The organism is Aquabacterium sp. TM01 (genome assembly GCF_057808345.1).
On the sequence record NZ_AP046529.1, the window covers coordinates 3,690,155 to 3,747,825 of the forward strand.

Here is a 57,671-nt window from a genome sequence, read left to right on the forward strand (position 1 = left end):
TCCTCAGCGTGAACCAGGCGGTGTGCCGCATCTTCGGCCACACCGAAGCCGAGTTGCGCCACGCCCATCTGAGCAAGTTGCTGCCGGGCGCGGCGCCCAACGGCACCCGCCAGGACCTGGAAACCTTCCTGCAGTTGCAGCACATGGGACTTGACGGCGTGGGGCGCCGCACCGAAGGGCGTCGCGCCAACGGCCAGCTCTTCCCGCTGGGCCTGTCGGTCAACGCCCTGGACTGGCAAGGCCAGCCACAGCATCTGTGCATGCTGCGCGACCTGAGCACCCAGGATGCCACGGAGCGGGCCATCCTCGCCGCCCAGCGCCAGCTCAATGAAGTCGACGAGATGCGCCGCATCATCGTCCACAACGCCCCCTATGCCGTCTTCGTGCTCAACCGCCAGGGCACCTTCCTGACCGTGAACCCGGCGGGCGAGCGGCTGCTGGGCTGCGTCGCCCAGGACCTGATCGGGCGCAGCACCACGCAGCGCTTCTTCGAACCCACCCAGGTGGCCGAACGCGCCCATCTGCTGGCCCTGCGCCTGAACCTGCCGGTCAGCGACCTGGACGTCGTGGCCCACCTGGCCCGCGAGGCCCCCGGCCTGCCCACCGAGTGGCGCATGGTCCGCAGTGACGGCACCAGTCTGATGGCCGAAATCCTGGTGACCGAACTGAGCAACGAGTACGGGGCGCGCACCGGCTACCTGCTCATGGCCCACGACGTGACCGCCCGTCACGAGGCCGAGCATCAGTTGCAGCACATGGCCCTGCACGATGCCCTGACCTCGCTGCCCAACCGCAACATGCTGCAAGAGCAGCTCAAGGCCTGCCTGAACATTGCGCAGCGCGAGCAGGGTCACATGGCGATGATGTTCATCGACCTCGACCGCTTCAAGAAGATCAACGACAGCCTGGGCCACCACATTGGCGACAGCGTGCTCATCGAGATCTCGCGCCGCCTGCGCGCGGCCATGCGCACCTCCGACATCGTGGCCCGTCTGGGCGGTGATGAGTTTGTGGTGCTGCTGCCGCGCATTCAGGCGCAGACCGATGGGGAACTGGTGGCAGCCAAGGTCCACGAGGTGTTCAATGCCCCGGTGCAGATTGGCGAGCACGAACTGCGCGTGACCCCCAGCATCGGCCTGGCACTCTACCCGCAGCACGGCACCGACCCGGTCACCCTGATGCGCCACGCCGACCTGGCCATGTACCAGGCCAAGAGCGATGGCCGCAACCGCATCCAGGTCTACAGCGAGCGCATGGCCTCCCCCTCGCCCGATGCCCTCTTGCTTGAAAACGAGCTCTACCACGCGCTGGAGCGCGACGAGCTGCGCCTGCACTTCCAGCCTCAGTTTGATTGCGCCAGTGGCCGCATCACCGGCGCCGAGGCGCTGTTGCGTTGGGAGCACCAGGGTCGCCTGATCCCACCGTCCGACTTCATCCCGCTCGCCGAGGAGTCTGGCCTGATCGTCCCGATGGGCGAATGGGTGCTGCGACAGGCCTGCACCGTCGCCCACCGCTGGCGTCAGGACAGCGGCGTGCCCCTGCGCATGGCCGTCAACCTCTCGGCCGTGCAGCTCGATCGCCTGGACATCGTGGGCACCGTTTCACGCGTTCTACAAGAGACCGGCCTGCACCCCACCGCCCTGGAGCTGGAGATCACCGAAAGCGTGGTGGTGCGCGAGTCCCTGCGCGCCGCCGATGTGCTGCGCCAATTGCGGGCCCTCGGCGTGGGCATCGCCATCGACGACTTCGGGGTCGGTTACTCCAGCTTTGCCTACCTGCGCGAGCTGCCAGTTGACCGTTTCAAGCTCGACCGCAGTTTCCTGACCGGCGTGCCGCACTCACATGGCGACAGCCGACTGGTGGCCGCCTTGATCGCGATGGGGCACCGTCTGGAAGTGGGTATCGTGGCCGAAGGGGTGGAAACCGCCGAGCAAGCCACCTTCTTGCGCGACCACGGCTGTGACGAGGCCCAGGGCTACCATCTGGGTCGCCCGCTGAAGGAAAGCGACTTCGAGGCCTTGCTGACGGGCTTGCGCTGAGCAGGCTGAGCGGCAGGAAGAACGGGGAGAGGCGGCTCAGTTGAGCAGGCGCGTCGGATCGGCGTCGATCTTGGCCAGGGCCGCGCGGGTGGCGCGCGTGGTGAGCGACTCTTCTTCCTGGGGCACGAGCAAGCCGGCTTGCAAGAAGGCCGCCAAGCGGTGGAGCTGGAACAGGATGCCGCGTCCGGCCGGTGTGACAAACAGCAGCAACTGCTGGCGCAACCCCGACCAGGCCAGTTGCACCGACTCCTGTTTGCCCCGGTAATCGAGCTCGAACCACGCGCCGACCTGCAGCTCGCGGGCCCAAGCTTGCATGGCCGGCGTGGGCATGGAGCCTCCTTCGGCGACGACTTCCAGCGCATCGCTTTCATGCCCGGACAGATCCCGCAAGGTGGCCTCATCGAGCTCGACCTTGGACAGATCGGGCAAGACATCGCCCAAGGCCTCCAGGCGCTCGGTGAGGGCCTGAAGATGGGTGGCCGAAATGGCGGCCGAGCGCGCCGAGAACGCGGCGGCCAACGCCGTGTTCAGGGCCTTGATGTGCTCGTCCTGCTTGTCCAGCGGCAGGCCCGCACGGGCCATGCCCTCCCGGATCGCCTTGAGCAGATTGGGCAGGCGGCGCAGCACCTCGGCCCGCTCGTCGCGAGAGGTCTTGGCACTCGCCGACCAGATCAGGTCGGCCGCCGCGCGCTGCAAGGCTTTGGTGGCCTCGTGGGTGGGGCCGTTGACCACCGCACTGTGCGCCAGCACATCGGCCCAGACATGGAACATGAACTCACGCACCCCGTCGTGCACCGGCACGCCATCGAGCATCTTGCGCAACTCGATGGTGTACTGGATCGCGCAGGTCTCGCGCTGCTCGACCTGCTGGGCCAGCGACACGCCGCGGCGGCTGGCCTGGTTCTCTTCGCGGAAATACGTTTCCAGGAAGCGCTCGAACTCGGTCAGCACAGTCTGGAAGACGCGACGGCCCGTATCGGGATAGGCTTCGATGACCTGCACGATGCGGCGGATTTCCTTGTGCAGCGCGTCGTCGGCATCTTCGGCCACCCCGCCCACAAAACCCATCACACACGAGCCCATGCGGTCGATCAAGATGCGCGCGGGGTGACTGGTGGTCGCAAAGAAGTCGGGCTCACCCATCGCCACGCGCAGCACCGGCATCTGCAGGCGAGCGAACCACACCCGGATGCTGGCGGGCAAGCGCTCTTCGGTCAGGATGGCTTGGAACAGCAGCGCCACGATCTCGATGATGGCGCGCTCATTGGGGGTGCTGGCCGCTTCCTTGAGCGCCTGTTTGTTGTGCTGCAGGGTGTGCAGGGCCTCGGCCGGATTGACCGCCTCCGCACCCACCTGCCGGCGCAAGGTGTCGCCCACGGCCTGAATGGCCTGCCCCAGACCTGCCGACAGCACCGGGCCGGGGGCGCCCCCCTGAGGCGGCCGAGCTGCCGTGGGCTCGAAACCGGGCACCTGACGCGCCACCACCTGGGTGAGCTTGTCGAGCACGTTCTGTGCCTTCGCAGCGCCGCGGGCCATCCCGGGCGTTTGCGTGAGCATGTGCGTTTCTTCGTAGGCCGCGCCCAAGGGCTGCAGACCGCTGTTGCCGCGCAGCGCCCCCGCCCCGGAGGCGCCAGCGCCGGTCGACGGGCCCGACTGGGCGCCGCCGCCCTGAGGCGCGAGCGGGGCTGCCTGGGTCACGCCCACATCCTTGGCCCGGCGAATGAACGGGCGCAGATCGATTTCGGGGCGCACGCCATGGTCCAGCAGCACGCCATTGACGTGGTGATAGGCCTCCTGGGTCCAGGGGGCTACCTCGTGCATCAGGATGGCCTTGACCTCAACCCAGTGGTCCAGGCTCAAGCCCACCTCCAGCCAGGCGTCCACGATCAGGCGCGCTACCCAGTGGGGCATCAACACATCCACCGGACCGGACGCACTCACGGACACCGGGCCGCCCACGGCCTGCAGTCGGGCATTGAGGTCCGAGAACTCCGAGCCGTTGTGATCCCCGATCATCTGGGCCAGGCGCGCCACGGCCAAATCCCGCTCGACATCGCTGTCATCGAGCAGACTCAGGGGAATGTCGGTCTTGTTGGCCGGCCCCAGGGCCGCACGCACACCGACCGAGCGCCCCACCCGCAGGTCACGCAAGGCATCGTGCAGCGGACGCTCCAGCGCCGTCAGCCAGGCTGACTGCAAGCGCATGAGCTCCAGCGCCAGATCACGCTTACGCTGGTAGGTGCCCGGGTCGGTCTGCGGCTCGGCCGCCGCCTGTCGCGCCCCATCCACGCAGCCGTGCACCACCGCCTCCACCCCTTTGATCAGGGCTTCGAGGAAGCTGAGACGGGCCGTCAGGGCCAGCGCTCGGTGGGGACCAAAACTCATGGAGTGCGTTTAAGAAGGAGGACGATTTTGGACTCTACACCACCGCGCCAGCGTTCGGATCGTTGGGGTCGACGTCTTTCTTCGATGCCGTGATCAGGTCGTCACGTTTGACCCCCAGCCACATGGCGATGGCCGCGGCCACGAAGACCGACGAGTAAATCCCGAACAGGATGCCGATGGTCAGCGCCATGGCGAAATAGTGCAGCGTGGGGCCACCGAAGATCAGCATGCCCACCACCATCATCTGCGTGGAGCCGTGGGTGATGATGGTGCGGCTGGTCGTGCTGGTGATGGCGTGGTCGATCACCTCGGACGTGCTCATCTTGCGGAACTTGCGGAACGCTTCGCGGATCCGGTCGAAGATCACCACCGATTCGTTGACCGAGTAGCCCAGCACGGCCAGCACGGCCGCGAGCACCGACAGCGAGAACTCCCACTGGAAGAAGGCGAAGAAGCCCAGGATGATGACCACGTCGTGCAGGTTGGCGACGACGCCGGCCACGGCGAACTTCCACTCGAAGCGGATGGCCAAGTAAATCATGATGCCGATGATGGTCGCGCCCAGCGCCATCAGGCCATCGTGTACCAGCTCTTCACCCACCTGGGGACCGACGAATTCACTGCGCTGCAGGGTCAGCGGCTGCACGCCGGCGCTCGTCTGACAGACCTGGGCCGGGCCCTTGCCGACCACGTCGACCGCGTTGATCTGCCCGCCCTCGGCCCGGCACAGGGCGCCGAACACATTGGCCACGACCTCGGTCTGCTTCATCTCGCCGCGCAGGGGCAGGCGGATCAGGACATCCCGCGAGGTGCCGAAGTTCTGCGCCTGCACCTCGCCGTAGTTCAGGGCCTCAACGGTGGCACGCACCTTGGCCACGTCCGCGCTCTGGGCGTAGCGGGTTTCGATGACGGAGCCGCCGGTGAACTCGATGGACAGGTGCAGACCCCGGGTCACCAGGAAGAACACGGCCATGGCAAAGGTCAGGAAGGAGATGGCGTTGAAGACCAACGCATGGCGCATGAACGGGATGTCACGCTTGATACGGAAAAATTCCATGATGGGTGATCCCTGTGCTTATTCCTGGGGCTTCCAGACCTGTCCGATGGACACGCCCTTGAGCTTTTTCTGACGGCCATACCAGAGGTTGACCAGGCCACGCGAGAAGAACACGGCCGAGAACATCGAGGTGAGGATGCCCAGGCAGTGCACCACGGCAAAACCGCGCACGGGCCCGGAGCCGAAGGCCAGCAGGGCCAGACCGGCGATCAGGGTGGTGACGTTGGAGTCCAGGATGGTGGACCAGGCGTGCTCGTAGCCGGCATGGATGGCCGATTGCGGGGCCGCCCCGCTGCGCAACTCTTCGCGCACGCGCTCGTTGATCAGCACGTTGGAGTCGATGGCCATGCCCAGCGTCAGCGCGATGGCGGCGATGCCGGGCAAGGTCAGCGTGGCCTGCAGCATGGACAGCACGGCCACCAGCAAGAGCAGGTTGACCGTGAGTGCGATGGTCGAAAACACGCCAAACAGCATGTAGTAGAGCATCATGAACAGCGCAATGGCCGCGAAACCGTAGATCAGGGCGTTGAAGCCTTGCGCGATGTTGTCGGCACCCAGGCTGGGGCCGACGGTGCGCTCTTCGATGATTTCCATCGGCGCAGCCAGCGAGCCGGCGCGCAGCAGCAGGGCCGTGTCAGCGGCCTCCTCGGTGCTCATGCGGCCCGAGATCTGCACGCGTCCGCCCCCGATTTCGCCACGGATCACCGGCGCGGTCACGACCTCGCCCTTGCCCTTTTCGAACAGGATGATGGCCATGCGCTTGCCAATGTTCTCGCGCGTCACGTCCTTGAAGATGCGGGCGCCACGGGCGTCCAGCGTCAGGTGCACGGCCGCTTCGTGGTTCTCATCGAAACCGGGTTGGGCATCGGTGAGGTTGTCGCCGGTCAGCACCACTTCGCGCTTGACGATGATGGGCAGGCCACCCCGCTCCATGTAGCGCTCGTAGCCGAAGGGCACGGGGCCGCCGGCCTGGGCCGCCTGGGCTTCGACGCTGTCGTTGACCATGCGCACTTCCAGCGTGGCGGTGCGCCCGATGATGTCCTTGGCCTTGGCAGTGTCCTGCACGCCGGGCAGCTGGACGACCACGCGGTCGATGCCTTGTTGCTGGATCACAGGCTCGGCCACGCCGAGTTCGTTGATCCGGTTGTGCAAGGTGGTGATGTTCTGCTTGAGGGCCTGCTCCTGGATGGCGCGCTCGGAGGTGGGCTTGAGGGTGCCCACCAGCGTGCGATCACCCGAGCCCCCGGTGTCGGTGCCGTCCACCCAGACCACATCGGCCAGGCTGCTTTGCAGCACGCCACGCGCCGCCTGACGGGCCGTGTCGTCGCGGAAGCGCACGATCAGGGCCGAGGCATCGCGACGGATGCCGCTGTGGCGGATGTCCTTGTCGCGCAGCAGGGTGCGCATATCGGTGCTGAGGCTGTCGAGCTTTTGCGTGAGCGCGGCCTTCATGTCAACCTGCATCAGGAAGTGCACGCCCCCGCGCAGGTCCAGGCCCAGGTACATCGGCTGGGCATGGAGGCTGCGCAGCCACTGGGGCGAGCGCGACAGCAGGTTCAGGGCCACGATGTAGCTCGGCTCCTGGGCATCGGGGTTGAAGGCGCGGCTGAGGGCATCACGCGCCTTCAACTGGCTGTCGGTGTCCTTGAAACGCGCCCGCACGGAGGTGCCGTCGAGTTCGACAAAGTCGGCGTCCAGGCCCGCCTCGGTCAGGACGTTGCGCACACGCTCCACGGCGGACTGGTCCAGCTTGAGGGTGGCCTTGCCACTGGAGAGCTGGACGGCGGGGGCCTCGCCAAACACGTTGGGCAGGCTGTAGATCAGGCCGACGAGCAAAGCCACGGCAATGATCAGGTACTTCCACCAGGGATAGCGGTTCATAGGATCCTCGACAGCACGAACGGTGACTTACTTGAAGGTGCCCTTGGGCAACACTTGGATGATCGCCGCGCGCTGCAGCTGCAGCTCGATGCCATTGGCCACTTCGATGCTGACGAAAGCGTCGCCCAGCTTGGTGATCTTGCCGATGATGCCGCCTTGGGTCACCACTTCGTCCCCCTTGGTCAGGGCTTCGAGCATGGCGCGGGTTTCTTTTTGCCGCTTCATTTGCGGGCGGATCATCACGAAATAGAGCACCACGAACATGAGCACGAGGGGCAACATGCTCATCAGACCGCCGGAGGCGCTGGCGGCCGGAGCGGCGGTTTGGGCAATGGCTTCAGAAATCAACACTATCGTTCCTTCAAACAAAAGGCCGCCGCTCCATCAGAGGCGCAACGGCAGGGGCGCAAACATTGTATGCGGCGAGGGCGACGGCTTTGTCCGCTTGCCCTCACCCAGGGGTCACAGCACGTATTTGACCTGCGGATGGCTGGTCAGTGCGCGGTAGATGTTGTCCAGGTGTTCGCGGCTGGTGGCGTTGACCGTGACGGTCAGGCCCACGTACTTGCCGGTGCTGCTGGGGCGACGCTCCAGGGCCTGGATGTCAAAGCTGGGGTCGTGCTGGACGATGAGGGCGACCACCGACTCGACGAAGTCTTCGAGGTGCGGCCCCATCACCTTGATGGGAAAGGGGCAGGGATACTCGATGAGCGACTGCTCGGGCGGGATGATGGGGTTGACGGGTTGGTTCATGGCCATGTCTTTCATTGGATGCCCAGGCGGATGGCGTCCCAGGTGCGACCCAGCCAGCCGGCGCTGGGCACGGCTTCGAGCGCCTGCAGCGGCAGCGTCTGCCAGGGTTGGGTGCCCAGGCTGATGCGCAGCTCGCCCACGGTCTGCCCTTGGGCCAGTGGTGCCAGCAGCGGGTCCTGGCGGGTCAGGGTGGTCTGGATGCGGGCGGCCTGCCCCCGGGGAACGGCCACCACGATGGGCTGGGTGCGCCCCAGCGGCACGGTGCGGGCACTGCCCTTCCACACCGGTGCCGTGCTGACGGGCTGGCCGGCGGCGAACAGCCGGACCACATCGAACGCACTGTAACCCCAGTTGAGGAGCTTCTGGGTTTCGGTGGCGCGCGCCTGCGCCGAGGCGGTGCCCACGACCACCGCCACCAGGCGGCGCTCGCCGCCCCCGGCCGGGCGACGCGAGGTGGCCGCCATGGCATGGCCGAGCCGGTCGGCGTAGGCCACCTGCAGGCCGTCGACACTGGGGTCGCGCAGCAGCAACAGGTTGGTGCTGGCCTGCTTGACCCCGCCGAGGGTCAGCGCGGGTTGGCGGTAGTGCTCCAGGGTCTGCGGGTAATCGGTGAGCAGGCGCACGGCGATCCAGGCCAGCTCGCGCGGCGTGCTGGCCTGACCGCTGACGGCCAGGCCGTCAGGGTTGCGGAACTGGGTGGCCTTCAGGCCGAAGGCCTGCGCCTGGCGGTTCATACGGGCCACGAAGTCCTCGACCGAGCCCGCCACCCCTTCGGCCAGCGCCACGGCCGCGTCATTGGCGCCCAGCACCGCCATGCCCCGCAGCAGCTCGGCCACGGTGAGGCGCGCGCCTGGCGCGACCAAGGCGCGTGCGCCACTGCCGATGGCGGCCCGCCAGGCACGCTCGGAGACGGGCAGGCTCGTGTCCCAGGTGAGCTGGCCAGAAGCCACCGCCTGGCACACGAGGTAGGCTGTCATGAGCTTGGTGAGCGAGGCGGGCGGGACCACCTGGTCGGCCTGACGCACCGCCAGGGTCTGCTGGCTGCCGAGGTCTTGCAGGATGAAGCCACGCGCTGCCAGCTCAGGCGGCACGGGCATGCCCGGCGGGGGCTCACTGAAGCCGCCCCCCATCGCAGCCGGCGACACCGACGGCGTTTGCGCGTGAGCGCCAGCCAGAGGCAGTCCGCACAGGGCGAGCACCGCCAGCGCCGTGCACCAGGCGCGGCGCGGCGCGGCCACGCGAGCGGCCCAGCGAAGAAGTCGAGAGGTCATGGCGTCCACATATGGGGCGTCTTCCCCATCATGCAAGTCAGGGCGCCGCCGCGCGCAGATGTCGCAGGACAACCTCACGCAGCACGGTCAACTTGCCATGGAAAAAATGCCCGGTTCCCGGCACCACGGTGACGGGCAGGCCTTGCGGACGCGCCCAGTCCAGGATGCTGGTGAGCGGCACCACGTCGTCTTGCTCACCCTCGACCACCAGGGTGTGGGCGGGCACCTCGGGCACCTCGTAACGCGAGGTGGCCGGGCTGATGAGCACCAGTTGCTTGGGGGCCACCAGCTCGGGCCGGTTGGCCGCCGCCTCGCTCAGTCGGGCATGGGCCTGGGCCGCGACATAGCCCCCGAACGAAAAGCCCGCCAGCGCCAGCGGCAAGCCCTTGAGCGCCGGGTCGGTGAGGTGGTGGGCGATCACGGTGAGCAGGTCGGTGGTTTCGCCGCGACCTTCGTCCCAGCCGCCCTCCGATTGGCCCACGCCCCGGAAATTGAAGCGCACCGCGCGCCACCCCGCCAGCACGAAGGCCCGGCACAGGGTGTGCACGACCTTGTTGTCCATGGTGCCACCCTGGAGCGGATGCGGGTGGGCAATCACCGCCAAGCCCACGGGGGCGTGCGGGGGCTCTTCGATCACCACTTCGAGCAGGCCGGCGGGCCCGTCGATGGTCTGGGAAGCAGGACGGCCGATCATGGTGTCTCAGCGCCCCACGTCATCGGGCAGCACCAGGCGCTCGACGACCTCACCCTTGACGAGGTGGCGGTCGACGATCTCGTCGATGTCAGATTGGTCCACAAAGGTGTACCAGACCCCTTCCGGGTAGACCACGGCGACCGGGCCGCCCGCGCAGCGGTCCAGGCAACCGGCCTTGTTGACACGCACCTGTCCCTTGCCATTGAGCCCGGCTTCGGCGACCCGCTGCTTGCAATGATCGAAACCGGCTTTGGCGTCATGGTCCCCGCAACTGGCTTCGCCATTGATGCGCTGGTTGAGGCAGAAGAAGATGTGGCGCTGGTAATAGCTCATGGTCGTATTTTATGGGGTGGGGGCCGGCCGGCCTTCACGGCCCCGCAGGCGCGTCAGCAGCCAGCCCAGGGCCACATAGGGCCACAGGATGCCAAACCAGCGTGCCAGGCCGTGAAAGCGGATGAAGCGCCCTTGCTCCCAGGCTTGCAAGGTCTGGGCGTAATAGGGATCGAGGGGGGCGAGGTGGATCAGGCCGATCAGCGCCACCAGCGCGCCCACACCCAGCACCGCGCACGTCATCCGCGTGCGCTGCACCAGCAGCATGCCCCCGGCCGCGCCTACCAGCAAGCCCACACTGGTGGGCAGGGTCACCCAGCTGAAGGCGTGCTGCGGCCCGAAATTCAGCGCGGTGGACAAGACACTGGCCCCGATCGCCGACAAGACCAAGGCCGTCCACATCACCAACCGCGGCCGGGGGGAACGGGCCACGGCGCAGGCCAGGCACAGCGGCGCCAGCAGACCGGCCGCCACCGTCAGAACCTCGATCGGGGCCGCCCACACGGCATTCACCCCCGGCATGTTCACGCTCGCCCACAGGCTGAGCGGGTCGTCCGGCAGCAGCCAGGTTTGCCAGGGGGTGTCGGCCATCCAGTCCACCAAGGCCAGGCGCACATGGGGCCACAACTGCCCCTCCCCCAACGGCAACGGCGGCGGAAACAGCAGCCCCAACGGCCACAACCACAACAGCACCAGGCCCATGCCTGCCTGTGGGATGAACCAGCGCTGGCGCAAGCGGTGCCAGCCATCGACCAGGCCCAGCGCGTGCACGGTGACGGCGGCCAGGGTGCCCCAAGCGGCGCCCAGGGTGTTGAGCATCCAGTCGGTGATGGAGGGCACCCGGTTGGGCAACGCAAACTGCGCCAACTCCAGCGCATACGACAGGCCCGAGGCCGGCAACAACGTCAGGGGCACCGCCCACAAGGCCGTGCGGCCACTGCGCAGGTGCGCCAGACACAGGATGAGCCCCAGCGGCAGGTAGCCCAGGATGTTGCCCACCAGGTCATTGGCCACCTCATGGCGGTGCTTGGGCAGCAGCCACGTGAACTCATGGCGGTCAGGCCACTCCCAGCCCGTCAGAGGGTACAGCGTGGCATACACCACCAGGGCGACCGCGACCCAGGTCAGGGGCCAGGCCGCGCTGCGATGTTCAGGCATGGCAGGCCGGGACACGGCGCCCAGACCGCTCAGCCCACGGTGGGCTTGAGCACCACCAGGAGGACGATGGCCGCAAACAGCAGCACCGACACCTCGTTGAAGACCCGATACCAGCGATGGGTGCGGCGGTTTTGCAGGCTCTCGAAGGTGCGCAGGTGCTTGCGGCAGATGTGGTGGTAACCGACCACCCCCAGCACCAGCAGCAGCTTGATGTGAATCCAGATCTGTCCGGGCCCCTTGCCCACGCCAAAATACAGCCACAGCAGGAAGCCCAACACCAGCGCCGGCACCATCAAGATGGTGCTGAAACGGTAAAGCTTTCGGGCCATGATGAGCAGGCGCTCGCGCTCGGCGTGGCTGTCGGCCGGCACCATGGCCAGGTTGACGAACAGGCGCGGCAGGTAAAACAGACCGGCAAACCAGCTGGCCACGAAGATGATGTGGAGGGCTTTGACCCAGAGGTAGGCATTGCTCATGGCCCGATTATGGCCACCCGGCCCCCGCACCGGCCGCGCAAAGTTTTGCAAAGTGCAAAAAAAGAGCCCTGGCCAGAGGCCAGGGCTTGCAAGCCTTCACGCTGTCATCACGGTAAGGCACCTGCTCAGGGAGGAAAAGCAGGGAATGAGGCCTTGCGGCGTATCATTCAAAGTGGATTATAGGGGGGATGCCCAACCCTGTCCCGCGATGGCTCGCCAGAGCCACACCACCAGACCGGAATTTGTGCCAACTTTGGCATGTTTGCATCCCCATGCCCCGATTGAGCTTGAGCGCACCTCACCATGACCATCTCGCCCCCCTTCCCTCACCACCGCCCCCGCCGCCTGCGCAAGGATGACTTCTCCCGTCGCCTGGTGCGCGAGCATCACCTGCGCGCCGATGACCTGATCTACCCGGTGTTCGTGCTGGACCAGGACGAGGGCAGCGAGGCCGTGAGCTCGATGCCGGGGGTCGAGCGCCTGGGCCGCAGCGCGCTGTACGCCGCCGCCGAACGCTGCCTGACGCTGGGGGTGCCGGTGCTGGCCCTGTTCCCCGTGATCGACGCCTCGCTCAAGACCCCCGATGGCCGCGAAGCCGGCAACCCCGAGGGCCTGGTGCCACGCACCGTGCGCGAGTTGAAACGCCGCTTTCCCGAGTTGGGCATCATGACCGACGTGGCCCTCGACCCTTACACCAGCCACGGCCAGGACGGCCTGCTGGACGAGACCGGCTACATCCTCAATGACGAGACCGTCGAGGTGCTGACCCGCCAGGCGCTGACCCAGGCCGAAGCCGGCGTGGACATCGTCGCCCCCAGCGACATGATGGACGGGCGCATCGGCGCCATCCGCCAGGCGCTGGAGTCGCAGAACCTGATCTACACCCGCATCATGGCCTACAGCGCCAAATACGCGAGCGCCTTCTACGGCCCCTTCCGCGACGCGGTGGGCTCGTCGGCCAACCTGGGCAAGAGCAACAAGAAGGTCTACCAGATGGACCCGGCCAACAGCGACGAAGCCTTGCGCGAGGTCGCCCTCGACATCGAAGAAGGCGCCGACATGGTCATGGTCAAGCCCGGTATGCCCTACCTGGACATCGTGCGCCGCGTGAAGGACACCTTCAAGGTGCCGACCTTTGCCTACCAGGTCAGTGGCGAGTACGCGATGCTCAAGGCCGCCGCGCAAAACGGCTGGCTGGACCACGATGCGACGATGATGGAATCGCTGCTGGCCTTCAAGCGCGCGGGCGCCGATGGCGTGCTGACCTACTTCGCGCTGGAAGCGGCCGAGCAGCTGCGCGCCCACGGCTAAGATGCGGGCGACGTCACCCAGGGGTTTCCGTGCGCTTTTTCCTGATCCACGACAGCTTCACCGAACTGCCTGACTGGCCCGCCACCCTGCCCCCGCAGGGCTTTTTGTGGGTGACCTGCAGCCGCCGCGTCTTCGAGGTGCAGCTGGAGCGGGCGCAGCAGCACCTGCACCGCCTGGCCGGCGGTGGCTTGGTGGACCTGCACGTTTCCGACCTGCTCAACCCGCAACTGCCCTCGCAGTACGACTACACCTCGTGGTACGACCTGTTGGTGTTCCGCCGACTGGCCGCAGGCCAGGGCACCGAGCGGATGTTCCTGGACGAGGAGCGCGGCACGGCCTCCAGCGCCAGCCAGGCTCTGGCCGCCATCGACACCAGCCCGGTGGGCTTTGCGGTGTTCGACCGTGTGCTGCTGACAGTGCATCCGGCCGACTGCTCGGTGCGGGACTTCTTCGAGACCCGCTTGAGCCAAATGGGGCAAGCTGGGCAAGGAGGACCGGGTGGGGTGGCGCCGCTCAACGGCATCGCACGTTCCCCACACGACGACGAGGAGTCGCACCTGGGCGTCGATCCCGGCGTGCTCGAAGAGCATGACTTCGCCGGGCTGCACCAAGGTCATCGCACGGAAGGCCGGGGGCCTTCGCGCCTGCCGCCCAGCCCGGCCGACCTGATGCTGCGCATCGTCAACCACATGGTGGACAGCTACCTGGACCTGCGCCGGCTGCTGACCCGCCAGCTAGGCTATCTGCAGCAGGACATGCTGCGCAGCAGCGGGCGCTTTCGCCACTGGCAGGCGCTGCTGGCGTCGCGCAACACCCTGCACCTGCTGGAGGACATCTGCGAGGACCAGCGCAGCGCCCTGCAGGAGTGGATCGACGCGCTGGAAGACTGGCCCGTGCCCACCGACCCGGTGAGCGCCCGCGAGCGGGAGGTGCTGCGGGTGCGCTCCCGTGACGTGCAGGAGCACATTGAGCGGGTGCTCAACCATGTGCGCCGGCTGGAAACGTCGTCCGAGAGCGCCGTGCAGATGCATTTTTCGCTGCAAGGCAGTCGCACCAACGCCATCATGCGCACCCTGACGGTGCTGACGGCCATTTTCTTGCCGCTCAACCTGATCACCGGCGTGTTCGGCATGAACTTCGATGCGCTGCCGCTGATCCATTCCAGCGATGGCTTCTGGCTGGCGTTCGGCCTGATGGCGATGGTGGTGGTGACGCTGGTGTGGTGGTTCCGTCGCCACCGTTACCTGGGCGATTGATCGCCCCCCCGATCAGGTGACTGAGCCCGCGACTGCATCAGCACCTCGCGCGCCAGGCACAGGTCGTCCCAGGCCAGAGCCTTGTCGGCCGGTGAGCGCAAGAGGTAGGCCGGGTGGTAGGTGACGATGACCGGCACCCCCTGCACCTGATGCACGCGCCCGCGCAACTTGCCCAGCGGCTCGCTGGACTTGAGCAGCGACTGCACCGCAAAGCGCCCCATCGCCAGCACCACCCGGGGTTGCACCAGTGCCATCTGGCGCAAGAGATAGGGCTCGCACTGTGCGACCTCTGTCGGCAGCGGGTTGCGGTTGGCCGGCGGCCGGCACTTGAGCACGTTGGCAATGAAGACCTGCTGCGTGGCCGGGGCCTCGGCCCGCGTGAGGCCCACCGCTTCGAGCATGCGGTCGAGCAACTCCCCCGCACGGCCCACGAAGGGCTCGCCCAGCTTGTCCTCCTGCTCGCCGGGGGCTTCACCCACGATCATCCAGTCGGCTTCGATGTGGCCCACGCCGAACACGGTCTGGGTGCGGCTTTGGCTGAGTGAGCAGGCCTGACAACCCGCCACGGCAGCGCGCAGCGCCGGCCAGTCCATCGTGTCGATGCCCGCCGGGCGGGCGCCCAGGGCCACGTCAGCCAGCGGGGCCTCGCGCCCGGTGGGCGCCGTGGCGGGCGCGGGGCGGGTGGCCCGAGCGGCCGGGCGGACTGGGGCTGGCTCGGCCACGTTCACCGCAGGTGGCGGGGCCTCCGCGGCGCGAGCGGGTGAGGGGACGGGGGGCGGGGGGGGCTCGCGTGGGGCGGCGTCCGCAACGCTGGCCGGGCTGGGTGTAGCGGCCTCGCCCGCCTCGGGCTCGACCGGCCAGAACGCTGGAATCCCCATCTCGCGCAGCATGGCGCGCTGACGCTCAGGCCACCGCATGCTCAGGTCCTCCCAGCGCGATGTCGCGACGCATCACCAAGGCATCTTCGCGCCCCTCGGGCGCAGGGTAGTAGCCTTTGCGCCGGCCCACTTCGACAAAGCCCTCGCGGGTGTAGAGCGCGCAGGCGCGTTCATTGCTGGGGCGCACCTCCAGCCACAGCAGGCTGGCCTGACGGGCCCGGCAACGCTCGTACAACAAGTCCAACAGCGCGCGCGCGATGCCCTGCCCCTGCTGCGCACGGGCCACGGCGATGTTGAGCAGGTGGATTTCATCCACCCCGTCCATGGCCACACACACGGCCACGATGCGGCCGCTGTCGGCCTCACAGCGCACCCGCATCCAGTAGCCCGAGCGCAACGAGGAGCGGTAGTTGTCCTCGGTCCAGGCATGCACGGGGTGCACGCAGGCGGCCTGCTCCATCTCCAGCACGGCGGGGATGTCAGCCGCCGTCATCAGGCGATCGGTGTAGCGTGGCGCCTGGGCCATGGCACGTCGCTCGGCTGTGGTTTGCGCCACCTTGTTGCGCACATAACGGGGCAGCGCCAAGGCCACGTCCACCGTGTCGCCGCGCACCCAGGCCCGCTGCGCCAGCGCCGCCAGGGCGCCGCCACGAGGGGCGGCCGTCCCGCCCAGCACCGCAGCCCCCAGCGGCCACAGCGGGGCAAAACGGTCCGGGTAGGCCAGGAGGGCATTGCCGCACAGGCTCAGGCCGTCTGCGGCGTCCGGACGGCCCTGTGCCCAGCGGGCCACCGGCTCGGTCAAGGGCCACAACTGTGCCGCCTGCGCGACCTGCCAGTCGGCGCCATCCCAGGTGAAGGCGCCCACGTACAGCTCCTCCATGCGGGCGTCCTGCAGCACCCACACCACGTCGCCGGGCGCGCAATCCTGCGGCGCCTGCTGACGCGCGTCTTCGGCCACGGCCATGAGGGTGTCGAGCACGATCACCGGGCAGTCGGCACCCAGTGCCAGCCCCTGCGTGACCGAGCAGGCGGTGCGCAAACCGGTGAAGGCGCCCGGGCCACTGCCAAACGCGATCGCGTCCAGGTCGGACCAGGCCAGACCGGCGACGTCCAGCAAGCCGCGCAGGGCGGGCAGCAACTGCGCCGATGCCTGCGCGCCTCCGGGCAGGTCCAGCGTCTGGACGACCTCGCCCACGGCCAGTGCGGCATGGACACGGTCGGTGGCGGTATCGAGGGCAAGCAGAACAGGCGCGGCAACAGACATGGCAGGGAGTGTAGCGAGTGCGCCGCCTTCTATGATGTGAGCATGCGCAGTCTGCGATTGTCCCCTGCTTCCCGAACGCCCCTGGCCATGTCCGCCGTGCGGTGGTCTCTGGCCTGCGGCCTGCTTCTGCTGGGGGCCGTCAAGGCCTGGGCGCAAAGCCCCGCCCAGGGTGTGGCGTCGCCCTTGCCCGCACCGGTGGTGTCGGCCTTGCAGGCCCAAGGCATTCCCGCTGAGGCCGTGTCGCTGTGGGTGGCCCCCGCAGAAGGCGGCCCACCCCGCCTGCAGCACCTGAGCGAAACGCTGCGGCCCGCAGCCTCGGTGATGAAGCTCTTCACCACCGGCGCCGCGCTGCGCACCCTGGGTCCGGCCTGGACCTGGCAGACCGACGTCGCGCTGACCGGCACCTTGCGCCCGGACGGCACCCTGGACGGATCGGTCCATGTGCGCGGCAGCGGTGACCCGAGCCTGCGCATGGAGCAGGTCTACCTGATGCTGTCGCGCTGGCGTGGGGCGGGCTTGAAGCGCATCACCGGTGACATCGTGCTGGACCGTCAGGCCTTTCAGCTGCCCGCGCACGACCCCTGGGCTTTCGATGGCAAGGGCCTGCGGCCCTACAACGCCGGCCCGGATGCCTTGCTGCTCAACCACCAGGCCTTCACCCTGCACCTGATGCCCGACACCGCCCACCCCGGGCAGGTGCGCGTGGCGATGGAGCCTGCGCTTGCAGGCGTGAGCGTAGAGGCCGAGCTCACGCCCGACGCCCAGAGCGTGTGCGGTGACTGGCGCGCCGCGCTGGACCTGCAACTGCGCCCCGCGCCCGGCTGGCCCCGACACGGCCTGCCCCCCTGGCAGGTGCGCGTGCGTGGCCCCTATCCGCTGAGCTGTGGCCCCCAGACCTGGCCGGTGCTGTGGGCAAGTGGGGAGGGTGACGACTTCGCCGCCCGCCTGCTGACGCAGACTTGGCTGCAACTGGGCGGCGAGCTGGACGGCCAGGTGCGCTCAGGCGCCTGGCCCACGGAGGCCATCGTGTGGCAAAGCTGGACCTCGCCCCCGCTGGCCGAGGTCGTGCGCGACATCAACAAGTTCAGCAACAACGTGATGGCCCGACAGCTGTTTCTGACCTTGGGGGGCGCGCAGGCCGCGGCCCAGACCGTGCGCGAAGCCACCGCCCACTCGCCCTCCCCTTGTGGCGCCGAACACCTGGTGCTCGACAACGGTTCGGGGCTGTCGCGCACGGAGGGCAGCACCGCCTTGTGCCTGGGGCAGTGGCTTCAGGTGCTGTGGGCCAGCCCCGCCATGCCCGATCTGGTGGCCTCCCTGCCCCTGACCGGGGTGGATGGCACCACGCGACGCTGGCAGGGGGCAGCTGGCTACGCCCGCGTGAAAACGGGCTCCCTGTCCGGCGTGGCAGCCGTGGCCGGCTATGTGGACGGGGAAAGTGGTCGTCGCCACGTGGTCGTGGGCCTCATTCAGCATCCTCGCGCCGCCAACGCGCGGCCCGTGCTGGACGCCCTGCTGAACTGGGTCCGGCAAGATCAATGAATGAAAGCAGTCTGCCCGTGAACCCTCTTCAAACCCTGCTGCCCTTGACGCCCGACGCCATTGAGTGGGTCGGCGCGTGCGCGGCCATCCTGACCACCGGCGCCTTCATCCCGCAGGCCTGGCTGATTTTCCGCACCCGCCAGGTCGAGGGAATTTCCGTGGGCATGTACAGCGCCTTCACCACCGGCGTGGCGCTGTGGCTGCTCTATGGCATGGCCGTGGGATCCTGGCCCATCACCATCGCCAATGCCATCACCTTGACGCTGGCGTCGGCCATTTTGGTGATGCGCTTGCGATACCGCTGAAGCCGCACGCAGGCTGCGCGCGGCCACGCGTCATCAGAACTGCTCGGAGGCGCGGGTGAGTGCGGTCTGAGCGATGAGGTTGTGCAGCGTTATCGACAAATGCCGGTCATCGGTCCACAGATAGGCCCCGATGTTGCTGTCACTCACCAAGGTGGCAGAGTTGCAATACAGCAAGGAGGTGTTGTCCAACGTGCCATCCGGCCGAGTCATCTTGGCGGCGTCACACTGACGCTTGTTTTCATGGCTGGTGCTGCGTGCATATGAATTGGTGAGCTGCGCGGCATCCACGTAACCCAACTTGCGGCCGTTCAACGCGTACTCGGTGCCCAGGCTGGTGATCAGCTGCTTGTTGAAGGCCACCACCAAAGCATCCATGTCCGGGTTACACGGTCGGGCGCTCACGCCAGCACAGGCTTCCGACTTGAGCGCAAGCGCGTAGGGCGAATAGGCCAGATTGGGCGCGTTGACCAGCACCACCTTGGCGCCTGTGGCCAGGATTTGCTTGACGCCGTCAATCAGCGTGATCGCACGCTGGGTCGCCGCAGCGGCCTTGTCCGTGATGCCCGCATTGTCGAAAATCTCAACCAAGTCGTTCTGCCCCAGCCACACGGTGACCAAAGCGCCCTCGTTCAGCTGCCCGGCCGACTTCGCCGCCGCAATCTGAGACGCCAGGTCGGCCACCTTGGCCTTGTCTGCGGCGAAACTCACCGCACCGGATCGGTCCAGCGGGCAGTCTGCCGCATAGCCCTTGCCAAAAGCGCGGGCCACATACTGAGTCCAGATGGTGGTGGCCGCGCAGTTGTAGATCTGGTCGGTCGTGCGCTTCAGAGCGGCGCCAGTCACGGCAGCGTAGTCGCCTTGGCCCAGGTCAATGCGCGTGACCACGTTGACCACATTGCCCGTGTTGACGCTGCTGAAGTACCCATAGGCGGGCGTGCCAGCCGCTGTGAAACTCTTCACATCGGCCAGTGACGCGGCGCACAGGGTGTTGGCGGTCTGGTCCGTGCAGAAGGTGGGGATGGCATTGACCAAGCTGTTCACGGCGTAGGTCAGCCCCTTGACGGTTCCCACCACATCTCCACCCGACACAGACACGCTGCCCAACGCACTGTTCTCATCCCCGAACGACACGATGCTGGCAGGTTTGTAGTTTGCCGCCCGATCACCGCCGCCACACGCCGACAGGACCAGGGAGGCGCATGCCAAGGTCACCCAGCCCACACGGCGCAAGGTCACAGGCAAGGTAGAGGCGGGGGTGACAAACATGGAATCTCCGGAAATTCGTTCAAGGCAGCAGCCCGACAGCATAAAACGCCTCAGGCGTCGGCGTCAGTCTGCCATGTAAAGAAGCTGGCGCTCGCGTTGACCACAGAACGAGCAACCATCACGCAGCCGCCCGATCCAGGCGATCGCGCACCCCATCCCAGGCCGGATCGGCCGGCGGCGCCTCCACCCAGATCAGCTCGACCCCGGCGGCGTCCATCTCACGCAGGTCGGCAAACAGGTCGTGCGCCGCCGTGCCGGCATCCCCTGGCATGGAGCGGTGCAAGATCCCCGGATGTGGCGGCCGGTGCGCCCACAGGCTGCGCGAGTAGACGGCAATGCGCGGCGCCTTGTGCACACCGCTGATGGCGGCGGCACTCAACTCGGGCTCGATCACATCCAGCGCGGTGGCCAACTGCGTGTCGCTCATCAAGCGCACACGGGCACGCGGTGCGTAGTGCGACAGCAAGGTTCCGGCGGCCTTGGGCGCGGCTGGATCCGGGGCTTCAGGGCGCGACCACTGCACCGACTCGCCCGCCGCCGCCTCGATCTCGGCCAGCGTGAGCCTGCCAGGGCGCAGCAGCACCGGATGCCCGCGCGAGCAATCGATGATGGTGGACTCGATGCCCACCTCACACGCCCCGCCATCGAGCACCCAGACCTCGTCCAGCCCGGTGCCACGCCCGTCGAACTCTTCGCGCACGTGCTGCGCGGTGGTGGGGCTGATGCGGCCAAAACGGTTGGCGCTCGGCGCCGCCACGCCCAGGATGCCGTGCTGCGCGCAGGCATCGAGCAACTGGCGCGCCACCGGGTGCGAAGGGCAACGCAGGCCGATGGTGTCATGCCCCCCAGCGGCGGCCGTGGCCACGCGCGGATCGCGGGGCACGATCACCGTCAGCGGGCCGGGCCAGAAGGCCTGCGTCAAACGCTGTGCCACGGGCGGAAAGGCCGACACAAAGTGCAGCGCCGCCTGCGGGTTGGGCACATGCACGATCAAGGGGTGATCAGCCGGCCGGCCCTTGGCGGCAAAGATGCGCGCCACGGCCGCGTCGTCGTCGGCGCGCGCGCCCAGGCCATAGACGGTCTCGGTGGGCAGCGCCAGCAAGCCCCCCTCGGCCAAGCGCTGGGCGGCCCGCTCGATCGCATCAGGCTGGGTGGCAGGGTCGAGCATGGGCATGGGTGCGTCCTGTGGGCGACGTTGGAAACGGCAAGATCAGAAAGGCGCGATGCCCAAGATGGCCGCCGCCTGCAAGGCGGTGGCCCGCGCAGCCTCAGGCGTGGCGCCGGTCACCGTCAGGTGCCCCATCTTGCGCGCCTGACGAGCCTCGGCCTTGCCATACAGGTGCAAGTGCGTGCCACTCAGCGCCAGCACGGCGGCCCAGTCGGGCTCGACCTGTTCGGTGGTCCCACCTGGGAACCACAGGTCGCCCAGCAAATTGAGCATCAGGCAGGGGCTGTGCAGCACCGGCGCGACCAGGGGCAAGCCGGTCATCGCGCGCACCTGCAGCTCGAACTGCGAGACGTCGCAGGCGTCGATCGTGTGGTGCCCCGAGTTGTGCGGGCGCGGTGCCATTTCATTGGCCACGATGCGGCCGTCTTGCAGCACGAAGAACTCGATGCACAACACGCCCACATAGTCCATGGACGCAGCAATCTGGTGCGCGGCGGCATAGGCCTGCTGCGACACGGCTTCGGTCACATGGGGCGCCGGCACCGTCGTCACGGCCAGGATGCCGTCACGGTGCAGGTTCTCCTGCAGCGGGAAATGCACCACCTGACCATCGCGGCCCCGCGCCACCAGCACGCTGACCTCGTAGGCCAGCGGCAGCATCTTTTCCAGCACGCAGCCCACGCGCTGCAGCTCGCCCCACGCAGCGACCAGTTCAGCGCGCGTCTTCACGCGCACCTGGCCCTTGCCGTCGTAGCCCAGGCGGGTGGTTTTCAAGATGCCGGGCAGCAGGTCGTCGGACACGGCGGCCAGTTGTTCGGGGGTCTCGATCACGGCATACGGCGCGCAAGCCACCGCGCAGGCCATGAAGTGCGCCTTCTCGCGGGCGCGGTCCTGGCAGATGGCCACGGCGCGGCCCGCCGGCGCCACCGGCCGCGATGCGGCCAGCTGGTCCAGCGCCTGGGCCGGCACGTTCTCGAACTCGGTGGTGATGGCGTCCGACACGCGGGCCAGCTCCGACAGCCCAGCTTCGTCCAGGTAGGCGGTGCGGATGTGCTCATGCGACACCAGGCCCGCCGGGCTGCTCGCATCGGCGTCCAGCACCGCGGTGCGGTAGCCCATGGCCTGGGCCGCGTGCACGAACATGCGGCCCAACTGGCCGCCTCCCATCACGCCCAGCGTCGCGCCGGGCAAGATCACATCGGTGCGGGTGCTCATGCCTTGGTGTCCAGGGTCAGGTCGTTCGTCATGGCGCGAGCCACCTCGGTCTGGCGAGCGCGGAAGGCGTCGAGCTTGGCACGCAGGGCCGCGTCGCCATGGGCCAGCATCGCCACGGCAAACAAGGCGGCGTTGCCAGCGCCCGCAGTGCCGATGGCAAACGTGGCCACCGGAATGCCCTTGGGCATCTGCACGATGGAGTGCAGCGAATCCACCCCCTGCAGGTGACGCGAAGGCACCGGCACGCCCAGCACGGGCACCGTGGTCTTGGCTGCCAGCATGCCGGGCAAGTGAGCCGCGCCCCCCGCCCCGGCGATGATGGCCACCAGGCCCCGGCCGGCCGCGGCCTCGGCGTAACGGAACATGTCGTCGGGCATGCGGTGCGCCGAGACGACCTGAGCCTCGAAAGGCACGCCGAACTCGGTCAGAATGTCAGCGGCATGGCGCATGACATCCCAGTCGCTGCTGGATCCCATCACCACGCCCACCTTGATGGCGTCTGTCAAACCTGTCGTGCTGCTCACGGCTCGTCCTCGTCACTCAAAACCCTGAATTTTAGGCGCTGCCGCCCCGGCGCGCCGCACAATCTGAATCACCCCCCAAAGATCCGCCCACCATGATCGACATCACGCTTGCCAACTTTGAATCCGACCTGATCCAGGCCTCCCTGCAACAGCCCGTGCTGCTGGACATCTGGGCCGAGTGGTGCGGCCCCTGCAAGGCCCTGGGCCCGGTGTTGGAGCAACTCGAAACCGAGTATGCCGGCCGCTTCCTGCTGGCCAAAGTCAATGCCGACGAACAGCAAGAAATCACGAGTCAGCTCTCGCAGATGTTTGGCGTGCGCTCCATCCCGTTTTGCGTGATGTTCGTGGGCGGCCAGCCGGTGGACGGCTTCGTGGGGGCCCTGCCCGCCGAGAAGATCCGTGAGTTTCTGGACAAGCATGTACCCGCCGAAGGCGAAATCGCCTCGGAACTGGAGACCCTGGAGGCCGAGCAACTGGCCGAATCCGGCGACACGGAAACGGCGCTGGCCAAGCTGGAAGACGCGCTGGCCAAGGACCCGGGCAACGACGAAGCCCGCTACGACCTGATCAAGCTGCTGCTGGCCGAAGGCGCGCTGGAAGGTGCCCAGGCCATCTTCGCTCCGATGGCCGACCGCGCCACGGGCCTGCTGGCCGAACAACGCGTCAACGCCTTTGGCCGCTACATCGACGCATTGGCCTCGGCCCGCCAGGGGCGATCGCCGGCGGAGCTGTCGGCGGCGATTGAAGGCAACAAACGGGATTTCACCGCTCGCTTCGAACTGGCGCAGATTTTCTTCGCCAGCGGCCACTTCACCGAAGCCATGGACGAGTTGCTGGAAATCATCCTGCGCGACAAGGGCTGGAACGACGAGTTGGCCCGCAAGACCTATGTGGCCATCCTGGAAGTGATGAGCAAGCCGCAACCCAAGCCAATTCCACCCAAGGCAGCCGCGGCCGCAGGCGCCGAGGGCAAACCGCAACTGGAAATCGCAGGCAAGGTGGCCGTGACGGCGGCCGATCCGGTGGTGGACAAATACCGCCGCAGGCTGAGCTCGGCGTTGTTTTGAGCCCATCCCCCGATTCTTGAACCGAGACCTCACCGAAGGTGCCGCCAGGCGGTCAACCGCACACGATGAACGGTGCGCGTGTCCGCCACGCGGGTCGCCGCAGGCGCGCCCTCGTTGCCAGACTGTGATTTTTCCAACAGGTTTGACCCAGATCGGGTACATCCACCTTCCCAGGTGGCGTGAGCTGCCCGATCATGAAATCAACCAACAAAGGCTTTTGGCATGACTGCTTGCAACACACCCCACCCCCTCCTGCGCCGCACGCACCGGGGCTTCACACTCATTGAAGTGATGATCACGGTGGCGATCATTGGGATTTTGTCTGCCATTGCGTTGCCCGCCTACCGAGACTACATCACCCGGGGCCGCATTCCCGAAGCGACCTCTCAGCTCGCCTCCAAGCAAGTGAAGATGGAACAATGGTTCCAAGACAGTCGCAGCTATCGCGCGGCAACCGGCACCGACTGCTATGTCGGCGCATCCGACACCACAAGCAGCAGATTCTTCACCTTCACCTGCGCAGCCTCATCCGCCACCGCGTACACCATCACGGCCACCGGCACGGGAGCCATGACCGGTTTTGTCTACACCGTCGACCAGAGCGGCAACAAAGCCACCACCGGCGTGCCAACCGGATGGACTACCTCCACCACCTGCTGGGTCATCAAGAAGGGTGGGGTATGCGGATGATGCCTCCCACCTCCCGGCCCCGGCATCCAGCACGGCAGAGTCGGGGCGCCTCTCTGATCGAATTGATGGTTGGCATCACCTTGCTGGCGCTCCTGGTGGGCATGGGCATCCCGTCCTTTGCGGAATGGTTGCGCAACGCCAAAATCCGGAGCGCGGCGGAGTCGATTCAGGCCGGTTTACAACATGCTCGGGCCGAGGCTGTGCGCCGCAACACTCAGGTACGCTTCCAACTGGTCAGCTCACTGGACAGCAGCTGCAGCGTGTCCACATCCGGCACCAACTGGCTCGTCAACCTGACCAGCAGCACCACGCCTGAGGGCCAGTGTGGCGACAGCCTCAGCGACACCACCTCGCCGTTCATTGTCCAGCGCAGCCCCGCAGGCGGCGACGGAGACACCCTTGCGATCAATGCCTCGCAGTATGTGGTGAGTTTCAATGGCCTCGGACGTCAAGTGCCGTCCACCAACCCAACCACATCAACCGGCACCCTCACCATCAACGTGAACAGTGCGTCGGCCACCTGCCTAGGCACCACCGGAGGCACCGCACGTTGCCTGCGCATTGTCGTCAGCCCGGCAGGCCAGATCCGGATGTGCGACCCCAGCATCACCGGCACCGGGGTTTCTACGCAAAGCCACCCTACAGCGTGCTGACATGACAACGTTCTCCCAACACCCTCGTGCCTCTCGGTCGCATCGCAGACCGGCGCAAGCCGGCGTCATGCTGCTGGAGGCCCTGATCGCGATCCTGATCTTCTCCATTGGCATCTTGGGCATTGTGAAACTGCAGGCCACTGCCATTCAACAATCCTCTGCTGCCGAGTACCGAGCCATCGCCTCCATGATGGCCAACGATGTCATCAGTCAGATGTGGGCCAGCGACAAAACCCCGGCCACCCTGAAAACCAATTTCGAGAGCGGCACCCCCTACACAACGTGGCGAAGCAAGGTGATTGCCTCAGGCTTGCCGGGCGTCAGCACCACCCAAAACACGCCCACCATTGCCGTGACCAGTGTGGCGGCAGGTGGCACAGGTGGCGTTGCCAGCAACCAAGCTGTGGTTACCGTCTTCTGGAAAGCCCCCAGCGACTCGACTGCGCACAGCTACACGGCAATTGCACGAATCAAATGATGAGTATCAACATGCGCGCGTCCCCTCCCCGCCACCGTGAATCAGGCTTCAGCCTGATCGAGATCATGGTCGGACTGGTCATCGGCATGATGGCCATTGTCATCATGTTGCAAATGCTCTCCAATGCCGATGCCAACAAGCGCAACACGGTGGGCGGAAACGATGCACAGATGAACACATCCATCGCCCTCTACAACCTGGAGCGTGAAATCCGCATGGCGGGCTATGGGCTATCGAACGCCGCCCTGCTGGGCTGCACCCTGGCGTACACGCCAACAGGGGAGTCGGCCACGGTTACCTTGGATGCCATCGCCCCCATCGTGATCAACCCCGCCACCACGCAGGTGCCCGCAGGGGATGCCAACACCGACACCCTGCTGGTGATGTACGGTAGCAGCGACAACCCGGCAGAGGGGCGCGCGATGACCAGCACATCGACCAGCACCAGCTATACCGTCAGCAATCCGTCGGACTTCACTGTGGGCGACTTTGTGATTGCCGAAGCCCTGACCCGCCCCACCCCACCCAACTGCACACTCAAACTGAGCAAAGTCACGGGGATCACCGGCGCCAGCCTGACCGTCAGCAATGGTGTGGCCAGCCTTCCTGTCGGCAGCGTGGTATTCAACCTGGGACGGGCACCTGTCATCCGCGCCTATGCCATTCGCAAAGGCATCCTCACGATGTGTGACTACACCGCCAAGAACTGCGGCACCAGCAGCTACGCCACCACCCCGGATCCTGATGTCTGGGTGCCCGTCGCCAGCAGCATCGTCAGTCTGCGTGCGCAGTATGGTCGAGACACCAGCACCGCGTCGAGCATGACCGGCATCGTCAGCCAATGGGATCAGGCCAACCCGCTGCTCGAGACGGCCACCGGCGCCAGCACGGCCAGCCCCCCCATCCATTGCGCCCGTGCGCGCATCGTCGCCCTGCGCATGGCGCTGGTGGGTCGCAGCGCGGCCTACGACAAAAAGCTGGAAGCAGACGGGGGCCTGGGCAACCCAACCTGGAGTGGCTCGACGGCTGTCACATCTGGCTCCCCCCTCAACCCGACAGCGCTGACCATTGACCTCAGCCAAAGCGATGGCAGCACCAATGGCTGGAGAGGCTACCGCTACAAGGCACAGGAAACCACCATCCCCTTGCGCAACATGATCTGGCGCGGAGGTGAATCGACATGCTGAACCCTCAACACTCGCCACGACACGTGGCCCAGCGAGGCATCGTCCTGATCATGGCCCTCATCGTGCTGGTGGCCATGACCTTGGCCGCCATCGCCCTGGTTCGCTCGGTCTACACCGCCAATGTGATTGCCGGCAACCTCGCCTTCCAGCAAGCAGCCACCCACTCCGCAGACGCGGGCGTGGAAGCGGCCGTCGCCTGGCTAGAAGACAACAACGGGAAGACCAGCTCCACCACCGCTACCGCCTGTACGCCCAGCACGCTCCCGGTGCTGGCCTGCAATCAGGCGACCTATGGCTACCTGGCCAACCGGCAGGATCCAGACACCACCAGCCAGGAGAGTTGGCGCAAGTTCTGGGACGACCACCTCAACAGCAGCGCCAAATCCCTGACCATGGACAACGCCGGCAACACCGTCTCGTACGTGATCCAGCGCATGTGTGCTTTGGCGGGTGACGCTCAAAGCACCAGTAACGACTGCACAACATCGCCCTATGCCAGCGCTGGCACCTGCGCAGGCGGCAGCAGTTGCGACTCGCAGAAGGACAACCTGGCTGGATTGAGCCAAGTCTATTACCGCATCACCGTCAAAGTTGTTGGCCCCCGCAACACCGAAAGCTTCACACAAGCCATCGTGGCCTTGTGAAGTCCGGCTGAGAAGGATCACATCATGCAAAACTCTACCCGTCCCCTCACGGCACTGTCGCCCTCTTTCAAGCCACGGAGAGCCTCCCCCGCCGGGTACGTGACCGCAACCTTCGTCATCGTCCTCAGCCTGCTGCCTGCCCACGCCCCCGCGGCCTTGTGGGACCTCGCCACAGCGCCACTGGAAACCTCCGGGGCGGCATCGGTCAAGCCCAATATCTTCTTCATTTTGGATGACTCAGGCAGCATGAACTGGGACTTCATGCCGGACTGGGCCAATGACAGTGTTTCGGGATGCACGGGCACCTGCCTCACAAGCCTGCGCCGCAACAGCGGCTTCAATGCAACGTACTACAACCCGACGATCACCTACGCGCCACCGCTGCAATACAACGGCACGCCACGCCAGAGCATGAACAGCACGTACACCAACGCGTGGACGAAGGTGCCTTACGATGCTTATGGTATTCAAGTTGAAGGTGCAACAAACAACACTGGCACCAACAACATCATCACCTTCCCGGACTCATCCAGCGGCAACACCTGGCAAAACCTGGCAGGCAGTGCGGAGTACTACACCTTCGTGGCGGGGGAGTACTGCGACGCCCCGAATTTGCGCAATTGCGTTACACAGTCCGCCCCCAGCAGCACGTACCTTTATCCAGCCTTGTTGCGCTGGTGTACCAGCTCGGCCCTCACGACTTGCCAGGCCAGTCGCATCGCAGGCTCCTACACCTACCCCAAGTGGCCAGGACAAGGGGCGGTGCAAGCGACAAGTGCAACGTCAGTTTTGACCCTCACTGAACAAAACAGCAACTCCAAGACTGTCAGCAGCATCAAGATCAACGGGCTGGAAATTCTCTCGGCGCCGCAATCCAGCTCCAACATGGCAACGCTGACAACCTTGATCGTTAATGCGGTCAACAACTGTACTGCCGCCATCACGGGCAGCTGCACGGTATCTGGCTACAGCGCTGAAGACACATCCACCACGTCATGGCGGGGAACGACTTACAAAGTAACCATCAGTGCTCCCAGCTCATTGGGCAACATCACGTACACCCCGGTGGTGACCAGCACCAACCGCGTCAGCGTCTCAGCAACAGCCCTCAGTGGCGGCTTAAGCGCTGTCGCTGGGGTAGGCAGCAATACACAAGTCACGATTACCTCAGGCAACACCTACCCCAAGGCCAGCAGCCGCAGCGATTGCGCCGGTAGCGTATGCACCTATGACGAAGAAATGACCAACTTCGCCAATTGGTGGGCCTACTACCACACGCGCATGCAGATGGCCAAATCGGCCATCTCGACGGCCTTTGCGACCTTGGACAATCGCTACCGGCTCGGTTACATGAGCATCAACAACTCGACCAACGTTGGCAACGATTTCCTGAACATCGCCGACATCACCGCCACCAGTGGCGGGCAAAAAGACCTGTGGTTTCAGAAGATCGCCAATGCCCGCCCCACAGGCGGCACCAGCCTGCGCTCGGCCCTGTCCACGGCAGGTCGCATCTATGCCGGCAAGCTGACCGGTAACCAGGCATTGTGGGGTGGGAACACCACGGTCAACGTCACCGACCCCATGCAGTACTCCTGTCAACGGAACTTCACCCTGCTGTCCACCGACGGCTATTGGAATGCGGGCAGCAGCAACGGTGTTCAAATCGACGGCACAACGGCCGTCGGCAATCAAGACGGCAGCGAGACCGGCGCGGCACTCGACCGCCTCAACAACTCCAATACCCTGGCCGATGTGGCGCAGTACTACTACGCCACCGACATCCGCAGCAGCACGTTCAACAACACCACCAACACCGCTGGCACCGACGTCGCCAGCAACGACGTCGCCGATCAGCAGCAACGGATGTACACCTCCACGCTGGGTTTGGGCGCATCTGGCTACATGCTCTACCAAGCCAATTACGCCAGCCCCTCCGTCACCAGCGGCGACTTTTTCAATGTCAAGGCCGGCACAATCACAAGCGCCACGACAGCTGCAGCAGGTACCTGCTCATGGCAAACCTCTGGCGCCTGTACTTGGCCCACCCCCGTGGGCGACACCCAGACCACCATTGACGACCTGTGGCACGCCGCAGTCAATGGACGAGGCTCCTTCTATTCCGCCAAAGACCCGGCCTCATTGCAAAACAGCCTGACCGACTTCCTGAACGGCGTGAACGCCCTCATCTCCAGCTCGGCGTCCGCCACCACCAGCAACCCCAATGTCTCAACGGGCGACAACTACCTCTTCAAGTCGACCTTCAAGTCCGCACTGTGGTACGGCGAGCTCGCCCGCTACACGCTGGACCTGACCACCGGCGCCCTGTCTCAAAATGCCGATTGGTCACAGTCCGGCACCGTACTCTCGGACACGACCACCCAGACTTATGCCACGCCGCTGCTGGACAACCGTTCGCACACCACACGCACCATCTACACCTACAACCCGACCTCCGGGCAGAGGATGGACTTCACCTGGGCCGCGCTGGACGCCGCCGGCATGAGCAGCTACTTCCAGATAGCGGCCATCAGCAGCGGCTCGGCCCCGCTTCAACCCTTGTCCCAGTTGTGCAGCAGCGGCGCAAACTGCCTGGATGCCACCGCACAAGTGAACAGCACCACCGCAGGCACCACCACCGGTGCAGGCGGCATCAACTTGGTCAACTACCTGCGCGGTGATCGCAGCAACGAAGGCCCGGATGCAACCACCTATTACTTCCAGCGCACCCACGTTCTCGGAGACATTGTGGACTCCCAGGCCGTCTACGTGAAAGCGCCGTTGTGGTCTTATAACGATACGGGCTACGCCACCTTCAAGTCCGACAACGCCAACCGACAAGGGATGGTCTACGTTGGCGCCAACGATGGCATGCTGCACGCCTTCAATGCCAGCTCGGGCGCGGAAGAATGGGCCTACATTCCGTCCATGCTGCTGCCCAACCTGTACAAGCTGGCCGACAAGCGGTACGCGGCCAATCACAGCAACTATGTCAACGCCACACCCAAAACCGGCGACGTCTATTTTGGCTCGGGGAGCACCGGCACGTGGAAGACCATTTTGGTCGGCGGACTGGGCCGAGGTGGCCGTGGCTACTATGCCTTGGACATCACCAACCCCACGTCGCCCTCGGTTCTGTGGGAGTTCAAGGGCAGTAGCGCAACGGAAACCGGCTACATCACCGATGCAGACCTGGGCTACACCTATGGCACCCCCATCATCACCAAGCTGTCGGATGGCACCTGGGTCGTCATCGTCACTTCGGGGTACAACAACGTCAACCCTGGCAGCGGCAAAGGCATCGTCTGGGTCTTGAATGCACAAACCGGCGCCCTCATCAAGAAGATCGACACAGGGATGGGCAGCGCCACAGCAACCGTCGCGGGTTGCAGTGCGGCCCCCTGCCCCAGCGGTCTGTCCAAATTGACGGCCTTTGTCGACTCATCACGCTCCAACAACCTCTCACTGCGTGTCTACGGAGGCGACCTGTACGGCAACGTCTGGCGCATTGATCTGACGCAATTGACAGCCGCGGGCGGCACGGCTTATGTGCAACTGCTCGCCACGCTCTCGTCCGATGTCAACGGCGTCAACCGCCAACCGATCACGACGCGCCCGGAGGTTTCCTACATCAACAACCGACCCGTCGTTTACATCGGGACCGGCGCCTATCTGGGTGCCAGCGATGTGACCACCACCGCCACACAGACGATTTACGCACTCAAGGATCCTGTGGCCACCTCTGCAACGGCCACCACACTGGCGAGTTCTTCGTCGGCCACCACGCCGACATACGCCAACCCAAGGGCCAGCACGTGCACGGCAACAACCAACACCAACTGCTTTGTCAAACATGCTTTGAGGGACTCAGCAGGCGTACGCACCATCAACACGGCCGCCAGCACTGCAGTGAACTACGACGTGGACTTTGCCACCATGAATGGCTGGTACGCCGACATGCCTCGAACCGGTGAGCGCATCGACACCGACCCTGACCTGCAGCTCGGCACGCTGGCCTTCACCTCCAACACGCCGGCCTCCAATGACCCCTGTTCGTCAGGCGGCTCCAGCTTCCTCAACTACTTCGACTACAAGACGGGCAAGGCAGTTCAAAACTCCTCGAATGTGGGCGTGTCATTGTCAACAGGCACCACCAGTGCACTGGCCACAGCCGTGACCCTGATCCGCCTGCCAAACGGCAAGGTCGTTGGGGTGACCAACCTGTCCGACGGATCCTCGGTCACCAAGGAAACACCGGTCAAGGCCAGCGGAACAGGCACGCGTCGCGTGACATGGCGAGAACTGGTCAACTGATGATGTTCGACGGGCGCGCGGCGCAGCGCTCCGGCTGCGCGCCCCCGCTTTGCAGGACTCCTGGCAGCTTGCTGCTCAGCATGGCGGCGGCGGCGGGCCTTCATGCATGGCTGCTCTATGGCGCCCAGTGGAGCAGCGCATCCGCAGCACCTTCCCAATGGAGCCATCAGGTCACTCGCATCACCTTGTCTCACCCCGCGCAGAAGTCAGTCACAGCACGTACCCAGCAGTCACGACAAGTGACGTTGCCCTCGCAACAACATGGCAAGACGGCATTGCAGGATGCACGCGAGTTGAAGGACGCTGAGGCTCACGACGCCCCAACACCCGATGCGCCTCAACCAACCTCAACCTATGTCGATGAAAGCCTGCTGACCGCCAGGCCGAGTGTCTCGGGAGACATCCTGATCCCGTTCCCGCCAGACGCGCCCGAAGGTGTCTTCAAAGCCACGCTCAAGCTTTACATCGACGAACACGGGAGCGTTCAGCAAGTGGACGTGGAAGAGATCAGCATTCCCGAACCACTGGCAAACGCCGCGATCTCAGCTTTCAAGGCAGCGCGGTTTGCCCCCGGAGAGGTCAACGGCGCCCCGGTCAAATCCACGTTGAGCATTGAGATTGTTTTCAACAGTGGCGACGTCGCTGCGACCCCAAACGACCTGCTCTCGACCACTGATTGATATTCCACTGAGCACCCTGCCCATGAAAGCCGCCGCCATCCAAATGATCTCCACCCCCCGGGTGGACGACAATTTCACCCAGGCCCGCGCCCTCATCGCGCAGGCGGCCCAGGCCGGCGCCGAACTCATCGCCTTGCCGGAATACTTCTGCCTGATCGGCCAGCGCGACGCCGACAAACTCGCCATCGCCGAGCCCCTGGCCGATGCCGACCACCCCGCCACAGCCAGCACGCCCATGCAGCACATCCTGGCCGAAACCGCCAAGGCGCATGGCATCTGGCTGGTCGGCGGCACGTTGCCGATTCGTGCGCCTGACAGCGACAAGGTTTACAACAGCACCCTGGTGTATGACCCGCAGGGCCGCCGTGTGGCCCGCTACGACAAGATTCACCTGTTCTGCTTTGATGACGGCGAGCGACGCTACGACGAGGCCACCACGCTGCGCCCGGGCGACGAGCCCGTGGCCTTCACCCTCACCGATCGCAGCGGCAGCGACTGGCGCATCGCCCTGAGCATCTGCTACGACCTGCGCTTTCCTGAGCTGTTCCGCCAAATCGGCGCCACGCAGCCGCTGGACCTCATCGTGCTGCCCGCCGCTTTCACGGACACCACGGGCAAAGCTCACTGGGAATTGCTGCTGCGCGCGCGCGCAGTGGAAAACCTCTGCCATGTGCTCGCGCCAGCCCAAGGCGGTCGCCACGAAAACGGCCGCACCACTTTCGGTCACAGCATGATCATCGGCCCCTGGGGCGAGGTGTTGGCCATCCAGGCGGAAGGTCCCGGCATCGTTCTGGCCGACCTCAGCCGGGCGCGCCAACAGCAGGTTCGCACCCAACTGCCCGCGCTGCAGCACCGCGTCCTGCGCTCAAACTGAACGACAGCCCACCGGCACCCCGCGGGCAGCGCCGTCACTCAGGGCATCAAATCCGCCCAACCCGTGCCCGCTGCATCCCCCCCATCGGGCGCGACCACCTGACCTGAGGACGACAAGCCGGCTTGACCGCTCGCATACAAGGACAACGCGTGTGCCTGCATGCCCTCCCGGACATGCTTGCGGTCAAACAACTTGGCCTGCGCCTCCGGCGGCAGATCGGTGATGCGCAGCACATTACGCCGAATCAAGGCGTCGATCAGGTCTTCCAGCACGCGAACCAGGTTCGCATCCATCTGCGCAAACGAGCGCGCCTCCTCATTGCCGAGAAACGCCCGCACCTCAGGGTGTTGAACCGGTACGGCTTCCCCCCCTGGCACCGGCTCACGGTGCAGGCTCACGATGGTGCCCTGAGGGTCACGGATGGCGTAGCGCATGCAGACAGATCCCGATCTCACAAGATGACTGCAGTGTATCGGGCACGAGCGTGCCACCGCACACCAGCCGCCCGGCAAAGTCAGAGCGTGCCGTAAGAATGCAGCCCCGACAGGAACATGTTCACGCCCAGGAAGGCAAACGAGGTCACCAACAAGCCCGCCAGGGCCCACCAGGCAGAGAAAGTGCCTCGCAGCCCCTTCATCAGGCGCATGTGCAGCCACGCCGCGTAGTTCAGCCACACAATCAACGCCCAGGTCTCCTTCGGGTCCCAGCTCCAGTAACCGCCCCAAGCCTCGGCGGCCCAGAAAGCCCCCAGAATGGTCGCGATGGTGAAGAAAGCGAAGCCCACGGCAATGGCCTTGTACATCACGTCATCGAGCACCTCGAACGCGGGCAACTGCGCCGCGATGCGTCGACGCGCGCCCACGATGGCTGCCACGATCAAGGCCGCAATCCCAAAGTACACCGCCCAGTAGCTGCTGAGCATTGGCTCGCTGCCCGGCTTGCTGCGGAACACCACCGGCTCGAAGCACAGCACCACCCCTACCAGCCACAGCGGCGCCAGCTTCCACCAGCGCGTCTCGGTGGCCTGGTGCTTCACCAGGTAGGCAAAGGCCACCATGGCGGCCAGCGCAAAGGTGCCATAGCCAATGAAATTGGCCGGCACATGCAACTTCATCCACCAGCTTTGCAAGGCAGGCACCAGGGGTTGGATTTCGTGCGCACCACGCTCCAGCGCGTACCAGAGCAGAAAGCCCACCGCCGCGCTGACCACCAGCATCACAAAAGCACCCAGGGAGCCCAGGTCACGCCCCATGCGGGCAAAGCGGTCTTCGTAGTACAGCCAGTACGCAGCCGTCAGCCAGGCAAACAGCACGAAGACCTCATAGAGGTTGCTCACCGGAATGTGGCCGATGTCCGGCGCGATCTGATGGCTCTCGAACCAACGCACCAGCGTACCCACCAGCGCCATGAAGATCCCCGCCCAGGTCAGGCGAGATCCCAGCTTGGTGGCCGTGGCACTGCGGGCCACCAGCCCGATCCAGTAGAACACCGTGCTCATGAAGAACAGCACGCTCATCCACAAGATGGCACTCTGGCTGGACAGAAAATACTTGAGCCAGAACACCTGATCGGCATAAGCCAAGTCTGCGCCGTGGGCATCGGTATGCCGCAGGTACAAGGCCATGGCGCCCCAGGTGGCCAGCCCGACCAGGACCAGCAACAATCGCAAGGGTCGCCAGAACCAGCCCAGGGCGATCACGCTGGGCACCGCGCCTGCCAGGATGGCTTTTTCGTAGCCATCCATGGCCGCGCCGTACGTCACAAAACCCCAGGCGCCCAGCGCCAGCACCAACACGGCGAACAGCCAATCGGTGAGAGGGCGGCGCACAGCACCCGCAGGAGCCAGCACCGTGCTGGTAGAACTCGTCGTGGTCATGAGATCAGCTTTCCTTGGCAATTGGCGCAGGCGAAACAGGCGGCGCCTCGCCCAGCACCGTCTGGCGCAGGCGGTCAAATTCACGGTCGGTGTCCAGCGTCTGGCGCGTGGACGACAGGGCCATCTGCACCCGGGTACCGCCACCCTGCGGATCTTGCTGGAGCCACACCCACAAACGCCGGTCGCGGATGTAAAGCATCGCAAAGACCCCGATGATCAACAGCACGCAGCCCAGGTACACCACATTGCGACCAGGGGTTCGGGTCACCTGGAACACACTGGCCTGACGCTGCTCGAAGCTGTCAAGCATGAACACCACCGGCACCGGATACAGCATGGCATCCGACAGCGACAGCACCGCGCGGCTCATGAACGCCTGCACGGCCGGATCATCGATGGACTGCGCAGGCAGCCCCGCCGTTGTGCGACTCAGGTTGTACAGCTCGAACAAGGCACCATTGAGGATACGGATCAGCGTGCCCGAGGTCTGCTCGCGCTGCGCCGGTGGCACCACCTGCTCGATGAAACGCGACAGCGCCATCAGCCCGCCCTGGGGCGCCCCATCTGCCGGCTGGCCTGCCACCGTCTCCAGCGCCACCGCCCCGGCAAACAGGTCCAGCGAACGCTGGGCCGACACGGTCAACTGCTCGCGGACCTCAGGTCGATCGGACGGTCCCGACGACGCGCCAAAACGACGCGCCGCCTCGGCACGCAGCACCTTGTCATTGAGCGCCTGACGCAAGCGCAACCAGCCTTGCAGGCTCATCGCGTCATCGGCCGGCGCCCGCAGATAGCGGAAGGATTCGGCCGGCGTGTCGCGCACGCCCAGCAGGAACATCCGGTGTCCATCCAGCTCCACCGGGACCATGAAGTTCTGGAACTCCCGCGCCTGTCCCGCCGCATCGCGCAGCTTGTAGGTCACCGAGGGACCAATGTTGACCAGCTGCTTGTGGCCCACCGGCTTGGCGCCCGAGCCCAGGTGCTTGCTCAAATCCGCCAGATTCACCCCGCGGACATCGGTCGCCGACGCGGCCGGCGCCGCGCTCTGTGCCTCGGCCAGGTTTTCGACGTTGATCACGCGCAGGCCCGTCACCTCCAGCTGCACCGGCGTCGCCCCCTGGGCCAGCCAGTCAGCCGGCACAGCACCCGCTGCACCGCCCACGGTGGCATCCACCACCTCCGGACCGCTGCGTGCCCCCGCCCGGTCCAGATGCAAGGGGCGCAACTTCACGAGCGAGCCCCCGTCCTCAAAGCTGGACTGGAAGATCGTCACCCCGTCGTACACCACCGGGTGGTTCACCTCGACCGTGAAGGGCTTGGCCGCCGTCACCCGCGGATCGTGGATCACGATGTCACTGGCAAAGCGCTTGGGCATGCCGGTTTCGTAATACTCCACCACGAACTTCTTGAGCTCGATCTCGAACGGCAGCGGCTGCACCAGCATGCCTTGGTCCAGATTGATCACCGACGCATTGGTGCGCTGGCCTTCCGAGACAAACAACTGCGCCCGGTAAGCGGGGTTGCGCTCGCTCAGACGGCTGTTGGCCAGCTCCGAGCCGCCCCGAAACGGCTGCAGATCCTGCGCCCAGGCCTGCACTTTCACCACCAGGTCGCCATCGAACAAACCGCCCAGGCACACCAGCACGATGGCCGTGTGCGCGGCGATGTAGCCCACCTTGTTGGCCTTACCCAGACGGGCCGCGATCATCACCCCAGCCTCGCCTTGCTTTGAGGCCTCGCGCTTTTGCGTCTTGATCGACCAGCCTTGGGCCTGCAGGGTCTGCAGCACCTGCCCTTCGACCACGGTCACCGGCGCCACCAGTTGACCGGCCGCCTTGTGATGGAAGGCCTGCAAGGCCCGCTCGCGGATGCCTTCCTTGTGGCTGCGCCAGTCCGCCAGAATTTTGGGCGTGTTGCGCGCAATGCACAGACTGGTCGAAATCACCAGAAAGGCCAGGATCACCAGAAACCAGGCCGAGCTGTAGATCCGATACAAACCGAGAGCACCGAAAGCCTCGGCCCAGAAAGGCCCGAACTGGTCCACGTAGTTGACCATCGGCTCACCCTGCTTGACCACCGTGCCGATGGCCGAGGCAATGCAGATCACCGTCAGCAGCGCGATGGCAAAGCGCATCGACGCGAGCAGATCCAACAACTCACGGCGTCGCGAATGGCGCGCAGGCACAGGGGAAGGAAGGGCTTGAGCAGTCATAAAGTCAGACAGATCCGTGGCGGACTATAGCGACAAGGTCCGTCACCACGTCGTCGTGGGGGCATGCGCCACCCAGGGCACACAAAACAAAAGGCGGGCACCCCGCATTCGGGATCCCGCCTCGGCATGGTGAGCACATCTCATCACGTCACGACCGGCGTCTCGGCAAATCCCGAGGACGCCGTCATGATGGCTCAACGCAGACCGGCGATGTAGTCGGACAGCGCTTCGATTTCCTTGTCGCTCAGGTTGGCGGCAATGGCCGTCATCTGAACGCTGTTGGTGCGCTCACCTTGGCGGAACGCGGTCAGCTGCACCTTGGTGTAGTCGGCGTGCTGGCCACCCAGACGCGGGTACTGCACAGGCATGCCAGCACCGTTGGGGCTGTGGCAGCTGGCGCACGCGGCAATGCCCTTCTTGGCGATGCCACCGCGGTAGATCTTCTCGCCGATGGCCACCAGATCCTTGTTCTTGGCCGTGCCCGCCGGCGCCTTCTTGCTGGCGTAGAAGGCGGCCACATCACGCATTTCTTGCGGGGTCAGCGGCGCGGCCATGCCAGACATGACGGCATTCTTGCGCTTGCCTTCCTTGAACTCGGTCAATTGCTTGACCAGGTACTCGGGGTGCTGGCCCTGCAGGATCGGATAGGCGGGCAGACCGCGCGAACCATCAACCGAGTGGCAGGCCGCGCACACGGCGGTGGCCTTGGCTTCGCCCGCCGCCAGATTGGGCTTGGCGGCGTTGGTGTCGGCGCCATGGGCCAGGCCGGACAAGGACAGGGCCACCGAGGCAAGGGCAATCAGGTTCGAGAAGCGCTTCATGGCGTAGGGGCGGTGAGTTGGCTGTGGGGTGAAACCGGAGACTGGCCCCCACTCCCCCGCATCAAAACGGGATCGGTGAGCCAACCTTTGGCAGATTAATCCGGAGATTTTACAATGCCCTATGACCCGTCACACACCCAATCGCCCCGGCTCGGCCAAACAGGCCCCCACCAAGACGGCCAATGGCCCACAAAATGCCGCCACGCCGGCCCGTGTGCCCACCCACGATCTGGCTCGCCACCCTGCCAAAGACGCCCTGGCCTGGGCCCACACGGCCCGCTTTTACATCACGGCCGCCCAACTGCATCAGGTGCCGGTGAGCGAGTTGCCCGAGGTCGCTTTTGTCGGGCGCTCCAACGCCGGCAAGTCCACGGCCATCAACACCCTGGCCCAACAGCGCCAGCTCGCCTACGCTTCCAAGACTCCGGGGCGCACGCAGCACATCAACCTGTTCCACCTGGGCCCCAAGGCTGCGCCCAACCAGCTCTGGACCGACCTGCCCGGCTACGGCTACGCCGCCGTCGAGCGCTCGGCCAAGCTGCGCTGGCAGGAAGTCATGGCCAGCTACCTCGAAGTCCGCCGCAACCTGAGCGCCGTCGTCCAGATGGTAGATTCACGCCATGGTCTCACCGAGCTTGATCGCCAACTGCTCGAATTCGTCACCCCGCGCGTGCGCAGCGGCGAGGTCAAGCTCCTGGTCCTGCTGACCAAGGCCGACAAGCTCAACCGCAAGGAACAGGCCGAGTCCCTGCGCAAAGCGCAAGAGGTGCTCGCCGACCTGGTCACCGACGAGTCCGACGTCAACATCACCCTGTTCTCGTCGCTCAACAAGAGCGGCGTGGGCGATGTGGCCGAAGTACTGCACGGCTGGGCCGCGTCACCCGAAGTGGCCGAGGCCCTCGCAGCCGCCCAAGTCGCCCCCGACGTCCTCCCGGACGCCTGGGACGACCAGCCCCAGTCCGAAGACGATCAGGCCTGACCGGTCAGGCGCACCAGGGCTTCCTGGTACTTGGCGGCGGTCTTCTCGATCACATCCTGGGGCAAGGCCGGCGATGGCGCCGTCTTGTTCCAGGGCTGACCGTTGACCGTGGCCTGCTCCAGCCAGTCGCGCACGAACTGCTTGTCGTAGCTGGGTGGGTTGGCGCCGGCCTGGAAGGCCTGCTCATAGCCTTCCACCGGCCAGAAACGTGACGAATCGGGCGTCAGCACCTCGTCCATCACGGTCAGCGTGCCATGCTCGTCCAGGCCGAACTCGAACTTGGTGTCGGCAATGATGATGCCCTTGGTCAGCGCGTAGTCTGCCGCCGTCTTGTACAGCTGGATGGCCAGATCGCGCACCTGCACCGCCAGGTCGGCCCCGATGATCTCCACCATCTTGTCGTAGCTGATGTTCTCGTCGTGGTCGCCCAATTCGGCCTTGGTGGCCGGCGTGAAAATGGGCTCAGGCAGCTTGCTGGCGTTCTTCAAACCAGCCGGCAGCTTCACGCCACACACCTCGCCGTTGTCCTGGTATTCCTTCCAGCCGCTGCCGGCCAGATAGCCGCGCACCACGGCTTCCACAGGCAAAGGCTTGAGCTTCTTGACCAGCATCGAGCGGCCTTCCACCTGACGGCGCTCCTCTGGCTTGACCACGCTGCAGGGATCTTCACCCGTCAGGTGGTTGGGCGCCACATCCTTGAGCAACTCGAACCAGAACAGCGCCATCTTGGTCAGCAGCGCGCCCTTGCCCGGAATCGGCTCACCCATGATCACATCAAAGGCACTGATGCGATCCGAGGCCACCATCAGGATGCGGTCATCGCCCACGGCATAGTTGTCACGCACCTTGCCACGGGCAAGCAGAGGCAGAGAAGTCAGGGCAGAGGTATGCAGGGCGGAGGTCATGAGGCGGTCACCTGGTCAAGCGTGACACCGGCGACGGCGTCACTGAAATCGGCAAAGCGATATTGTGCCGCCTCCGGCCCCTCTCGCACAGTGCGGCACAAAGCGGGACCGCACCGCCGCGCGCTCAGCCCATTCGCTTCAGTTGATCTGCCTTGCGATCGGCGGCCACCTTCTGAGCCGTCGGGCGCTGCTCGACCAGCTTCACATAGCTCTTCCAGTCAATGCCGGCAGCCGCGACCAGATCCTCGCCACACACCAGTTTGCTGGCCAAGGCGGCCAGCGGCAAGCTCGTGTACACCGCGCAGTCCGCCATCGTGAACGTCTCTCCCGCTGCATACGGCGTAAACTTCGCCAGCTCACGGAACGCCACCAGATTGCGGGCCAGGTCCTTCTTGACCCGCGCCACGAATTTCTCGGACAAGGTGCCGCCGAAGAAGGCCTGCGCATACAACTGACGCGCGCACAACTCCACGTGCAGATCGCAATACGTGATCAACTCGCGCACCTTAGCCGCCTGCCACGGATCAGCCGGGAGCAAGGCCGGGCTGGGCCAGCGCGCCTCAATGTAATCCACGATGACCTGGCTCTCACACAGAAAACCCTGCTCGGTCTCGATGTAAGGCACCTTGCCCAGCGGCGACTTGTCGGCATGCGCCTCAGAATCGCTGCCAGGCCCCACCGGTGCATGCACCTCCTCGAACAGGATGCCTTTCTCCAGCAAGACCAGCTTGACCTTGTTGTAGTAGTTGGACAAAGGGAATCCGTACAGCTTAAGCATGGCAACACTCCGAGGAGCCTGTGAGACAAACGCTCAGTTTAAAGCCTGACCCACAACGCTCGCCCCACCACTAACCCGCATCCCGCGCGACATCCGCCCAGAAAGACAAAACCGGCGAAGGCTCACGCCCGCGCCGGTTGTCGTCACACCCGACCGTTCGGTCGAATGTCAGTACTCAGACCGCATCGATCAAGACACGACCTGAGCCAACTTGCCGCTGGCGTACGCCGCAGCGATGTCCACCAGGCTCACCGGCTTGATCTTGCCGCCCTGGCCTTCGCATCCGAACTCCAGGTAACGCTGCTTGCAGACCTGCTTGGCGGCTTCGCGCGCAGGCTTGAGCCACTCACGCGCGTCAAACTTGTCTGGGTTCTCGAACAGGAACTTGCGCACGGCACCAGTCATCGCCAGACGGATGTCGGTGTCGATGTTGATCTTGCGCACGCCGTACTTGATGGCTTCCTGGATTTCCTCGACCGGCACGCCGTAGGTTTCCTTCATCTTGCCGCCGTACTGGTTGATGATGGCCAGCAGTTCTTGCGGCACCGACGACGAGCCGTGCATCACCAGGTGGGTGTTGGGAATCCTGGCGTGGATTTCCTTCACACGCGAGATCGCCAGGATGTCGCCCGTGGGCTTGCGCGAGAACTTGTAGGCGCCGTGGCTGGTGCCGATGGCGATGGCCAGCGCGTCCAACTGGGTGGCCTTCACGAACACGGCGGCTTCTTCCGGGTCGGTCAACATCTGGCTGTGGTCCAGCTTGCCTTCGGCGCCAATGCCGTCTTCCTCGCCGGCTTCACCGGTTTCCAGGTTACCCAGGCAGCCCAGCTCGCCTTCCACGGTCACGCCCACCTTGTGGGCCATCTCGACCACCTTGCGGGTCACATCGACGTTGTAGTCGAACGAAGCCGGGGTCTTGCCGTCTTCCATCAGCGAGCCATCCATCATCACCGAGCCAAAGCCCAGATCGATGGCGCCTTGGCAGATCTTGGGCGAGGTGCCATGGTCCTGGTGCATCACCAGCGGAATATGCGGATACGCTTCCACCGCCGCCTGAATCAGGTGCTTGATGAAGGACTCACCGGCGTACTTGCGCGCACCGGCCGACGCCTGCAGGATCACCGGGGCACCGACCTCGTCGGCGGCAGCCATCACGGCCTGCACCTGCTCCAGGTTGTTGACGTTGAAAGCCGGAATGCCGTAATTGTTTTCAGCAGCGTGATCCAGCAGCTGACGCATCGAGACGAGTGCCATGAGTTCCCCAATGAGCAAATGAGCGGTGTGAACCAAAAGACAGCGCGCACACGACGCGCGTCAAACTGGGCGAGATTCTACCGAGAGCCGCACGTGCACCCAAGCCCCCGAAGCGAACGCCAAGGCTTTTCCCCGGGCTTCTTCAGTGCACCGCGCAAACTTTGAGCATGTTCGTACCCCCTGGCGTGCCCATGGGCTCCCCGCAGGTGATGGCATACGTGTCCCCTGGACGCAGCAGGCCGCGCGCCACCAGAAACGTTTCGGCTTGTGCCAGCGCCTCATCCCGATCGGCATAGCTCGGCACCAAGAGCGGATGCACATTGCGGAACAAAGCCATCTTGCGCTGCGCAATGTCCCGCGCCGTCAACGCGAAAATCGGCACATGGATGCGATGACGACTCATCCACAGTGCCGTCGAGCCCGACTCGGTCAAGGCAATGATGGCCTTGCACCCCAGGTGATAGGCCGTGAACAAGGCCCCCATCGCGATCGACTGGTCGATGCGCCCAAACGTCTTGTTCGTGAAATCGGCATCCAGCGACACCTCTTCGGCGTGTTCGGCCTCCTGCACGATGTTGGCCATCTGCGCCACGGTCTCCACGGGATACTTGCCAGCAGCGGTCTCGGCACTGAGCATCACCGCATCGGTGCCATCCAACACCGCATTGGCCACGTCCGACACCTCCGCGCGCGTCGGCACCGGATTGACGATCATCGACTCCATCATCTGCGTCGCCGTGATCACCACCTTGTCCATCTCCCGCGCCATCTTGATCATGCGCTTTTGCAGTGCCGGCACGGTGGCATTGCCCACCTCCACGGCCAGGTCGCCGCGCGCCACCATGATCCCGTCCGACGCCTTCAGGATGCTTTCCAGATTTGGAATGGCCTCGCTGCGCTCGATCTTCGCAATCAGGGCCGGGCGGTGCTTCCAAGGCTCCCCCGCCACATTGCACAACTGGCGCGCCATCTCCATGTCCGTCGCATTCTTCGGAAACGACACCGCGATGTAATCGCACTGGAAGCTCGCCGCCGTCTTGATGTCGTCCATGTCCTTGGCCGTCAAGGCCGGCGCCGTCAATCCGCCCCCTTGCTTGTTGATGCCCTTGTTATTGGACAACTCCCCGCCCAACTTCACCACCGTGTGCACCGCCTCGCCCTTGACAGCGTCGACGGTCAGCACAATCAGACCGTCGTTGAGCAACAACGTGTCACCAGGCTTCACATCTCGCGGCAACTCCTTGTAGTCCAGGCCCACGCCCTGCAGATCGCCCAAGGCCGTGCGACTGGCATCCAGAACGAAAGGCTGCCCCGGCTCCAGCATCACCTTGCCCTCGGCAAATTTGCCCACGCGAATCTTGGGGCCCTGCAAGTCCGCCATGATGGCGACCACCTTGCCGACCCGCTGTGCCGCCTCCCGCACCATCTGCGCGCGATCGATGTGATCCTGCGCCTTACCATGCGAAAAGTTCAGCCGGACCACATCGACACCGGCTCGCAGCATTTGCTCCAGCACCTCCGGCGTGGAAGAAGCAGGGCCCAGGGTGGCGACGATCTTGGTGGCACGCGGCATGTTCAAAGCTCAACAGTAGTTGGTTCTCCCTCAGTGTCACACCAAACGTCTAGCCTGAAAATATCGCTTGCCCCCGACCGGGATCACATCCCTCCCGTGACGCCCGAACGCAACAACCTCATGGCCGAGTCTCCCCTCCCTCGCACCATCGTCTTCTCGCATGCCAACAGCTTTCCGGCGGGCACCTATGAGGCGCTCTTCGAGCGTTGGCGGACCCAGGGCTACACCGTCCACGCCATCGAGCAGCTCGGACACGACCCTCGCTACCCGGTCACCCCCAACTGGCCCCACCTCGTCACCCAATTGCATGAGTTCCTGCGCCAGGAAGTCGGCCAGCCCGCCTACCTCGTCGGGCACTCCCTGGGCGGCTACCTCAGCCTCATGCTGGCCAGTCAATATCCCCAATGGGCTCAGGGCGTGGTGGTCCTGGACTCCCCCATCTTGCAAGGCTGGCGCAGCGCCGCCATGGGCCTGGCCAAGCGCATCCACCTCATCGACCGCGTCATGCCGACGCGCGTGGCAGCCCAGCGCACCCACGAGTGGCCCAGCTTGCATGCGGCCCAGCAACACTTTGGCATCAAACCCAAATTTGCGGCCTTCCATCCCCGCGTCCTTCAGGACTACCTCTTGCATGGGCTGGAGTTGTCACCGGAGCCTCCGACCTGCCGTCTACGCTACCAGCGTGACGTGGAAGCCGCCATCTACAGCACGATGCCGCACCGCCTGTTGGCAGCCTTTCAGCAGCACCCACACCAGTGCCCTCTGGCCTTCATCGCAGGCACCCATTCTCGCGAACTGCGCCGCGGGGGCCTGCACGGCGCACGCCAGCTGGTCGGTCAGCACCTCAGCTGGGTCACGGGCAGCCACCTTTACCCCCTTGAGAACCCCGAACGCACCAGCGACGAAGTCCTGCGCTGGCTCACCTACTTCGAGACGCAGCACACTGCCTGAACGCCCACGACCGCACGCCAGGCCTGGACACCGCCGCACGGGACCGCCCATGCGTCCCATGGCCCCAAAAAACAAACAGCCCCGGCCTATCGAGATCGGGGCTGTCTCATTCAGCACAGAGCATGCGTACTGAAAATCAGCCCGCAGCGCGTTTGCTCAGAATCTCGAACGCCGGCAAGGTCTTGCCTTCCAGGATTTCCAAGAAGGCCCCCCCCCCCGTCGAGATGTAGTCCACATCCTTCTCGATGCCGTACTTCGCGATCGCCGCCAGCGTGTCCCCACCTCCGGCAATGCTGAACGCAGCCGACTCGGCAATGGCACGCGCGATGGTCTCGGTCCCGTGCGAGAAGGCTTCAAACTCGAAAACCCCCACCGGACCATTCCACACGATCGTACCGGCGGCCTTCAACTGCGCGGCCAACTTGGCAGCCGTCTTCGGGCCGATGTCCAGGATCAGGTCATCGTCCGCGACCTCGTTGGCCGCCTTCACCGTCGCTGGCGCATCGGCCGCGAAGGCCTTGGCCACCACGACGTCCTCCGGAATCGGCACCGCCGCACCGCGCGCCTTCATCGCTTCGATCACCGCCGTCGCCTCACCCAACAGATCCGGCTCGGCCAGCGACTTCCCGATCTTCAAGCCAGCGGCCAACATGAAGGTGTTGGCAATCCCGCCACCCACAATCAGACCATCCACGTTCTTCGCTAGCGCCTGCAAAATGGTCAACTTGGTCGACACCTTGGAGCCTGCCACGATCGCCACCAGCGGACGCTTGGGCGCTTCGAGCGCCGTGTTGATCGCATCGATCTCGGCAGCCAGCAAAGGCCCTGCGCAAGCCACCTTGGCAAACTGCGCGATCCCATAGGTGGTGCCTTCCGCGCGGTGAGCCGTCCCGAACGCATCGTGCACAAAAATGTCGCACAGCGCTGCCAACTTGCGAGCCAACTCTTCGCTGTTCTTCTTCTCGCCCTTGTTAAGACGGCAGTTCTCCAGCAACACCACCTCACCCGGCTGAACCGACACGCCATCGACCCAGTTGCTCACCAACTTCACGTCACGCCCCAGCAACTCGCTCAGACGTCGAGCCACCGGCGCCAGCGAGTCTGCAGGTTTGAACTCCCCCTCCGTCGGGCGCCCGAGGTGCGACGTCACCATGACCGCCGCCCCCGCCTTCAGTGCCAACTCAATCGCCGGGATCGACGCACGGATCCGTGTGTCCTCGGTGATGTTGCCCGCGTCATCTTGCGGCACATTCAAGTCAGCGCGAATGAACACACGCTGCCCGGCGGCACGCCCGTCGGCCACAAGTTCTTCAAATCGGAGAATATTCATGGTGCCAGACGCCTCAATGTCGAAAAGATTAAATCGACATTGTAAAAAGGTCTGTGGGCTTTTCGGGCCGCAACAGTCCCTCCCAACACAATCAGACCCCACCTTTGGCGTCCCCCAGCCTACTTGCAGGAGCTGGCGTCCTATTTGGCGCCGGACGCTACACCGGCATCGTCCTCAGACGCAGCCTCAGGTGGCGCTACGGCCGAAGCCGCTTTGGGAGGGACGCCGCTGCGTGGCACGACCGGCGCAACGCCCTCGAGTTTGTTCTCACGCATGTACTCGTCCATCTCGCGCCAACCCTCAAAGACTGCAGCCTTCTCGGCCTTTGGGTTAAGCAGATAGCAGTCCTCGATCGCACGCATCGCATGGCGACAGGCCGCGCCGATCGCTTTTGCCTCCGCCCCCTTGCGTTGGGCCACCTTCTCTGGGGTGTCAATGCCCAACTGGTCACAAGCACTGAGCGACGCGACGCACATGCCGACGACAGCCAGAATCAGCACTTTACGTACACACGCTAACACCAGAGTCATGGTCCCTCTTTCACGCAACAGGGCAACGCCATAAGGACGAGAGCCCACCAATGATCCGCTTACATCGCACCACGTACACACCGCAGCAGACACTCAGTGCATCACACGGTCACAGTCATCCACAAACAGCTCATCCAAGATCAGTGCATCCGGCTCCTCACCCAGACTCCAGAACACCAACAAAACCAGCACCTTGAAATCGTCGAGCGCCACTGGTCCCCTGGGTACTGCAGACACTCGATCCAGCACCACCTCACGCAAACGCGGGGTCAACACACCGGCAGAAACCAAGAACTGGAGAAAGCCCAAGGCCTCAGCCCCCAAGCGGTCCAACTCCGCATCGCAATACACCCGCGTACTTCCCACGTCGGGCGACACCACACAGCCCCGCGTCAAGGCCTGCAGCCCGTCTAACCAGAGTAGCGCGTCGGAGATCTCCTCCGACTCAAACCCAAGCGCAGTCAGCTTTCGTGCCAACAAACCAGATTCGGGGCAAGCGTCGGGACGCCAGTAGTGCTCGTAAAGATACACAAGTACGTCAAACATGGGCTCACTATACTCCAGTGGACGCATTACCCCATCCGTGCCGCCCCCCCAGCATCAACGACGAGTGGGAAAAAATAACCCCACTTCGACATGATGCAGACATCACGCTCTAAGGATCAGCGTTTAGATGAACGTCGCAAAATTACGTCCGAAAGATGAGGCGAAATCGAAACGGAAAAAACCGGGTTCCTGCATCAGCAAGAACCCGGTTTCCTCATAGGTAGCCTGACGATGACCTACTTTCACACGGGAATCCGCACTATCATCGGCGCTGAGTCGTTTCACTGTCCTGTTCGGGATGGGAAGGAGTGGGACCAACTCGCTATGGTCATCAGGCTTAAACGGTTCCTGACCTGGCGCACCTTGTCGTGCGCACCAGATCAGTCAATTCGTAGAGTCTACTATTAAATCAGCTTCAATATTGATTGCGTGCACAGAGAATGTCGCCTGAGCGATATTCATCGGTATAACGTGTATTCAAACAGTCCGGACCGCAAGCTAATTTGAATTAGCTGCATTGATCCATCAAAGTTATAGGGTCAAGCCTCACGGGCAATTAGTACTGGTTAGCTTAACGCATTACTGCGCTTCCACACCCAGCCTATCAACGTCGTGGTCTACAACGACCCTTCAGGGGGCTCAAGGCCCCGGCAAGACTCATCTTGAGACGAGTTTCCCGCTTAGATGCTTTCAGCGGTTATCTCTTCCACACTTAGCTACTCGGCAATGCCACTGGCGTGACAACCGATACACCAGAGGTGTGTCCACTCCGGTCCTCTCGTACTAGGAGCAGGCTCTCTCAATCTTGCAGCGCCCACGGAAGATAGGGACCAAACTGTCTCACGACGTTTTAAACCCAGCTCACGTACCTCTTTAAATGGCGAACAGCCATACCCTTGGGACCGGCTACAGCCCCAGGATGAGATGAGCCGACATCGAGGTGCCAAACACCGCCGTCGATATGAACTCTTGGGCGGTATCAGCCTGTTATCCCCAGAGTACCTTTTATCCGTTGAGCGATGGCCCTTCCATACAGAACCACCGGATCACTTTGTCCTACTTTCGTACCTGCTCGACTTGTCAGTCTCGCAGTCAAGCACGCTTATGCCAATGCACTATCAACACGATTTCCGACCGTATCTAGCGTACCTTCGAACTCCTCCGTTACACTTTGGGAGGAGACCGCCCCAGTCAAACTGCCCACCATACACTGTCCCCAACCCGGATAACGGGCCAAGGTTAGAACCTCAAACACACCAGGGTGGTATTTCAACGTCGGCTCCACACAAACTAGCGTTCATGCTTCAAAGCCTCCCACCTATCCTACACAGATCTGTTCAAAGTCCAATGTAAAGCTACAGTAAAGGTTCATGGGGTCTTTCCGTCTTTCCGCGGGGAGATTGCATCATCACAAACATTTCAACTTCGCTGAGTCTCTGGAGGAGACAGTGTGGCCATCATTACGCCATTCGTGCAGGTCGGAACTTACCCGACAAGGAATTTCGCTACCTTAGGACCGTTATAGTTACGGCCGCCGTTTACTGGGACTTCGATCAAGAGCTTGCACCCCATCAATTAATCTTCCAGCACCGGGCAGGCGTCACACCCTATACGTCGACTTTCGTCTTTGCAGAGTGCTGTGTTTTTATTAAACAGTTGCAGCCACCGATTCTCTGCGACCTCATTGGGCTCCCCAAGTAAATGGTTCACCTACTAAAGGCACACCTTCTTCCGAAGTTACGGTGTCAATTTGCCGAGTTCCTTCTCCAGAGTTCTCTCAAGCGCCTTAGAATACTCATCTCGCGCACCAGTGTCGGTTTGCGGTACGGTCAATCTATAGCTGAAGCTTAGTGGCTTTTCCTGGAAGCAGGGTATCACTCACTTCGGCTGCAAGCAGCCTCGTTATCACACCTCAGCTAAGCTCTCCGGATTTGCCTAAAGAGCACGCCTACATGCTTGAACCAACTATTCCAACAGTTGGCTGAGCTAACCTTCTCCGTCCCCACATCGCACTATAGATCGGTACAGGAATATTAACCTGTTTCCCATCAGCTACGCATCTCTGCCTCGCCTTAGGGGCCGACTCACCCTACGCCGATGAACGTTGCGTAGGAAACCTTGCGCTTTCGGCGAGGGGGCTTTTCACCCCCTTTAACGCTACTCATGTCAGCATTCGCACTTCTGATACCTCCAGCAGCCTTTACAAGCCACCTTCACAGGCTTACAGAACGCTCTCCTACCACTCACAGTAAACTGTGAATCCGCAGCTTCGGTAACTGGCTTAGCCCCGTTACATCTTCCGCGCAGGACGACTCGATCAGTGAGCTATTACGCTTTCTTTAAATGATGGCTGCTTCTAAGCCAACATCCTGACTGTTTTAGCCTTCCCACTTCGTTTCCCACTTAGCCAATTTTAGGGACCTTAGCTGGCGGTCTGGGTTGTTTCCCTCTTGAGTCCGGACGTTAGCACCCGGTGCTCTGTCTCCCAAGCTGTACTCATCGGTATTCGGAGTTTGCAATGGTTTGGTAAGTCGCCATGACCCCCTAGCCATAACAGTGCTCTACCCCCGACGGTAATACTTGAGGCACTACCTAAATAGTTTTCGGAGAGAACCAGCTATTTCCAAGTTTGTTTAGCCTTTCACCCCTATCCACAGCTCATCCGCTAATTTTGCAACATTAGTCGGTTCGGACCTCCAGTGCGTGTTACCGCACCTTCATCCTGGCCATGGATAGATCACTTGGTTTCGGGTCTACACCCAGCGACTAGACGCCCTATTCGGACTCGGTTTCCCTTCGCCTTCCCTATTCGGTTAAGCTTGCCACTGAATGTAAGTCGCTGACCCATTATACAAAAGGTACGCCGTCACCCGTTTCCAGGCTCCGACTTTTTGTATGCATGCGGTTTCAGGATCTATTTCACTCCCCTCCCGGGGTTCTTTTCGCCTTTCCCTCACGGTACTTGTTCACTATCGGTCGATTACGAGTATTTAGCCTTGGAGGATGGTCCCCCCATCTTCAGACAGGATTTCTCGTGTCCCGCCCTACTTATCGTGCACTCAGTTCCACAGAAGACTTTTCTCATACGGGGCTATCACCCACTATGGCCGGACTTTCCATTCCGTTTTGATAAGTCAACTGCTAAAGAGCACTAGGCTGTTCCGATTTCGCTCGCCACTACTTTCGGAATCTCGGTTGATGTCTTTTCCTCGAGTTACTTAGATGTTTCAGTTCACTCGGTTCGCCTCGCATACCTATGTATTCAGTATGCGATACCCTTGCGGGTGGGTTTCCCCATTCGGATATCTCCGGATCAAAGCTAATTTGCCAGCTCCCCGAAGCTTTTCGCAGGCTATCACGTCCTTCATCGCCTGTAATCGCCAAGGCATCCACCACATGCACTTAGTCACTTGACCCTATAACTTTGACGCCCAATGCTAAGAGCGTCGGTCAAGGACTGTTTTGAGCGCCGCATGCCGGTTTAAGCATGCAGCTTCGCGTTATGCCGATCATTAATATCTTGTATTAATGTCTGTATTTTGACGCAATCAATATGTTGCTGATGGCACGGTGTGCAGACCCCTTTACGAATCTACACTTTCCACCAGCAACGCTGATTTTCGACTCTACGAATTTTTAAAGAACAACAGCTTACGCTGCAAACCTTAGCGCCCTTCTGGCATGAATCATTCATACCAGCAGACCTTAAGGTTTGCAGTCAAACACAAGTGAAGTTGGTGGAGGATGACGGGATCGAACCGACGACCCCCTGCTTGCAAAGCAGGTGCTCTCCCAGCTGAGCTAATCCCCCGTATGAGGCAATTCATCCAGGACTTTTATCCCGCATGTCACGCCTTGGTAAGTTGGTGGGTCTGGTTGGATTCGAACCAACGACCCCCGCCTTATCAAGACGGTGCTCTAACCGACTGAGCTACAGACCCAACTGGCTTCACTCTTGTTGTCAATCAACAGCCGATAAGTGTGGGTGCTTGAATTCCATCAGCACTTTTTTTCATGACTTCCATCGCGTTCAACATCCGTAGACGTCGAGGCAACTTCCGTATTTTTTCCAGAAAGGAGGTGATCCAGCCGCACCTTCCGATACGGCTACCTTGTTACGACTTCACCCCAGTCACGAACCCTGCCGTGGTAATCGCCCTCCTTGCGGTTAGGCTAACTACTTCTGGCAGAACCCGCTCCCATGGTGTGACGGGCGGTGTGTACAAGACCCGGGAACGTATTCACCGCGGCAAGCTGATCCGCGATTACTAGCGATTCCGACTTCACGCAGTCGAGTTGCAGACTACGATCCGGACTACGACCGGTTTTCTGGGATTGGCTCCCCCTCGCGGGTTGGCAACCCTCTGTACCGGCCATTGTATGACGTGTGTAGCCCTACCCATAAGGGCCATGAGGACCTGACGTCATCCCCACCTTCCTCCGGTTTGTCACCGGCAGTCTCATTAGAGTGCTCTTGCGTAGCAACTAATGACAAGGGTTGCGCTCGTTGCGGGACTTAACCCAACATCTCACGACACGAGCTGACGACGGCCATGCAGCACCTGTGTTCAAGTTCTCTTTCGAGCACTTTCACATCTCTGCAAAATTCTTGACATGTCAAGGGTAGGTAAGGTTTTTCGCGTTGCATCGAATTAAACCACATCATCCACCGCTTGTGCGGGTCCCCGTCAATTCCTTTGAGTTTCAACCTTGCGGCCGTACTCCCCAGGCGGTCAACTTCACGCGTTAGCTTCGTTACTGAACAGCAAGCCGTCCAACAACCAGTTGACATCGTTTAGGGCGTGGACTACCAGGGTATCTAATCCTGTTTGCTCCCCACGCTTTCGTGCATGAGCGTCAGTACAGGCCCAGGGGATTGCCTTCGCCATTGGTGTTCCTCCGCATATCTACGCATTTCACTGCTACACGCGGAATTCCATCCCCCTCTGCCGTACTCTAGCCTTGCAGTCACAAATGCAGTTCCCAGGTTGAGCCCGGGGATTTCACATCTGTCTTGCAAAGCCGCCTGCGCACGCTTTACGCCCAGTAATTCCGATTAACGCTCGCACCCTACGTATTACCGCGGCTGCTGGCACGTAGTTAGCCGGTGCTTATTCTTCAGGTACCGTCATCCTCCCGGGGTATTAGCCCAGAAGATTTCTTCCCTGACAAAAGCAGTTTACAACCCGAAGGCCTTCTTCCTGCACGCGGCATTGCTGGATCAGGCTTTCGCCCATTGTCCAAAATTCCCCACTGCTGCCTCCCGTAGGAGTCTGGGCCGTGTCTCAGTCCCAGTGTGGCTGGTCGTCCTCTCAGACCAACTACAGATCGTAGCCTTGGTAGGCCTTTACCCCACCAACTAGCTAATCTGATATCGGCCGCTCCAATAGCGCGAGGTCTTGCGATCCCCCGCTTTCACCCTCAGGTCGTATGCGGTATTAATCCGGCTTTCGCCGGGCTATCCCCCACTACTGGGCACGTTCCGATATATTACTCACCCGTTCGCCACTCGCCACCAGGATTGCTCCCGTGCTGCCGTTCGACTTGCATGTGTAAGGCATGCCGCCAGCGTTCAATCTGAGCCAGGATCAAACTCTTCAGTTTAATCTCTGTAAACTCGCTCTTAACGGAATTGAAGTGATTTAACGCACTTCTTTTACCGTGAGCATTTGGCCTCTTTCATCCAAACACCCACGCTTATCGGCTGCTAATTTTTAAAGAACGTTGCTGACTTGTTGTCAGCGCAGAAACGAGATTATCACTCGTTTTTGCCTATCTTGTCAAGCGTCTGGTGCGATTTTTTTCGCAACACCTGGTCAGCGCGGCCGGCAGGCCTGACTGAGCAGTGGACGCCTCACAAGATGAGCACCTCAACGAACTTCCGTTCGCTGCCTGCACACCCAGAGAAGCAAAAGCCCCTGCCTTAGCAGGGGCTTTTCTCACTATAGGTAGCCTGACGATGACCTACTTTCACACGGGAATCCGCACTATCATCGGCGCTGAGTCGTTTCACTGTCCTGTTCGGGATGGGAAGGAGTGGGACCAACTCGCTATGGTCATCAGGCTTAAACGGTTCCTGACCTGGCGCACCTTGTCGTGCGCACCAGATCAGTCAATTCGTAGAGTCTACTATTAAATCAGCTTCAATATTGATTGCGTGCACAGAGAATGTCGCCTGAGCGATATTCATCGGTATAACGTGTATTCAAACAGTCCGGACCGCAAGCTAATTTGAATTAGCTGCATTGATCCATCAAAGTTATAGGGTCAAGCCTCACGGGCAATTAGTACTGGTTAGCTTAACGCATTACTGCGCTTCCACACCCAGCCTATCAACGTCGTGGTCTACAACGACCCTTCAGGGGGCTCAAGGCCCCGGCAAGACTCATCTTGAGACGAGTTTCCCGCTTAGATGCTTTCAGCGGTTATCTCTTCCACACTTAGCTACTCGGCAATGCCACTGGCGTGACAACCGATACACCAGAGGTGTGTCCACTCCGGTCCTCTCGTACTAGGAGCAGGCTCTCTCAATCTTGCAGCGCCCACGGAAGATAGGGACCAAACTGTCTCACGACGTTTTAAACCCAGCTCACGTACCTCTTTAAATGGCGAACAGCCATACCCTTGGGACCGGCTACAGCCCCAGGATGAGATGAGCCGACATCGAGGTGCCAAACACCGCCGTCGATATGAACTCTTGGGCGGTATCAGCCTGTTATCCCCAGAGTACCTTTTATCCGTTGAGCGATGGCCCTTCCATACAGAACCACCGGATCACTTTGTCCTACTTTCGTACCTGCTCGACTTGTCAGTCTCGCAGTCAAGCACGCTTATGCCAATGCACTATCAACACGATTTCCGACCGTATCTAGCGTACCTTCGAACTCCTCCGTTACACTTTGGGAGGAGACCGCCCCAGTCAAACTGCCCACCATACACTGTCCCCAACCCGGATAACGGGCCAAGGTTAGAACCTCAAACACACCAGGGTGGTATTTCAACGTCGGCTCCACACAAACTAGCGTTCATGCTTCAAAGCCTCCCACCTATCCTACACAGATCTGTTCAAAGTCCAATGTAAAGCTACAGTAAAGGTTCATGGGGTCTTTCCGTCTTTCCGCGGGGAGATTGCATCATCACAAACATTTCAACTTCGCTGAGTCTCTGGAGGAGACAGTGTGGCCATCATTACGCCATTCGTGCAGGTCGGAACTTACCCGACAAGGAATTTCGCTACCTTAGGACCGTTATAGTTACGGCCGCCGTTTACTGGGACTTCGATCAAGAGCTTGCACCCCATCAATTAATCTTCCAGCACCGGGCAGGCGTCACACCCTATACGTCGACTTTCGTCTTTGCAGAGTGCTGTGTTTTTATTAAACAGTTGCAGCCACCGATTCTCTGCGACCTCATTGGGCTCCCCAAGTAAATGGTTCACCTACTAAAGGCACACCTTCTTCCGAAGTTACGGTGTCAATTTGCCGAGTTCCTTCTCCAGAGTTCTCTCAAGCGCCTTAGAATACTCATCTCGCGCACCAGTGTCGGTTTGCGGTACGGTCAATCTATAGCTGAAGCTTAGTGGCTTTTCCTGGAAGCAGGGTATCACTCACTTCGGCTGCAAGCAGCCTCGTTATCACACCTCAGCTAAGCTCTCCGGATTTGCCTAAAGAGCACGCCTACATGCTTGAACCAACTATTCCAACAGTTGGCTGAGCTAACCTTCTCCGTCCCCACATCGCACTATAGATCGGTACAGGAATATTAACCTGTTTCCCATCAGCTACGCATCTCTGCCTCGCCTTAGGGGCCGACTCACCCTACGCCGATGAACGTTGCGTAGGAAACCTTGCGCTTTCGGCGAGGGGGCTTTTCACCCCCTTTAACGCTACTCATGTCAGCATTCGCACTTCTGATACCTCCAGCAGCCTTTACAAGCCACCTTCACAGGCTTACAGAACGCTCTCCTACCACTCACAGTAAACTGTGAATCCGCAGCTTCGGTAACTGGCTTAGCCCCGTTACATCTTCCGCGCAGGACGACTCGATCAGTGAGCTATTACGCTTTCTTTAAATGATGGCTGCTTCTAAGCCAACATCCTGACTGTTTTAGCCTTCCCACTTCGTTTCCCACTTAGCCAATTTTAGGGACCTTAGCTGGCGGTCTGGGTTGTTTCCCTCTTGAGTCCGGACGTTAGCACCCGGTGCTCTGTCTCCCAAGCTGTACTCATCGGTATTCGGAGTTTGCAATGGTTTGGTAAGTCGCCATGACCCCCTAGCCATAACAGTGCTCTACCCCCGACGGTAATACTTGAGGCACTACCTAAATAGTTTTCGGAGAGAACCAGCTATTTCCAAGTTTGTTTAGCCTTTCACCCCTATCCACAGCTCATCCGCTAATTTTGCAACATTAGTCGGTTCGGACCTCCAGTGCGTGTTACCGCACCTTCATCCTGGCCATGGATAGATCACTTGGTTTCGGGTCTACACCCAGCGACTAGACGCCCTATTCGGACTCGGTTTCCCTTCGCCTTCCCTATTCGGTTAAGCTTGCCACTGAATGTAAGTCGCTGACCCATTATACAAAAGGTACGCCGTCACCCGTTTCCAGGCTCCGACTTTTTGTATGCATGCGGTTTCAGGATCTATTTCACTCCCCTCCCGGGGTTCTTTTCGCCTTTCCCTCACGGTACTTGTTCACTATCGGTCGATTACGAGTATTTAGCCTTGGAGGATGGTCCCCCCATCTTCAGACAGGATTTCTCGTGTCCCGCCCTACTTATCGTGCACTCAGTTCCACAGAAGACTTTTCTCATACGGGGCTATCACCCACTATGGCCGGACTTTCCATTCCGTTTTGATAAGTCAACTGCTAAAGAGCACTAGGCTGTTCCGATTTCGCTCGCCACTACTTTCGGAATCTCGGTTGATGTCTTTTCCTCGAGTTACTTAGATGTTTCAGTTCACTCGGTTCGCCTCGCATACCTATGTATTCAGTATGCGATACCCTTGCGGGTGGGTTTCCCCATTCGGATATCTCCGGATCAAAGCTAATTTGCCAGCTCCCCGAAGCTTTTCGCAGGCTATCACGTCCTTCATCGCCTGTAATCGCCAAGGCATCCACCACATGCACTTAGTCACTTGACCCTATAACTTTGACGCCCAATGCTAAGAGCGTCGGTCAAGGACTGTTTTGAGCGCCGCATGCCGGTTTAAGCATGCAGCTTCGCGTTATGCCGATCATTAATATCTTGTATTAATGTCTGTATTTTGACGCAATCAATATGTTGCTGATGGCACGGTGTGCAGACCCCTTTACGAATCTACACTTTCCACCAGCAACGCTGATTTTCGACTCTACGAATTTTTAAAGAACAACAGCTTACGCTGCAAACCTTAGCGCCCTTCTGGCATGAATCATTCATACCAGCAGACCTTAAGGTTTGCAGTCAAACACAAGTGAAGTTGGTGGAGGATGACGGGATCGAACCGACGACCCCCTGCTTGCAAAGCAGGTGCTCTCCCAGCTGAGCTAATCCCCCGTATGAGGCAATTCATCCAGGACTTTTATCCCGCATGTCACGCCTTGGTAAGTTGGTGGGTCTGGTTGGATTCGAACCAACGACCCCCGCCTTATCAAGACGGTGCTCTAACCGACTGAGCTACAGACCCAACTGGCTTCACTCTTGTTGTCAATCAACAGCCGATAAGTGTGGGTGCTTGAATTCCATCAGCACTTTTTTTCATGACTTCCATCGCGTTCAACATCCGTAGACGTCGAGGCAACTTCCGTATTTTTTCCAGAAAGGAGGTGATCCAGCCGCACCTTCCGATACGGCTACCTTGTTACGACTTCACCCCAGTCACGAACCCTGCCGTGGTAATCGCCCTCCTTGCGGTTAGGCTAACTACTTCTGGCAGAACCCGCTCCCATGGTGTGACGGGCGGTGTGTACAAGACCCGGGAACGTATTCACCGCGGCAAGCTGATCCGCGATTACTAGCGATTCCGACTTCACGCAGTCGAGTTGCAGACTACGATCCGGACTACGACCGGTTTTCTGGGATTGGCTCCCCCTCGCGGGTTGGCAACCCTCTGTACCGGCCATTGTATGACGTGTGTAGCCCTACCCATAAGGGCCATGAGGACCTGACGTCATCCCCACCTTCCTCCGGTTTGTCACCGGCAGTCTCATTAGAGTGCTCTTGCGTAGCAACTAATGACAAGGGTTGCGCTCGTTGCGGGACTTAACCCAACATCTCACGACACGAGCTGACGACGGCCATGCAGCACCTGTGTTCAAGTTCTCTTTCGAGCACTTTCACATCTCTGCAAAATTCTTGACATGTCAAGGGTAGGTAAGGTTTTTCGCGTTGCATCGAATTAAACCACATCATCCACCGCTTGTGCGGGTCCCCGTCAATTCCTTTGAGTTTCAACCTTGCGGCCGTACTCCCCAGGCGGTCAACTTCACGCGTTAGCTTCGTTACTGAACAGCAAGCCGTCCAACAACCAGTTGACATCGTTTAGGGCGTGGACTACCAGGGTATCTAATCCTG

At 62.6% G+C, this 57,671-nt stretch carries 43 protein-coding genes, 4 tRNA genes and 6 rRNA genes (2 of these 53 running past the window's edge); 16 read left to right on the plus strand and 37 right to left on the minus strand.

From position 1 onward, the window contains the following. Positions 1 to 2,039, plus strand: partial view of a sensor domain-containing protein gene (locus tag AC3WW4_RS17085; RefSeq protein WP_488829626.1) — the 3' portion only. The gene continues 343 nt to the left of window position 1, outside the view; only the last 2,039 of its 2,382 coding nucleotides appear in the window; the start codon falls outside the window, past its left edge; the stop codon is at positions 2,037 to 2,039. Positions 2,040 to 2,075: 36 nt separating this feature from the next. Here the strand turns inward: AC3WW4_RS17085 and AC3WW4_RS17090 are convergent, their stop codons facing one another. The 10 genes from AC3WW4_RS17090 to AC3WW4_RS17135 form a co-directional block, all read right to left on the minus strand. Continuing rightward, positions 2,076 to 4,424, minus strand: coding sequence for a DUF1631 family protein (locus AC3WW4_RS17090; protein WP_488829627.1), 2,349 nt, complete (start codon positions 4,422 to 4,424; stop codon positions 2,076 to 2,078). A 34-nt stretch (positions 4,425 to 4,458) separates the two neighbouring features. After that, entirely contained in the window at positions 4,459 to 5,481 is a 1,023-nt protein-coding gene (gene secF / locus AC3WW4_RS17095; protein ID WP_488829628.1) for a protein translocase subunit SecF, read from the minus strand. Positions 5,482 to 5,499: 18 nt separating this feature from the next. Further along, positions 5,500 to 7,362 (minus strand): protein translocase subunit SecD, encoded by a 1,863-nt coding sequence (gene secD, locus AC3WW4_RS17100; protein ID WP_488829629.1) that lies wholly within the window; start codon positions 7,360 to 7,362, stop codon positions 5,500 to 5,502. Positions 7,363 to 7,389: 27 nt separating this feature from the next. After that, the gene (yajC, locus tag AC3WW4_RS17105; protein ID WP_488829630.1) at positions 7,390 to 7,713 is read right to left on the minus strand and encodes a preprotein translocase subunit YajC; all 324 of its coding nucleotides are present in this window, start codon (positions 7,711 to 7,713) and stop codon (positions 7,390 to 7,392) included. A 111-nt stretch (positions 7,714 to 7,824) separates the two neighbouring features. After that, on the minus strand, positions 7,825 to 8,115 hold the full coding sequence (locus AC3WW4_RS17110) for an HP0495 family protein (RefSeq protein WP_300157051.1): 291 nt from the start codon (positions 8,113 to 8,115) through the stop codon (positions 7,825 to 7,827). Positions 8,116 to 8,126: 11 nt separating this feature from the next. After that, positions 8,127 to 9,386 carry a D-alanyl-D-alanine carboxypeptidase family protein gene (locus AC3WW4_RS17115; protein WP_488829631.1) on the minus strand — a complete coding sequence of 420 codons (1,260 nt, stop codon included), beginning with the start codon at positions 9,384 to 9,386 and terminating at the stop codon, positions 8,127 to 8,129. 37 nt (positions 9,387 to 9,423) lie between these two features. Next, on the minus strand, positions 9,424 to 10,080 hold the full coding sequence (locus AC3WW4_RS17120; RefSeq protein ID WP_488829632.1) for an alpha/beta hydrolase: 657 nt from the start codon (positions 10,078 to 10,080) through the stop codon (positions 9,424 to 9,426). 6 nt (positions 10,081 to 10,086) lie between these two features. Continuing rightward, positions 10,087 to 10,413, minus strand: a complete 327-nt coding sequence (locus tag AC3WW4_RS17125; RefSeq protein WP_488829633.1) for a (2Fe-2S) ferredoxin domain-containing protein — start codon at positions 10,411 to 10,413, stop codon at positions 10,087 to 10,089. Positions 10,414 to 10,422: 9 nt separating this feature from the next. Next, a complete protein-coding gene (locus tag AC3WW4_RS17130; RefSeq protein WP_488829634.1) occupies positions 10,423 to 11,568 on the minus strand; it encodes a VanZ family protein in 1,146 nt (381 codons plus the stop codon). A gap of 29 nt (positions 11,569 to 11,597) precedes the next feature. Beyond that, positions 11,598 to 12,044 (minus strand): CopD family protein, encoded by a 447-nt coding sequence (locus AC3WW4_RS17135; RefSeq protein ID WP_488829635.1) that lies wholly within the window; start codon positions 12,042 to 12,044, stop codon positions 11,598 to 11,600. Between the two features lie 303 nt (positions 12,045 to 12,347). On the opposite strand from AC3WW4_RS17135, the gene hemB reads away from it, so the two are divergent. Both hemB and AC3WW4_RS17145 read left to right on the plus strand, forming a co-directional pair. Next, positions 12,348 to 13,355, plus strand: coding sequence for a porphobilinogen synthase (gene hemB, locus AC3WW4_RS17140; protein WP_488829636.1), 1,008 nt, complete (start codon positions 12,348 to 12,350; stop codon positions 13,353 to 13,355). A 29-nt stretch (positions 13,356 to 13,384) separates the two neighbouring features. Then, complete coding sequence (locus AC3WW4_RS17145) at positions 13,385 to 14,611, plus strand: magnesium transporter CorA family protein (RefSeq protein WP_488829637.1); 1,227 nt, start codon at positions 13,385 to 13,387, stop codon at positions 14,609 to 14,611. Here AC3WW4_RS17145 and AC3WW4_RS17150 read toward each other — a convergent pair. Together AC3WW4_RS17150 and tsaB are read right to left on the minus strand one after the other, a co-directional pair. After that, a complete protein-coding gene (locus AC3WW4_RS17150) occupies positions 14,596 to 15,528 on the minus strand; it encodes a uracil-DNA glycosylase (protein WP_488829638.1) in 933 nt (310 codons plus the stop codon). The genes AC3WW4_RS17145 and AC3WW4_RS17150 overlap by 16 nt on opposite strands. After that, positions 15,515 to 16,753 carry a tRNA (adenosine(37)-N6)-threonylcarbamoyltransferase complex dimerization subunit type 1 TsaB gene (gene tsaB / locus AC3WW4_RS17155; protein ID WP_488829639.1) on the minus strand — a complete coding sequence of 413 codons (1,239 nt, stop codon included), beginning with the start codon at positions 16,751 to 16,753 and terminating at the stop codon, positions 15,515 to 15,517. Before tsaB ends, AC3WW4_RS17150 begins: the two co-directional genes overlap by 14 nt. A 42-nt stretch (positions 16,754 to 16,795) precedes the next feature. Here tsaB and dacB point away from each other — a divergent pair, with 42 nt between their 5' ends. Continuing rightward, on the plus strand, positions 16,796 to 18,295 hold the full coding sequence (gene dacB, locus AC3WW4_RS17160; RefSeq protein ID WP_488829640.1) for a D-alanyl-D-alanine carboxypeptidase/D-alanyl-D-alanine endopeptidase: 1,500 nt from the start codon (positions 16,796 to 16,798) through the stop codon (positions 18,293 to 18,295). 17 nt (positions 18,296 to 18,312) lie between these two features. Beyond that, complete coding sequence (locus AC3WW4_RS17165) at positions 18,313 to 18,600, plus strand: SemiSWEET transporter (RefSeq protein WP_488829641.1); 288 nt, start codon at positions 18,313 to 18,315, stop codon at positions 18,598 to 18,600. Between the two features lie 33 nt (positions 18,601 to 18,633). Here AC3WW4_RS17165 and AC3WW4_RS17170 read toward each other — a convergent pair whose 3' ends face one another. The 4 genes from AC3WW4_RS17170 to purE form a co-directional block, all read right to left on the minus strand. After that, positions 18,634 to 19,866, minus strand: a complete 1,233-nt coding sequence (locus AC3WW4_RS17170; RefSeq protein ID WP_488829642.1) for an SGNH/GDSL hydrolase family protein — start codon at positions 19,864 to 19,866, stop codon at positions 18,634 to 18,636. A gap of 118 nt (positions 19,867 to 19,984) precedes the next feature. After that, positions 19,985 to 21,034 carry an L-threonylcarbamoyladenylate synthase gene (locus tag AC3WW4_RS17175; RefSeq protein WP_488829793.1) on the minus strand — a complete coding sequence of 350 codons (1,050 nt, stop codon included), beginning with the start codon at positions 21,032 to 21,034 and terminating at the stop codon, positions 19,985 to 19,987. A gap of 42 nt (positions 21,035 to 21,076) precedes the next feature. Next, positions 21,077 to 22,249 (minus strand): 5-(carboxyamino)imidazole ribonucleotide synthase, encoded by a 1,173-nt coding sequence (locus AC3WW4_RS17180; RefSeq protein WP_488829643.1) that lies wholly within the window; start codon positions 22,247 to 22,249, stop codon positions 21,077 to 21,079. Next, positions 22,246 to 22,773, minus strand: a complete 528-nt coding sequence (gene purE / locus AC3WW4_RS17185; RefSeq protein WP_488829644.1) for a 5-(carboxyamino)imidazole ribonucleotide mutase — start codon at positions 22,771 to 22,773, stop codon at positions 22,246 to 22,248. Before purE ends, AC3WW4_RS17180 begins: the two co-directional genes overlap by 4 nt. 92 nt (positions 22,774 to 22,865) lie before the next feature. Between purE and AC3WW4_RS17190 the strand changes: the two genes are divergently transcribed. The 9 genes from AC3WW4_RS17190 to AC3WW4_RS17230 all read left to right on the plus strand — a co-directional run bounded on the left by AC3WW4_RS17190 (position 22,866) and on the right by AC3WW4_RS17230 (position 33,360). After that, positions 22,866 to 23,840, plus strand: a complete 975-nt coding sequence (locus AC3WW4_RS17190) for a tetratricopeptide repeat protein (protein WP_488829645.1) — start codon at positions 22,866 to 22,868, stop codon at positions 23,838 to 23,840. Positions 23,841 to 24,062: 222 nt separating this feature from the next. Then, positions 24,063 to 24,530: a type IV pilin protein gene (locus AC3WW4_RS17195; RefSeq protein WP_488829646.1), complete on the plus strand. Its 468-nt coding sequence runs from the start codon at positions 24,063 to 24,065 to the stop codon at positions 24,528 to 24,530. Beyond that, entirely contained in the window at positions 24,476 to 25,183 is a 708-nt protein-coding gene (locus AC3WW4_RS17200; protein ID WP_488829647.1) for a GspH/FimT family pseudopilin, read from the plus strand. Before AC3WW4_RS17195 ends, AC3WW4_RS17200 begins: the two co-directional genes overlap by 55 nt. 1 nt (position 25,184) lies before the next feature. Then, positions 25,185 to 25,661, plus strand: a complete 477-nt coding sequence (pilV, locus tag AC3WW4_RS17205; RefSeq protein WP_488829648.1) for a type IV pilus modification protein PilV — start codon at positions 25,185 to 25,187, stop codon at positions 25,659 to 25,661. Between the two features lie 11 nt (positions 25,662 to 25,672). Then, complete coding sequence (locus tag AC3WW4_RS17210; protein WP_488829649.1) at positions 25,673 to 26,848, plus strand: PilW family protein; 1,176 nt, start codon at positions 25,673 to 25,675, stop codon at positions 26,846 to 26,848. Then, positions 26,842 to 27,492 (plus strand): pilus assembly PilX family protein, encoded by a 651-nt coding sequence (locus AC3WW4_RS17215; RefSeq protein WP_488829650.1) that lies wholly within the window; start codon positions 26,842 to 26,844, stop codon positions 27,490 to 27,492. The genes AC3WW4_RS17210 and AC3WW4_RS17215 overlap by 7 nt, the downstream gene beginning before the upstream one ends. 24 nt (positions 27,493 to 27,516) lie before the next feature. After that, positions 27,517 to 31,806, plus strand: coding sequence for a pilus assembly protein (locus tag AC3WW4_RS17220; RefSeq protein WP_488829651.1), 4,290 nt, complete (start codon positions 27,517 to 27,519; stop codon positions 31,804 to 31,806). A 68-nt stretch (positions 31,807 to 31,874) separates the two neighbouring features. Continuing rightward, positions 31,875 to 32,486 (plus strand): energy transducer TonB, encoded by a 612-nt coding sequence (locus AC3WW4_RS17225; protein WP_488829652.1) that lies wholly within the window; start codon positions 31,875 to 31,877, stop codon positions 32,484 to 32,486. A 22-nt stretch (positions 32,487 to 32,508) separates the two neighbouring features. Beyond that, a complete protein-coding gene (locus tag AC3WW4_RS17230; protein WP_488829653.1) occupies positions 32,509 to 33,360 on the plus strand; it encodes a carbon-nitrogen hydrolase family protein in 852 nt (283 codons plus the stop codon). 38 nt (positions 33,361 to 33,398) lie between these two features. Here the strand turns inward: AC3WW4_RS17230 and AC3WW4_RS17235 are convergent, their stop codons facing one another. The 4 genes from AC3WW4_RS17235 to AC3WW4_RS17250 form a co-directional block, all read right to left on the minus strand. Continuing rightward, positions 33,399 to 33,794 (minus strand): hypothetical protein, encoded by a 396-nt coding sequence (locus AC3WW4_RS17235; RefSeq protein ID WP_488829654.1) that lies wholly within the window; start codon positions 33,792 to 33,794, stop codon positions 33,399 to 33,401. Positions 33,795 to 33,874: 80 nt separating this feature from the next. Beyond that, entirely contained in the window at positions 33,875 to 35,236 is a 1,362-nt protein-coding gene (gene ccsB / locus AC3WW4_RS17240) for a c-type cytochrome biogenesis protein CcsB (protein ID WP_488829655.1), read from the minus strand. 4 nt (positions 35,237 to 35,240) lie between these two features. Continuing rightward, a complete protein-coding gene (locus AC3WW4_RS17245) occupies positions 35,241 to 37,448 on the minus strand; it encodes a cytochrome c biogenesis protein ResB (RefSeq protein ID WP_488829656.1) in 2,208 nt (735 codons plus the stop codon). A 194-nt stretch (positions 37,449 to 37,642) separates the two neighbouring features. Beyond that, a complete protein-coding gene (locus tag AC3WW4_RS17250; RefSeq protein ID WP_488829657.1) occupies positions 37,643 to 38,269 on the minus strand; it encodes a c-type cytochrome in 627 nt (208 codons plus the stop codon). A gap of 121 nt (positions 38,270 to 38,390) precedes the next feature. On the opposite strand from AC3WW4_RS17250, the gene yihA reads away from it, so the two are divergent. Then, positions 38,391 to 39,248, plus strand: coding sequence for a ribosome biogenesis GTP-binding protein YihA/YsxC (yihA, locus tag AC3WW4_RS17255; protein WP_488829658.1), 858 nt, complete (start codon positions 38,391 to 38,393; stop codon positions 39,246 to 39,248). Here yihA and AC3WW4_RS17260 read toward each other — a convergent pair. The 4 genes from AC3WW4_RS17260 to pyk form a co-directional block, all read right to left on the minus strand. Next, the gene (locus AC3WW4_RS17260) at positions 39,239 to 40,153 is read right to left on the minus strand and encodes a phosphoribosylaminoimidazolesuccinocarboxamide synthase (protein WP_488829659.1); all 915 of its coding nucleotides are present in this window, start codon (positions 40,151 to 40,153) and stop codon (positions 39,239 to 39,241) included. The two genes, yihA and AC3WW4_RS17260, sit on opposite strands and share 10 nt — an antisense overlap. A gap of 124 nt (positions 40,154 to 40,277) precedes the next feature. After that, positions 40,278 to 40,931 carry a glutathione S-transferase family protein gene (locus tag AC3WW4_RS17265; protein WP_488829660.1) on the minus strand — a complete coding sequence of 218 codons (654 nt, stop codon included), beginning with the start codon at positions 40,929 to 40,931 and terminating at the stop codon, positions 40,278 to 40,280. A gap of 189 nt (positions 40,932 to 41,120) precedes the next feature. Further along, entirely contained in the window at positions 41,121 to 42,185 is a 1,065-nt protein-coding gene (fba, locus tag AC3WW4_RS17270; protein WP_488829661.1) for a class II fructose-bisphosphate aldolase, read from the minus strand. Positions 42,186 to 42,327: 142 nt separating this feature from the next. Beyond that, positions 42,328 to 43,758: a pyruvate kinase gene (gene pyk, locus AC3WW4_RS17275; RefSeq protein ID WP_488829662.1), complete on the minus strand. Its 1,431-nt coding sequence runs from the start codon at positions 43,756 to 43,758 to the stop codon at positions 42,328 to 42,330. A gap of 120 nt (positions 43,759 to 43,878) precedes the next feature. On the opposite strand from pyk, the gene AC3WW4_RS17280 reads away from it, so the two are divergent. Further along, positions 43,879 to 44,709 (plus strand): alpha/beta hydrolase, encoded by an 831-nt coding sequence (locus AC3WW4_RS17280; protein WP_488829663.1) that lies wholly within the window; start codon positions 43,879 to 43,881, stop codon positions 44,707 to 44,709. 136 nt (positions 44,710 to 44,845) lie between these two features. Here the strand turns inward: AC3WW4_RS17280 and AC3WW4_RS17285 are convergent, their stop codons facing one another. The 13 genes from AC3WW4_RS17285 to AC3WW4_RS17345 form a co-directional block, all read right to left on the minus strand. Next, positions 44,846 to 46,039: a phosphoglycerate kinase gene (locus tag AC3WW4_RS17285; protein ID WP_488829664.1), complete on the minus strand. Its 1,194-nt coding sequence runs from the start codon at positions 46,037 to 46,039 to the stop codon at positions 44,846 to 44,848. Between the two features lie 140 nt (positions 46,040 to 46,179). Then, the gene (locus AC3WW4_RS17290; protein ID WP_488829665.1) at positions 46,180 to 46,569 is read right to left on the minus strand and encodes a hypothetical protein; all 390 of its coding nucleotides are present in this window, start codon (positions 46,567 to 46,569) and stop codon (positions 46,180 to 46,182) included. 93 nt (positions 46,570 to 46,662) lie between these two features. Further along, complete coding sequence (locus tag AC3WW4_RS17295) at positions 46,663 to 47,115, minus strand: Smg family protein (RefSeq protein WP_488829666.1); 453 nt, start codon at positions 47,113 to 47,115, stop codon at positions 46,663 to 46,665. Between the two features lie 223 nt (positions 47,116 to 47,338). Next, a 5S ribosomal RNA gene (gene rrf, locus AC3WW4_RS17300) occupies positions 47,339 to 47,451 on the minus strand. Positions 47,452 to 47,650: 199 nt separating this feature from the next. Then, a 23S ribosomal RNA gene (locus tag AC3WW4_RS17305) occupies positions 47,651 to 50,531 on the minus strand. 319 nt (positions 50,532 to 50,850) lie between these two features. Continuing rightward, positions 50,851 to 50,926: transfer RNA gene (locus tag AC3WW4_RS17310), tRNA-Ala, on the minus strand. A gap of 53 nt (positions 50,927 to 50,979) precedes the next feature. Then, positions 50,980 to 51,056 (minus strand) — tRNA-Ile (locus tag AC3WW4_RS17315). Between the two features lie 132 nt (positions 51,057 to 51,188). Next, positions 51,189 to 52,719, minus strand: a 16S ribosomal RNA gene (locus tag AC3WW4_RS17320). A gap of 347 nt (positions 52,720 to 53,066) precedes the next feature. Continuing rightward, positions 53,067 to 53,179, minus strand: a 5S ribosomal RNA gene (gene rrf / locus AC3WW4_RS17325). 199 nt (positions 53,180 to 53,378) lie between these two features. Next, positions 53,379 to 56,259: ribosomal RNA gene (locus AC3WW4_RS17330) — 23S ribosomal RNA — on the minus strand. Between the two features lie 319 nt (positions 56,260 to 56,578). Then, positions 56,579 to 56,654: transfer RNA gene (locus AC3WW4_RS17335), tRNA-Ala, on the minus strand. A gap of 53 nt (positions 56,655 to 56,707) precedes the next feature. Then, a tRNA-Ile gene (locus tag AC3WW4_RS17340) sits at positions 56,708 to 56,784 on the minus strand. A 132-nt stretch (positions 56,785 to 56,916) separates the two neighbouring features. Beyond that, positions 56,917 to 57,671: ribosomal RNA gene (locus AC3WW4_RS17345) — 16S ribosomal RNA — on the minus strand (it continues 776 nt past the right edge of the window). Together the 16S, 23S and 5S rRNA genes with 4 tRNA genes alongside form the textbook arrangement of a ribosomal RNA operon.

Bases quoted from the DNA above. Each gene is read 5' to 3' on its own strand.
- AC3WW4_RS17090 (WP_488829627.1), bottom strand. From the start codon at position 4,424: ATGAGTTTTGGTCCCCACCGAGCGCTGGCCCTGACGGCCCGTCTCAGC.
- secF (WP_488829628.1), bottom strand. From the start codon at position 5,481: ATGGAATTTTTCCGTATCAAGCGTGACATCCCGTTCATGCGCCATGCG.
- secD (WP_488829629.1), bottom strand. From the start codon at position 7,362: ATGAACCGCTATCCCTGGTGGAAGTACCTGATCATTGCCGTGGCTTTG.
- AC3WW4_RS17110 (WP_300157051.1), bottom strand. From the start codon at position 8,115: ATGAACCAACCCGTCAACCCCATCATCCCGCCCGAGCAGTCGCTCATC.
- AC3WW4_RS17115 (WP_488829631.1), bottom strand. From the start codon at position 9,386: ATGACCTCTCGACTTCTTCGCTGGGCCGCTCGCGTGGCCGCGCCGCGC.
- AC3WW4_RS17120 (WP_488829632.1), bottom strand. From the start codon at position 10,080: ATGATCGGCCGTCCTGCTTCCCAGACCATCGACGGGCCCGCCGGCCTG.
- AC3WW4_RS17125 (WP_488829633.1), bottom strand. From the start codon at position 10,413: ATGAGCTATTACCAGCGCCACATCTTCTTCTGCCTCAACCAGCGCATC.
- AC3WW4_RS17130 (WP_488829634.1), bottom strand. From the start codon at position 11,568: ATGCCTGAACATCGCAGCGCGGCCTGGCCCCTGACCTGGGTCGCGGTC.
- AC3WW4_RS17135 (WP_488829635.1), bottom strand. From the start codon at position 12,044: ATGAGCAATGCCTACCTCTGGGTCAAAGCCCTCCACATCATCTTCGTG.
- hemB (WP_488829636.1), top strand. From the start codon at position 12,348: ATGACCATCTCGCCCCCCTTCCCTCACCACCGCCCCCGCCGCCTGCGC.
- AC3WW4_RS17150 (WP_488829638.1), bottom strand. From the start codon at position 15,528: ATGCGGTGGCCTGAGCGTCAGCGCGCCATGCTGCGCGAGATGGGGATT.
- tsaB (WP_488829639.1), bottom strand. From the start codon at position 16,753: ATGTCTGTTGCCGCGCCTGTTCTGCTTGCCCTCGATACCGCCACCGAC.
- dacB (WP_488829640.1), top strand. From the start codon at position 16,796: ATGCGCAGTCTGCGATTGTCCCCTGCTTCCCGAACGCCCCTGGCCATG.
- AC3WW4_RS17170 (WP_488829642.1), bottom strand. From the start codon at position 19,866: ATGTTTGTCACCCCCGCCTCTACCTTGCCTGTGACCTTGCGCCGTGTG.
- AC3WW4_RS17175 (WP_488829793.1), bottom strand. From the start codon at position 21,034: ATGCTCGACCCTGCCACCCAGCCTGATGCGATCGAGCGGGCCGCCCAG.
- AC3WW4_RS17180 (WP_488829643.1), bottom strand. From the start codon at position 22,249: ATGAGCACCCGCACCGATGTGATCTTGCCCGGCGCGACGCTGGGCGTG.
- AC3WW4_RS17190 (WP_488829645.1), top strand. From the start codon at position 22,866: ATGATCGACATCACGCTTGCCAACTTTGAATCCGACCTGATCCAGGCC.
- AC3WW4_RS17195 (WP_488829646.1), top strand. From the start codon at position 24,063: ATGACTGCTTGCAACACACCCCACCCCCTCCTGCGCCGCACGCACCGG.
- AC3WW4_RS17200 (WP_488829647.1), top strand. From the start codon at position 24,476: ATGGACTACCTCCACCACCTGCTGGGTCATCAAGAAGGGTGGGGTATG.
- pilV (WP_488829648.1), top strand. From the start codon at position 25,185: ATGACAACGTTCTCCCAACACCCTCGTGCCTCTCGGTCGCATCGCAGA.
- AC3WW4_RS17210 (WP_488829649.1), top strand. From the start codon at position 25,673: ATGCGCGCGTCCCCTCCCCGCCACCGTGAATCAGGCTTCAGCCTGATC.
- AC3WW4_RS17215 (WP_488829650.1), top strand. From the start codon at position 26,842: ATGCTGAACCCTCAACACTCGCCACGACACGTGGCCCAGCGAGGCATC.
- AC3WW4_RS17220 (WP_488829651.1), top strand. From the start codon at position 27,517: ATGCAAAACTCTACCCGTCCCCTCACGGCACTGTCGCCCTCTTTCAAG.
- AC3WW4_RS17230 (WP_488829653.1), top strand. From the start codon at position 32,509: ATGAAAGCCGCCGCCATCCAAATGATCTCCACCCCCCGGGTGGACGAC.
- AC3WW4_RS17235 (WP_488829654.1), bottom strand. From the start codon at position 33,794: ATGCGCTACGCCATCCGTGACCCTCAGGGCACCATCGTGAGCCTGCAC.
- ccsB (WP_488829655.1), bottom strand. From the start codon at position 35,236: ATGACCACGACGAGTTCTACCAGCACGGTGCTGGCTCCTGCGGGTGCT.
- AC3WW4_RS17245 (WP_488829656.1), bottom strand. From the start codon at position 37,448: ATGACTGCTCAAGCCCTTCCTTCCCCTGTGCCTGCGCGCCATTCGCGA.
- AC3WW4_RS17250 (WP_488829657.1), bottom strand. From the start codon at position 38,269: ATGAAGCGCTTCTCGAACCTGATTGCCCTTGCCTCGGTGGCCCTGTCC.
- yihA (WP_488829658.1), top strand. From the start codon at position 38,391: ATGACCCGTCACACACCCAATCGCCCCGGCTCGGCCAAACAGGCCCCC.
- AC3WW4_RS17260 (WP_488829659.1), bottom strand. From the start codon at position 40,153: ATGACCTCCGCCCTGCATACCTCTGCCCTGACTTCTCTGCCTCTGCTT.
- AC3WW4_RS17265 (WP_488829660.1), bottom strand. From the start codon at position 40,931: ATGCTTAAGCTGTACGGATTCCCTTTGTCCAACTACTACAACAAGGTC.
- fba (WP_488829661.1), bottom strand. From the start codon at position 42,185: ATGGCACTCGTCTCGATGCGTCAGCTGCTGGATCACGCTGCTGAAAAC.
- pyk (WP_488829662.1), bottom strand. From the start codon at position 43,758: ATGCCGCGTGCCACCAAGATCGTCGCCACCCTGGGCCCTGCTTCTTCC.
- AC3WW4_RS17280 (WP_488829663.1), top strand. From the start codon at position 43,879: ATGGCCGAGTCTCCCCTCCCTCGCACCATCGTCTTCTCGCATGCCAAC.
- AC3WW4_RS17285 (WP_488829664.1), bottom strand. From the start codon at position 46,039: ATGAATATTCTCCGATTTGAAGAACTTGTGGCCGACGGGCGTGCCGCC.
- AC3WW4_RS17290 (WP_488829665.1), bottom strand. From the start codon at position 46,569: ATGACTCTGGTGTTAGCGTGTGTACGTAAAGTGCTGATTCTGGCTGTC.
- AC3WW4_RS17295 (WP_488829666.1), bottom strand. From the start codon at position 47,115: ATGTTTGACGTACTTGTGTATCTTTACGAGCACTACTGGCGTCCCGAC.